General features: G+C 70.6%; 51 protein-coding genes, 2 tRNA genes, 1 pseudogene and 1 riboswitch (2 of these 55 only partly in view). Of the genes and pseudogenes, 14 read left to right on the top strand and 40 right to left on the bottom strand.

Features of this window, described 5'->3' with window-relative positions:
* The 16 genes and pseudogenes from obgE to ACZOOI_RS20035 all read right to left on the bottom strand — a co-directional run.
* On the bottom strand, positions 1–17 hold the 5' end (the start) of the coding sequence (gene obgE, locus ACZOOI_RS20110; RefSeq protein ID WP_465277148.1) for a GTPase ObgE. 1426 nt of this gene lie to the left of the window's left edge; only the first 17 of its 1443 coding nucleotides appear in the window; the start codon lies at positions 15–17; its stop codon lies off the left edge, out of view.
* Between the two features lie 111 nt (positions 18–128).
* Entirely contained in the window at positions 129–383 is a 255-nt protein-coding gene (gene rpmA / locus ACZOOI_RS20105; RefSeq protein WP_020550744.1) for a 50S ribosomal protein L27, read from the bottom strand.
* An 11-nt stretch (positions 384–394) separates the two neighbouring features.
* Positions 395–709 carry a 50S ribosomal protein L21 gene (gene rplU / locus ACZOOI_RS20100; RefSeq protein ID WP_026218258.1) on the bottom strand — a complete coding sequence of 105 codons (315 nt, stop codon included), beginning with the start codon at positions 707–709 and terminating at the stop codon, positions 395–397.
* 210 nt (positions 710–919) lie between these two features.
* Entirely contained in the window at positions 920–4471 is a 3552-nt protein-coding gene (locus ACZOOI_RS20095) for an Rne/Rng family ribonuclease (protein ID WP_465277147.1), read from the bottom strand.
* Positions 4472–4675: 204 nt separating this feature from the next.
* On the bottom strand, positions 4676–5545 hold the full coding sequence (locus tag ACZOOI_RS20090) for a TIGR03936 family radical SAM-associated protein (RefSeq protein WP_465281244.1): 870 nt from the start codon (positions 5543–5545) through the stop codon (positions 4676–4678).
* A gap of 71 nt (positions 5546–5616) precedes the next feature.
* Positions 5617–6438: a hypothetical protein gene (locus ACZOOI_RS20085; protein WP_465277146.1), complete on the bottom strand. Its 822-nt coding sequence runs from the start codon at positions 6436–6438 to the stop codon at positions 5617–5619.
* A gap of 71 nt (positions 6439–6509) precedes the next feature.
* A complete protein-coding gene (locus ACZOOI_RS20080) occupies positions 6510–8435 on the bottom strand; it encodes a TIGR03960 family B12-binding radical SAM protein (protein WP_396005362.1) in 1926 nt (641 codons plus the stop codon).
* Positions 8436–8618: 183 nt separating this feature from the next.
* Positions 8619–9869, bottom strand: coding sequence for a rod shape-determining protein RodA (gene rodA, locus ACZOOI_RS20075; protein WP_465277145.1), 1251 nt, complete (start codon positions 9867–9869; stop codon positions 8619–8621).
* Complete coding sequence (gene mrdA / locus ACZOOI_RS20070) at positions 9866–12100, bottom strand: penicillin-binding protein 2 (RefSeq protein WP_465281243.1); 2235 nt, start codon at positions 12098–12100, stop codon at positions 9866–9868. The genes rodA and mrdA overlap by 4 nt, the downstream gene beginning before the upstream one ends.
* Before the next feature lie 49 nt (positions 12101–12149).
* Positions 12150–12656, bottom strand: a pseudogene (mreD, locus tag ACZOOI_RS20065) (rod shape-determining protein MreD); the annotation flags it as partial.
* Between the two features lie 4 nt (positions 12657–12660).
* Positions 12661–13719 carry a rod shape-determining protein MreC gene (gene mreC, locus ACZOOI_RS20060; protein ID WP_465277144.1) on the bottom strand — a complete coding sequence of 353 codons (1059 nt, stop codon included), beginning with the start codon at positions 13717–13719 and terminating at the stop codon, positions 12661–12663.
* Between the two features lie 114 nt (positions 13720–13833).
* A complete protein-coding gene (locus ACZOOI_RS20055; RefSeq protein WP_078979486.1) occupies positions 13834–14853 on the bottom strand; it encodes a rod shape-determining protein in 1020 nt (339 codons plus the stop codon).
* Between the two features lie 430 nt (positions 14854–15283).
* Positions 15284–15694, bottom strand: a complete 411-nt coding sequence (ndk, locus tag ACZOOI_RS20050) for a nucleoside-diphosphate kinase (protein WP_020550731.1) — start codon at positions 15692–15694, stop codon at positions 15284–15286.
* A 119-nt stretch (positions 15695–15813) separates the two neighbouring features.
* On the bottom strand, positions 15814–16149 hold the full coding sequence (locus tag ACZOOI_RS20045; RefSeq protein ID WP_465277143.1) for a DUF4233 domain-containing protein: 336 nt from the start codon (positions 16147–16149) through the stop codon (positions 15814–15816).
* A gap of 2 nt (positions 16150–16151) precedes the next feature.
* Positions 16152–17594, bottom strand: coding sequence for a bifunctional tetrahydrofolate synthase/dihydrofolate synthase (folC, locus tag ACZOOI_RS20040; RefSeq protein WP_465277142.1), 1443 nt, complete (start codon positions 17592–17594; stop codon positions 16152–16154).
* Between the two features lie 106 nt (positions 17595–17700).
* On the bottom strand, positions 17701–20334 hold the full coding sequence (locus ACZOOI_RS20035; protein ID WP_391582903.1) for a valine--tRNA ligase: 2634 nt from the start codon (positions 20332–20334) through the stop codon (positions 17701–17703).
* Between the two features lie 418 nt (positions 20335–20752).
* Here ACZOOI_RS20035 and ACZOOI_RS20030 point away from each other — a divergent pair, with 418 nt between their 5' ends.
* Both ACZOOI_RS20030 and ACZOOI_RS20025 read left to right on the top strand, forming a co-directional pair.
* Complete coding sequence (locus ACZOOI_RS20030; protein WP_465277141.1) at positions 20753–21427, top strand: hypothetical protein; 675 nt, start codon at positions 20753–20755, stop codon at positions 21425–21427.
* 400 nt (positions 21428–21827) lie between these two features.
* A complete protein-coding gene (locus ACZOOI_RS20025; protein WP_465277140.1) occupies positions 21828–22484 on the top strand; it encodes a hypothetical protein in 657 nt (218 codons plus the stop codon).
* Positions 22485–22649: 165 nt separating this feature from the next.
* On the opposite strand, the gene clpX is transcribed toward ACZOOI_RS20025, so the two are convergent.
* The 8 genes from clpX to ACZOOI_RS19985 all read right to left on the bottom strand — a co-directional run bounded on the left by clpX (position 22650) and on the right by ACZOOI_RS19985 (position 29915).
* Positions 22650–23930 (bottom strand): ATP-dependent Clp protease ATP-binding subunit ClpX, encoded by a 1281-nt coding sequence (clpX, locus tag ACZOOI_RS20020; RefSeq protein WP_360304477.1) that lies wholly within the window; start codon positions 23928–23930, stop codon positions 22650–22652.
* Between the two features lie 152 nt (positions 23931–24082).
* Complete coding sequence (locus ACZOOI_RS20015; RefSeq protein WP_391582906.1) at positions 24083–24745, bottom strand: ATP-dependent Clp protease proteolytic subunit; 663 nt, start codon at positions 24743–24745, stop codon at positions 24083–24085.
* A 115-nt stretch (positions 24746–24860) separates the two neighbouring features.
* Positions 24861–25502 carry an ATP-dependent Clp protease proteolytic subunit gene (locus ACZOOI_RS20010; RefSeq protein WP_371863129.1) on the bottom strand — a complete coding sequence of 214 codons (642 nt, stop codon included), beginning with the start codon at positions 25500–25502 and terminating at the stop codon, positions 24861–24863.
* A gap of 267 nt (positions 25503–25769) precedes the next feature.
* The gene (locus tag ACZOOI_RS20005) at positions 25770–26231 is read right to left on the bottom strand and encodes a hypothetical protein (RefSeq protein WP_465277139.1); all 462 of its coding nucleotides are present in this window, start codon (positions 26229–26231) and stop codon (positions 25770–25772) included.
* Between the two features lie 128 nt (positions 26232–26359).
* Positions 26360–27637: a hypothetical protein gene (locus tag ACZOOI_RS20000; protein WP_465277138.1), complete on the bottom strand. Its 1278-nt coding sequence runs from the start codon at positions 27635–27637 to the stop codon at positions 26360–26362.
* Positions 27634–28023 (bottom strand): hypothetical protein, encoded by a 390-nt coding sequence (locus ACZOOI_RS19995; protein ID WP_465277137.1) that lies wholly within the window; start codon positions 28021–28023, stop codon positions 27634–27636. The genes ACZOOI_RS20000 and ACZOOI_RS19995 overlap by 4 nt, the downstream gene beginning before the upstream one ends.
* A gap of 275 nt (positions 28024–28298) precedes the next feature.
* Complete coding sequence (gene tig / locus ACZOOI_RS19990) at positions 28299–29723, bottom strand: trigger factor (RefSeq protein ID WP_465277136.1); 1425 nt, start codon at positions 29721–29723, stop codon at positions 28299–28301.
* Positions 29724–29839: 116 nt separating this feature from the next.
* Positions 29840–29915: transfer RNA gene (locus ACZOOI_RS19985), tRNA-Pro, on the bottom strand.
* Positions 29916–30011: 96 nt separating this feature from the next.
* Between ACZOOI_RS19985 and ACZOOI_RS19980 the strand changes: the two genes are divergently transcribed.
* Positions 30012–30085 (top strand) — tRNA-Gly (locus tag ACZOOI_RS19980).
* Here ACZOOI_RS19980 and ACZOOI_RS19975 read toward each other — a convergent pair.
* Positions 30037–30699 carry a tyrosine-type recombinase/integrase gene (locus tag ACZOOI_RS19975; protein WP_465281242.1) on the bottom strand — a complete coding sequence of 221 codons (663 nt, stop codon included), beginning with the start codon at positions 30697–30699 and terminating at the stop codon, positions 30037–30039. The genes ACZOOI_RS19980 and ACZOOI_RS19975 overlap by 49 nt on opposite strands.
* A gap of 642 nt (positions 30700–31341) precedes the next feature.
* Here ACZOOI_RS19975 and ACZOOI_RS19970 point away from each other — a divergent pair.
* Positions 31342–31668, top strand: a complete 327-nt coding sequence (locus ACZOOI_RS19970; RefSeq protein ID WP_465277135.1) for a hypothetical protein — start codon at positions 31342–31344, stop codon at positions 31666–31668.
* 568 nt (positions 31669–32236) lie between these two features.
* Here ACZOOI_RS19970 and ACZOOI_RS19965 read toward each other — a convergent pair.
* Entirely contained in the window at positions 32237–33142 is a 906-nt protein-coding gene (locus ACZOOI_RS19965; RefSeq protein WP_465277134.1) for a TIGR03619 family F420-dependent LLM class oxidoreductase, read from the bottom strand.
* 251 nt (positions 33143–33393) lie between these two features.
* Positions 33394–34230, bottom strand: coding sequence for an EamA family transporter (locus ACZOOI_RS19960; RefSeq protein WP_465277133.1), 837 nt, complete (start codon positions 34228–34230; stop codon positions 33394–33396).
* 302 nt (positions 34231–34532) lie between these two features.
* On the opposite strand from ACZOOI_RS19960, the gene ACZOOI_RS19955 reads away from it, so the two are divergent.
* Positions 34533–35423, top strand: a complete 891-nt coding sequence (locus ACZOOI_RS19955; protein WP_465277132.1) for an ADP-ribosylglycohydrolase family protein — start codon at positions 34533–34535, stop codon at positions 35421–35423.
* Between the two features lie 623 nt (positions 35424–36046).
* Entirely contained in the window at positions 36047–36952 is a 906-nt protein-coding gene (locus ACZOOI_RS19950) for a hypothetical protein (RefSeq protein WP_465277131.1), read from the top strand.
* Positions 36953–37291: 339 nt separating this feature from the next.
* On the opposite strand, the gene ACZOOI_RS19945 is transcribed toward ACZOOI_RS19950, so the two are convergent.
* Both ACZOOI_RS19945 and ACZOOI_RS19940 read right to left on the bottom strand, forming a co-directional pair.
* Positions 37292–38290: a LacI family DNA-binding transcriptional regulator gene (locus ACZOOI_RS19945; RefSeq protein WP_465277130.1), complete on the bottom strand. Its 999-nt coding sequence runs from the start codon at positions 38288–38290 to the stop codon at positions 37292–37294.
* Positions 38291–38569: 279 nt separating this feature from the next.
* Entirely contained in the window at positions 38570–40354 is a 1785-nt protein-coding gene (locus tag ACZOOI_RS19940; RefSeq protein ID WP_465277129.1) for a bifunctional metallophosphatase/5'-nucleotidase, read from the bottom strand.
* A gap of 241 nt (positions 40355–40595) precedes the next feature.
* On the opposite strand from ACZOOI_RS19940, the gene ACZOOI_RS19935 reads away from it, so the two are divergent.
* Entirely contained in the window at positions 40596–41408 is an 813-nt protein-coding gene (locus tag ACZOOI_RS19935; RefSeq protein WP_465277128.1) for a protein phosphatase 2C domain-containing protein, read from the top strand.
* Between the two features lie 189 nt (positions 41409–41597).
* Here ACZOOI_RS19935 and ACZOOI_RS19930 read toward each other — a convergent pair whose 3' ends face one another.
* From ACZOOI_RS19930 to ACZOOI_RS19920, 3 genes are all read right to left on the bottom strand, one after another.
* Positions 41598–42089 (bottom strand): glutathione peroxidase, encoded by a 492-nt coding sequence (locus ACZOOI_RS19930; RefSeq protein WP_391582916.1) that lies wholly within the window; start codon positions 42087–42089, stop codon positions 41598–41600.
* Positions 42090–42218: 129 nt separating this feature from the next.
* Positions 42219–43133, bottom strand: a complete 915-nt coding sequence (locus tag ACZOOI_RS19925; RefSeq protein WP_465277127.1) for an NAD-dependent epimerase/dehydratase family protein — start codon at positions 43131–43133, stop codon at positions 42219–42221.
* A gap of 257 nt (positions 43134–43390) precedes the next feature.
* Complete coding sequence (locus ACZOOI_RS19920) at positions 43391–43762, bottom strand: roadblock/LC7 domain-containing protein (protein WP_391583082.1); 372 nt, start codon at positions 43760–43762, stop codon at positions 43391–43393.
* A gap of 863 nt (positions 43763–44625) precedes the next feature.
* Here ACZOOI_RS19920 and ACZOOI_RS19915 point away from each other — a divergent pair.
* From ACZOOI_RS19915 to ACZOOI_RS19890, 6 genes are all read left to right on the top strand, one after another.
* The gene (locus ACZOOI_RS19915; protein ID WP_465277126.1) at positions 44626–45495 is read left to right on the top strand and encodes a class II aldolase/adducin family protein; all 870 of its coding nucleotides are present in this window, start codon (positions 44626–44628) and stop codon (positions 45493–45495) included.
* 241 nt (positions 45496–45736) lie between these two features.
* Positions 45737–46282, top strand: coding sequence for an RDD family protein (locus ACZOOI_RS19910; protein WP_465277125.1), 546 nt, complete (start codon positions 45737–45739; stop codon positions 46280–46282).
* 209 nt (positions 46283–46491) lie between these two features.
* A riboswitch (cobalamin riboswitch) is annotated at positions 46492–46701 on the top strand.
* 28 nt (positions 46702–46729) lie between these two features.
* Positions 46730–47443 (top strand): energy-coupling factor ABC transporter permease, encoded by a 714-nt coding sequence (locus ACZOOI_RS19905; protein ID WP_391582920.1) that lies wholly within the window; start codon positions 46730–46732, stop codon positions 47441–47443.
* A complete protein-coding gene (locus ACZOOI_RS19900; protein ID WP_391582921.1) occupies positions 47440–47808 on the top strand; it encodes an energy-coupling factor ABC transporter substrate-binding protein in 369 nt (122 codons plus the stop codon). The genes ACZOOI_RS19905 and ACZOOI_RS19900 overlap by 4 nt, the downstream gene beginning before the upstream one ends.
* A 4-nt stretch (positions 47809–47812) precedes the next feature.
* Entirely contained in the window at positions 47813–48556 is a 744-nt protein-coding gene (gene cbiQ, locus ACZOOI_RS19895; protein WP_465277124.1) for a cobalt ECF transporter T component CbiQ, read from the top strand.
* Positions 48553–49401, top strand: coding sequence for an energy-coupling factor ABC transporter ATP-binding protein (locus ACZOOI_RS19890; RefSeq protein WP_465277123.1), 849 nt, complete (start codon positions 48553–48555; stop codon positions 49399–49401). The genes cbiQ and ACZOOI_RS19890 overlap by 4 nt, the downstream gene beginning before the upstream one ends.
* 50 nt (positions 49402–49451) lie before the next feature.
* Here the strand turns inward: ACZOOI_RS19890 and ACZOOI_RS19885 are convergent, their stop codons facing one another.
* The 8 genes from ACZOOI_RS19885 to ACZOOI_RS19850 all read right to left on the bottom strand — a co-directional run bounded on the left by ACZOOI_RS19885 (position 49452) and on the right by ACZOOI_RS19850 (position 56700).
* On the bottom strand, positions 49452–50552 hold the full coding sequence (locus tag ACZOOI_RS19885) for a PP2C family protein-serine/threonine phosphatase (RefSeq protein ID WP_465277122.1): 1101 nt from the start codon (positions 50550–50552) through the stop codon (positions 49452–49454).
* A 64-nt stretch (positions 50553–50616) separates the two neighbouring features.
* Positions 50617–51444, bottom strand: coding sequence for an Fpg/Nei family DNA glycosylase (locus ACZOOI_RS19880; protein ID WP_465277121.1), 828 nt, complete (start codon positions 51442–51444; stop codon positions 50617–50619).
* A gap of 134 nt (positions 51445–51578) precedes the next feature.
* Positions 51579–52046, bottom strand: coding sequence for a ribose-5-phosphate isomerase (locus ACZOOI_RS19875; RefSeq protein WP_465277120.1), 468 nt, complete (start codon positions 52044–52046; stop codon positions 51579–51581).
* Between the two features lie 37 nt (positions 52047–52083).
* A complete protein-coding gene (locus ACZOOI_RS19870; protein WP_465277119.1) occupies positions 52084–52854 on the bottom strand; it encodes a hypothetical protein in 771 nt (256 codons plus the stop codon).
* 98 nt (positions 52855–52952) lie between these two features.
* Positions 52953–53549: a biotin transporter BioY gene (locus ACZOOI_RS19865; RefSeq protein WP_465277118.1), complete on the bottom strand. Its 597-nt coding sequence runs from the start codon at positions 53547–53549 to the stop codon at positions 52953–52955.
* A gap of 159 nt (positions 53550–53708) precedes the next feature.
* Positions 53709–55106 (bottom strand): aldehyde dehydrogenase family protein, encoded by a 1398-nt coding sequence (locus ACZOOI_RS19860; RefSeq protein WP_465277117.1) that lies wholly within the window; start codon positions 55104–55106, stop codon positions 53709–53711.
* A gap of 184 nt (positions 55107–55290) precedes the next feature.
* Positions 55291–55986: a hypothetical protein gene (locus ACZOOI_RS19855; protein ID WP_465277116.1), complete on the bottom strand. Its 696-nt coding sequence runs from the start codon at positions 55984–55986 to the stop codon at positions 55291–55293.
* An 84-nt stretch (positions 55987–56070) separates the two neighbouring features.
* A complete protein-coding gene (locus ACZOOI_RS19850) occupies positions 56071–56700 on the bottom strand; it encodes a mycothiol-dependent nitroreductase Rv2466c family protein (protein ID WP_465277115.1) in 630 nt (209 codons plus the stop codon).
* A gap of 313 nt (positions 56701–57013) precedes the next feature.
* Here ACZOOI_RS19850 and pepN point away from each other — a divergent pair, with 313 nt between their 5' ends.
* Positions 57014–57671, top strand: the beginning of a protein-coding gene (gene pepN, locus ACZOOI_RS19845) for an aminopeptidase N (RefSeq protein WP_465277114.1). It continues 1886 nt past the right edge of the window; only the first 658 of its 2544 coding nucleotides appear in the window; it begins with the start codon at positions 57014–57016; its stop codon lies off the right edge, out of view.

Genomic DNA, 57671 nt, shown 5'->3' with positions numbered 1-57671 from the left:
TCGACGAAGGTCGTCACGTGGATTCCTCCTCGGCTCCCCGAGCGGGGAGCGAAACACTGTGGACAAACACCCGAGGGCGGACCGCATGGGGTCCGCCCTCGGGTGTCAAAGCGAATGCCGCGGCGTGATTATTCCGCCGGGACGATGTTCACGACGCGGCGACCGCGCGCGGTGCCGAACTGCACGGCACCGGCCGACAGCGCGAACAGCGTGTCGTCGCCACCGCGGCCGACGTTGGTGCCGGGGTGGAAGTGCGTGCCACGCTGGCGGACGATGATCTCGCCGGCGTTGACGACCTGGCCGCCGAAGCGCTTGACGCCGAGGCGCTGAGCGTTCGAGTCACGGCCGTTCCGGGTGGAAGATGCACCCTTCTTGTGTGCCATGTCGCTTCTCCCTACTTCCCGGAGTTGATGCCGGTGATCTTCAGCTGGGTGTGCTGCTGGCGGTGACCCATGCGCTTGCGGTAACCGGTCTTGTTCTTGTACTTCAGAATGTCGATCTTCTTGCCCTTGGTGTGATCGACGACCTCGGCCGTCACCTTCACACCCGCGAGGACCCACGGGTCACTCGTCACGGCTTCACCGTCTACGACGAGGATGGCCTGGAGCTCAACTGCCGAACCGGCCGCACCGCGAATGCGGTCGACCTGGACGACGTCACCGACGGCAACCTTGTGCTGCCTGCCACCGGCGCGAACGATCGCGTACACCGTGGATCTCTCTCTCTGCAGGGTCCGAGCCCCTGAAGCCAGCCACACCGAACAGAAATCGGGGGCCTCCTCCGAAGCTTGCGTTCCGGAGGGTGGTTGCTCAGGAGCCTGTGCCTAAGCACACCAAGGGGAAAGGTTACAGGATGCCCGGGGGCGAAGGCCAAACGGGTCCGTCCCGGGGGTTTGAACCCGGGACGGACCCGTGCCGACTCAGCTTCCGCTCGCCGCCGAAACCGGCTCGGCGCCGTCCACGGCACCCTCCGGCGGACCGGCGGGCCGGGTCGCCCGCCGCGACGTCTTGCGCGGCTTGGCGGCCGCCTTGGCGGGCTTGGCCGGCTCGGCCTCCGCCTCGGCCGGGGCCTCGGCTGCAACCTCGGCGGCGGCCTTGGCCTTGGCCGCGGTCCTGCCCGCCCGGGTCGACCTGGCCGCCTTCGGGGCCGGTTCCGGCGTCGGCTCGGCGGCCGGCTGCTCGGCCGGCGCCTCGCTCGCGGCCGCTTCCTCCACCGCTGCCACATCGGCCGCCTCGGCGACCTTCTTGGCCGACTTCCGCGGCGTCTTGGCGGCGGTCTTCTTCGCCGGCGCGGTCTTGGCCGCGGCCTTCTTGGCGACCGTCTTCTTGGCGGCGGCCTTGCGTACCCGCTTGGCCGGCGCCGGGGCCTCCTCGACGGCCTCGTCCGGCTCGGCCTCGACCACCGGCTCGGCCGGGGTCTCCTCGGCCGGTGCCTCGATGGTCACCTCGGCCTCGACCGGCTCGACCGGCTCCGGCTCGACGACGGCCTCCACGGCCTCGATCGCCTCGGCGACCTCGACCGGCTCGACCGAGCCGAGGGCGGCGACCTCGGGCAGCTCGGTGTCCACCGCGACGTCCTCGAGCTCCGGCCCGTCCAGCTCCACCGTTTCGTCGGTGTCGACGATCTCGGTGATCGGACCGCTGCCGTTCTTGTCGGCGTTGCCCTTGTTGCGCTTGCGTCGCCCGGAACCCGCGGGGGCTCCGTTGCCGTTGCCGGCGTGGATGTGGCCGCCGTTGCCGTGGCCCTTGGTCTCCGGCGCGTCCATGTGCACGATCACGCCGCGCCCGTTGCACCGCTCGCAGTTCTCCGAGAAGGCTTCGAGCAGACCCTGGCCGACCCGCTTGCGGGTCATCTGGACCAGGCCGAGCGAGGTGACCTCGGCGACCTGGTGCTTGGTCCGGTCCCGGCCCAGGCACTCCATCAGGCGCCGCAGCACGAGGTCGCGGTTGCCCTCCAGAACCATGTCGATGAAGTCGACGACGATGATCCCGCCGAGGTCGCGCAGCCGGAGCTGGCGCACGATCTCCTCGGCCGCCTCCAGGTTGTTGCGGGTGACGGTCTCCTCGAGGTTGCCGCCCTGACCGGTGAACTTCCCGGTGTTGACGTCGACCACGACCATCGCCTCGGTGCGGTCGATCACCAGCGAGCCGCCGCTGGGCAGCCAGACCTTGCGGTCCAACGCCTTCATCAGCTGCTCGTCGATGCGGTACGTCGCGAAGACGTCCACCTCGCCGGTCCACCGGGACAGGCGCGGGGCCAGGTCGGGGGCCACGTGGCCGACGTAGTCGTGGATGACGTCCCACGCCTCGTCGCCCGAGACGATCAGCTTCGAGAAGTCCTCGTTGAAGATGTCGCGGATGACCCGAACCGTCATGTCCGGCTCGCCGTACAGCAGCGAGGGCGAACTGGTCGTGATCATCTTGGACTTCTTCTTGATCTCTTCCCACTGGGCCTGCAGCCGCGTCACGTCGCGGGTCAGGTCCTCCTCGGTCGCGCCCTCGGCGGCGGTGCGCACGATGACGCCCGCGTTCTCCGGCACGATCTTCTTGAGGATGGTCTTCAGCCGCGCCCGCTCGGTGTCCGGGAGCTTGCGGCTGATCCCGGTCATGGTGCCCTCGGGCACGTAGACCAGGTAACGACCGGGCAGCGACACCTGGCTGGTCAGCCGGGCGCCCTTGTGGCCGATCGGGTCCTTGGTGACCTGCACCAGGACCGACTGGCCGGGCTTGAGCACGGCCTCGATCCGGCGCGGGCCGCTGAAGCCCGCCGCCTCGAAGTTGACCTCGCCCGCGTACAGCACCGCGTTGCGGCCCTTGCCGATGTCGACGAAGGCGGCCTCCATCGACGGCAGCACGTTCTGGACCTTGCCCAGGTAGACGTTGCCGACGTACGCGGCCTGGTTGTCCTGGCTGCGGCTGACGTAGTGCTCGACGAGCACGTCGTCCTCGAGCACGCCGATCTGGGTGCGCTCGCCGTTCTGGCGCACCACCATCACCCGCTCGACCGCCTCGCGGCGGGCCAGGAACTCCGACTCGGTGATGATCGGCACCCGCCGCCGGCCCTGCTCGCGCCCCTCGCGGCGGCGCTGCTTCTTGGCCTCCAGGCGGGTCGAGCCCTTGACGCTCTGGACCTCGTCGGTCGGGCTTTCCGCGAGCACCTCGCGCTTGCGCGGCTCGCGAACCTTGACCACGGTGCGCTCGGGGTCGTCCTGCGGCTCGGCGGCCGGCTCGTCGCCCGCACCGTCACGGCGCCGCCGCCGACGCCGACGCCGACTGCTGGTGGTCGCCCCGGCGTCGCCCGGCTCGTCGGTGTCCTCGTCGTCGTCGGGACCGTCGCCGACGCCTTCGGCCTGCTGCTCGCCGTCCTCGTCGGAGCCGTTGTCCTCGGCACCGTCGTCACCGCGACCGCGACGCCGACGGCCACCGCGCCGACGACGCCGGGTCGGGCGCTCGCCCTCGGTGTCGTCCTCGTGCGCCTCGGAGCCCTCCGGCTCCTCCGTCGGCTCGGGCTGCTCGGTCGCGGCGACCGAACGGTCCACGTGCCGCTCCTGCTCGTCCTGGTAGCGCGAGTCCTGCGGCTCGGCCTCGGCGGCCGTGTGCACCTCGTCCACCGGCAGCGCGCGCCGGCGGCGACGCCGACCACGCGGCTCGTCGGGCTCGGTCCGGGTCTCCGGCTCGGGCTCGGCGACGGCCGGCGCCGGGGCGGGGGTCGGCTCGGCCGCGCGCTGGGGCGCGGCGAAGACGGCCGCCTGCGGGGCCTGGAACAGCGGCTGGAACACCGGCGGCGGCGTCTTGCGGCCACCCCTGCCCCGCGGCTCGGGGGCAGCCTCCGGCTCCGGCTCGGGCTCGGTCGCAACGACCGGCTCGGCCTCGGCGACGGGGGTCTCCTCGGTCACCTCGACCGCGGGCGCCGCACGCTTGCGGGTACGCCGGGTCCGTCGCGGGGCCTCCTCGGCCGGCTCGGCCTCGGTCTCCGGCTGCGCCGGCTCGGGCTGCGCCGACGTGGCGGCAGGCTCGGGCACGACCTCGTCCGGGGTCTCCTCGGGAGCGACCGCCGCCCGCTTGCGGGTACGCCGGACGCGCCGGGGCGCCTCCTCCGGCTCCGGCTCGGGCTCGGCCGCCACCGGTGCGGGCTCGGCAGCCTCCACCGGTGCGGACGCGACCTCGGCCGTGTCGGTGACCGGCGCGGTCACCCGCTTGCGGGTGCGCCGCGCACGTCGCGGGGCCTCCGGCTCGGGTTGGGGCTCGGGGGCGATCTCGGCCACTGCGGCCTCCTCGGCCTCCGGCTCCTCCTCGTCGGAGGGCGCGGGAACCTCGGGTGTCACGGCAGCCTGAACCGGCGCGGCCTCGGCAGAGGGCACGCTCGGCGGTCCTGCGGGGCGACTGGCGGCGCGGCGACGGCGGCGCGGGGCCGGCGTCGTGGCCGTGTCGTCCTTCGTGCTGTTGTCGTTGTCGGAAGTACCGGAGTTCACAACCCCGGGTGTACCTGATGTCTCAGGCGTGTCGTTGGGCTCGGTGTCGAGCATGCGGGTCTGTCTCCCGTCACGCTTCCGGGCGCTCCAACGCAGGGCGCCGCGCGGAAGCTTCTCTCTCACTCGCCGGTCCCGACCTTGCGGCCGTGATCCGGGCGATAAGTCTGTCGGAAATTCAAGCCTTGGGCCTCGTGTACCCGGTCGTCACCGATTCGAGGCTTCGACGACGGGTTCTGCACCGCCCTGCGGGCCGGTCCGGAGTTCCTCGCCCCCCTGCGAGGTGTGCTCCACCGCCGATGCTGCGCGGTCGGGCGCGAGCGGGTCGGTCACCGAATCGGTCGCGGTGTCGAGCGGCCCCTGCGCCAGGCGGGTGACCGCGGCGGCGGTGGGCGTAACAAGTTCGGCGACCGAGCGAAGACCGGACAGAACGTCGTCGGGTCGAACGGCGGGTGTGGTGTGCCGGACAACCAGTCGCAGTATCGCACAGGGTGCGGCACTACCCGCATCGACACCCTGGTGACCTGCGTCGTTCCCGTCGGGGGTGGTGACGGTCAGCGCGATCACCGCCTCGCGGGCGTCGAATGTGCGCATTCCGTTCTTGCTCATCCGCTGGACCTCGACGGCCTCGGCGGCCATGAACGCGCCGACCGCGCGCTCGGCCTCCTCGCGGGTGACACCCGCAAGGACCAGCTCCCAGACCGACGCCTCCAGGCGTTCGGGCAGGTTGCCGCCGTGTGCCTCGACGATCTCGAGCACGTCGAGACCGGTCGGCAAGGACGCGTCGAGCAGGTCTCGCAGACGCGCCGGGTCACAGTGCGTGGCCACGCCGATCTCGAGATACTCGGCCTCGCTGGCGACGCCGGTGGGCGCCGCTCCCGCGTAGGACACCTTGGGGTGGGGGGTGAAACCGGCGGAGTAGGCCATCGGCACTTCCGCCCGACGCAGGGCCCGCTCGAACGCGCGCTGGAAATCCCGGTGGCTGGTGAACCGGAGGCGGCCGCGCTTGGTGTACCGGAGGCGCAGTCGCTGGACCGTCGGCGCGGGCGGCGGTCCCTCGGGCGTACGTCGTGCCAGTTTCGCTCAGTCCTTGGCTCAAGTGGGTGGGCAGAAGTCGATCCAAGCCTACGGCCATCGCGCGGGTCGGGTCAGCGCCCCCCGATTCCGAGGGCCCGCAGCACCTCCGCGGTGGCCCGACCGATCGGCCGGAGCACGTGGCGACCGACCCAGCGCAGCGGGGCCACGACCACGAATCGCCAGACGGCGCGGATCGCCCTGCCGATCGGCGCGAGCACGTTGCGCCAGGCCCAGGACACCGGCAGCACGACCAGGTGGTGCCAGACCACCGCGATGCCGCGACCGATCGGCACCAGCACGGCCCGCCACAGCCAGGACAGCGGCCGCACGATCAGGAAGTTGAAGACGGCGGTGGACACTTCCCACGCGAACCGCAGCGCCTGGAGCGTCGCGCGCCCGACCGGGCGCAGCACGTACCGCCACAGCAGCACCGCGGGTTTGTACAGGAGGTGCCGGAACACGAAGGCGAGCGGTCGGACGATCACGTGGACGACCACCCACGCGAGGGCGTTGCCGATCGGAACCAGGATGTAGCGGGCGACGAAGCGCAGCACCGGGTAGAGGAACCAGTCCCACAGCAGGATCTTCAGGCCCTTGAGGATCGGGTGCAGGAACCAGTCCCAGAACAGGAATTTGATCCCCCTGCCGATCAGTCGCAGCAGCTCCCACAGCAGGCGTAGCGGCACCACGACGATCAGCGCGATGATCCGGGCGGGCCAGCGGACCACCGCGTACAGGCAGCCCTCGCCCGGTTCGGGGCCGGCGCCGGTGCGCGGTGGGTACGCGTGTGCGGCGTGCTGCTGCCATCCGGGCGGCTCGGGCGCGCCGGGTGGGTTGTTGTGGGTCGATGGTGTCCACGGCACCCGATCCGGTTGGTCCCCGTTTGCATTCACCCGGGCAGATTAGTGGTCCCGCCCCCGGAGAGGGAGCGGGACCACGGATGCTGCTTTGCGTGATTATCCGACTACTTGACGACGCTCAGCGGCAGCAACTTCTGCCCGGTCGGGCCGATCTGGATCTCGGTTCCCATTTGCGGGCAAACGCCGCAGTCGAAGCACGGGCTCCAGCGGCAGTCGTCGACCTCCGTCTCGTCGAGCGCGTCCTGCCAGTCCTCCCACAGCCAGTCCTTGTCCAGGCCGGAGTCGAGGTGGTCCCACGGGAGCACCTCGTTCCACTCGCGCTCGCGCGTGGTGTACCAGTTCAGGTCCACCGGCTCGTCGGCCAGCGCCTTGTCCGCGCAGCGCACCCAGCGGTCGTAGCTGAAGTGCTCGCTCCAGCCGTCGAATCGGCCGCCGTCCTCCCAGACCGCGCGGATGATCCGACCGACCCGCCGGTCGCCGCGGGAGAGCAGGCCCTCGATCGCGCCCGGCTTGCCGTCGTGGTAGCGGAAGCCGATCGACTTGCCGTACTGCCGGTCCGCGCGGATCGCGTCGCGCAGCTTGTGCAGCCGCGCGTCGGTGGCCGCGGGGTCCAGCTGCGGGGCCCACTGGAAGGGGGTGTGCGGCTTGGGCACGAAACCGCCGATGGACACCGTGCAGCGGATGTCGCGGCTCCCGGAGACCTCGCGGCCCTTTTGGATGACCTTCTTGGCCATGTCCGCGATCTGGAGCACGTCCTCGTCGGTCTCGGTGGGCAGGCCGACCATGAAGTAGAGCTTCACCTGCCGCCAACCGTTGCCGTACGCGGTGGCGACCGTGCGGATGAGGTCCTCCTCGGACACCATCTTGTTGATCACCTTGCGCAGCCGCTCGCTGCCGCCCTCGGGCGCGAAGGTCAGCCCCGAGCGACGACCGTTGCGGGTCAGCTCGTTGGCCAGGTCGATGTTGAACGCGTCCACCCGGGTGGAGGGCAGCGACAGGCCGATCTTGTCGTCCGTGTACCGGTCGGCGAGGCCCTTGGCCACCTCGGCGATCTCGGTGTGGTCGGCGGAGGACAACGACAGCAGGCCGACCTCCTCGAAGCCGGTCGCCTTCAGGCCCTTGTCGACCATCTCGCCGATGCCCTTGATGCTGCGCTCGCGCACCGGCCGGGTGATCATGCCGGCCTGGCAGAACCGGCAACCCCGGGTGCAGCCGCGGAAGATCTCCACCGACATGCGCTCGTGCACCGTCTCGGCGAGCGGGACCAGCGGCTGCTTGGGGTAGGGCCACTCGTCCAGGTCCATCACGGTGTGCTTGGACACCCGCCACGGCACGCCCGAACGGTTCGGCGCGACCCGCTGGATGCGACCGTCGTCGAGGTAGTCCACGTCGTAGAAGCGCGGCACGTAGACGTTGCCGGTGACGGCGAGGCGGAAGAGCAGTTCGTCCCGACCGCCCGGCCGGCCCTCGGCCTTCCAGGCCCGGATGATGTCGGTGATCTGGAGCACGGCCTGCTCGCCGTCACCGACCACGGCGCAGTCGATGAAGTCCGCGATCGGCTCGGGGTTGAACGCGGCGTGTCCGCCGGCGAGCACGATCGGGTGGTCCTCGGTGCGATCCGCGGCCTCGATCGGGATGCCGGCCAGATCGAGCGCGTTGAGCATGTTCGTGTAGCCCAGCTCGGTGGAGAAGCTCAGCCCGAACACGTCGAACGCGCCGACGGGCCGGTGTCCGTCCACGGTGAACTGCGGCACGTCGTGCTCGCGCATCAGCTTTTCCAGGTCGCCCCACACCGCGTAGGTGCGCTCCGCGAGCACGTCGGCGACCTCGTTGAGGACCTCGTACAGGATCATCACGCCCTGGTTGGGCAGACCGACCTCGTAGGCGTCCGGGTACATCAGCGCCCAGCGGACCGCACACGCGTCCCAGTCCTTGACGGTCGAGTTGAGTTCGCCACCGACGTACTGGATGGGCTTCTGCACCTGGGGCAGAAGCGGCTCCAGACGCGGGAACAGGGACTCGACGGGCATGGCGGTCCTTCCGATGGGCTGGGAGGGGGATCGACCTCCCAGCCTAACGCGAAGCGGGCGGACCCCCTACCGAGATCCTCGGTGGGAGCCCGCCCGCAGGGGTGGTCCGGTGTCGGTGCGACGGGTATCCGCCGGATGCGCTCCGGCGAACCCACGGGCCGGCCGGGCGGGCCGCGAATGCGATCAGGCGGACTTGAAGGCGCCGGCATGGCGCATGTGCACCGACTGCAACAGCCCTATCCCCATCCAGATCGCGAACATCGAGGAGCCGCCGTAGGAGACGAACGGCAGCGGCAGTCCGGCCACCGGCATGATGCCCAGGTTCATCCCGATGTTCTCGAACGCCTGGAAGGCGAACCAGGCGACCACGCCCGCCGCGACGATCGTGCCGTACAGGTCGTCGGCGTGCAGCGCGATCCGGATCCCGCGCCACAGCAGTATCCCGAACAGCGCGATGACCACGCTGCAGCCGATGAAGCCCAACTCCTCGCCGGCCACCGAGAAGACGAAGTCGGTCTGCTGTTCGGGCACGTACTGGCCGCTGGTCTGCTCGCCATGGAACAAGCCCTGGCCGGTGAGCCCGCCCGAGCCGATCGCCAGTCGGGCCATCGCGGTGTTGTAGCCGACGCCGCCCGGGTCGAAGTTCGGGTCGGCGAAGGCCCGGAATCGGTCGATCTGGTACTCGCTGAGCAGCCCGAGGTGTACGACGGCGACCGCACCGGCGGCGGCCATCGCGATCAACGCGACCATCCACCGCGCCCGGGCGCCGGACGCCAGCAGCACGCCGAGCACGATCATCGCCAGCACCATGACCGAGCCGAGGTCGGGCATCAGCATGATCACCGCCATCGGCACGGCGGCCACCACGAGCGCCCAGAACACCGCCTTGTCGCCCGGCTTGGCCAGATCCCCGGTGTCCACCCGTTCGGACAGGATCATGCCCATGCACAGGATGATCGCGATCTTGGCCAACTCGGCGGGCTGCACCGAAAAGCCCGCACCCAGTTGGATCCAGGCCCGCTGACCGTTGATCGTGCTGCCCAACGGGCTGAGCGCGGCCATCAGGCCGAGCACCGCGGCGATCGCGACGAACGGCGCGAAGGCCCTTATCCGACGGTGGCCGATTATCGCCACCACGGTGGCCAGGACCAGCCCGATCGCCAGGTTGAGCAGGTGCCGCTTGAAGAAGAACTGCGGATCCCCGCCGGTGATGCCGCGCCGATTGCGGGTCGCCGACCACACCAGCAGCGAACCCACCACCGACAGCGCGAGCGCGGGTCCCAGGAGTATCCAGTCCAGCCGACGCACCGGGGCGTCGCGCTGGATGATCTGTCGGGTGATCGACCGGCGCGGGGTGAACACCGGCGCGAGTCGGCCCAGATCCGGCGTACCGAATCCGGCCACCCGCGAGGCGGGTCGCAGTTTCAGGCTCATGTCCCTCTCCCCGTCCGGTACGCCGGCCGCTCGGGGGGCAGGGCCCCGGGCACGGACAACGCGGTGGTGGTGGGGCCTTGGCCACCGCCGGGGTGCGGCGGCAGCACGTAGGAGGCGGGCACGACCGTGCCGTCCTCCTTGATCTGTGGCAGCCCCGCGGGCGGGGCGGGCAGCAGCGCCTTGCTCGGGTCGATCGCGCCCTTGTCGTCGACGCCGAGCAACGCCTCGTAGATCTTGCGCACGGACGGGCCCGAGGTGCCGGAGCCGGTGCCGCCCTGGCTGACCATCATCACCACGGCGTACTGCGGGCCGTCCTTGGGACCGCCGTAGGTGGCGAACCAGGACGTGCTCTGCTTGCCGTACACCGAGCCGGTGCCGGTCTTGGCCGCTATCGGCATCTGGGCATTGGGCCAGTTGGCGAACACGCCGGCCGCGGTGCCGTTCATCTCGACGCCGATCAGCGCGTTCTGCAGGTACTTGAGCGTGGCGTCGCTTATCGGCAGCTTGGCCGCCGCCTGGGGCTGGATCTCGCGTACGAGCTTCCCGCTCGGGCTGACCACGGCCTTGCCCAGGGTCGGCTTCCACAACGTGCCGCCGTTGGCGATCGCCGCGTACACCCGGGCCATCTGCAACGGGGTGACCGTGGTGTCGCCCTGGCCGATCGCGAAGTTGATCGCGTCACCGGCGCGGAACTGCCAGCCGTCGACGCAGTTCTCCTTGGCGATCTTGTCCACGTACTCGTTGCCGGTGTTGCCCTGCTTGCACCACGCGTCCTTGTTCTGCTCCCAGTTGCGCTTCTTCCAGGCCCGGTCGGCGATCCGACCGCCGGACTCGCCGGGCAGGTCGATGCCGGTGGGGGCGCCCAGGCCGTAGTTCTTGGCCATGGTGACCATCGGGTCCTTGGGGTTCTTCCCGAAGATCCCGCCGTCCTTGAGCCACATGTCGTAGCCGATGCCGTAGAAGACGGTGTTGCAGGAGACCTCCAGGGCGCGCTGGAGCGAGATCGGGCCGTAGCCCCTGGACTCCAGGTTGTTGAAGGTCTGCCCGCCGACCGAGATGCTCGGCGAGCAGTCGTAGTTGGCCTTGGTGGAGTAGCCCGACTCGGCCGCGGCCGAGGTGGAGATCACCTTGAAGATCGAGCCCGGTGCGAACTGACCCTGTATGGCCCGGGACACCAGCGGCACGCCGGCCTTCTCGTCGGTGAGCGCCTTGTAGTCCTGCGGCGAGATGCCGCCCACCCACACCGACGGGTCGTAGTTGGGTGCGCTGGCCATCGCGATCACCCGGCCGGTCTTGATGTCCATCACCACGGCCGCGCCCGCGTCGGCGATGAAGTTCTTGTGCGTGTTGCCCGCGTCGAAGGTCGCCCGGGCCCGCTTCATCGCCTCGTCGAGCTGTTGCTCGGTGATCGCCTGGATCTTCGCGTCGATGCTGGTCACCAGGTGGTTCCCGGGCACCGGCGGGGTCTCCGAGACGGTTCCGGTGACCCGTCCGAGGTGGTCCACGGACAGTCCGGTGACCCCGGACTTCCCGCGCAGGTCCGCGTCGTAGCTGCGTTCGAGACCGCTGCGGCCGACCTCGTCGGCCCGCTGGAGGTCCTTCTTGCCCTCGGCCTTCTGCTTGCTCAACTCGTCGTCGGTGACCGGCGAGAGATAGCCCACGACGTGTGCGCCGTTGGCTCCCTCGGGTGCCGGATACTGCCGCACCGCGGTGGGCTCGGCGGTCACCCCGGGGAAGTCCTCGCGGTGCTCCATGATGGTCAGCGCCTGCTCGGTGGTGGCGTTGTCGGTGACCGGGATCGGCTGGTACGGCGAGCCGTTCCAGCACGGCTTGGGCACGTTGCGCTCACACAGCCGGGTGCGTGCCTTGACCTCGTCGGCGGGCAGTTGCAGCACGTCGGCCAGCCTGCTCAGCACGCCGGCGCCGGAGTCGGGCATCCGCAGCAGCTCGGTACGGCTGACCGAGACCACCAGCGCGGTGCGGTTGTTGACCAGCGGGCGGCCCTTGTCGTCGAGGATCTGACCGCGCACCGCCGGGGTCACCACGTCCCGGACCTGGTTCTGCGAGGCGGCTGCGGCGTAGTGGTCGCCCTCACGGATCTGCAGGTACCACAGCCGGCCGAAGAGGGTGATCATCAGCGACAGGACCAGAACCTGCAGGATCACCATCCGCACGCGCACGCTGTGCGCGCCGTCTCCCCTGGAGCGGCCGGCGTTGAGCAGGCTCGGCATGCGTTTACGCATCTTGGGCGTTCACCCCCTACCGGGACAGGCCCGAGAGCATCGGTTTCGGATCCACCTTGCGGGCCAGCGCCATCACCCACGGCACCACGAACGGCGCCAGGATCGCGTCGTAGACCACCGCCGTCAGCAACAGCTTGGTCAGCCCCACCTGGCGCACCGCACCGTCGCCGACCAGCGCACCGACCGCCGCGTACAACACGGTGGTGCCCGCCGCGGCGATCGCCACCACGGCGATCGGCGCGAGCACCGAGCGTCTGGGGCTGCGCGAGACGAACAGGCCGGCGATGTATCCGGTCAGGCACAACACGAACGCGTACCGGCCCGCCGCGTGGTCCGCGGGCGGCGCGAGGTCGGCGCACAGGCCGGCCGCGAAGCCGATCACGCAGCCGGAGGTCGGCCCGTAGGTCAGCGCGAGCCCGACCACCACCAGGAGCAGCAGGTCCGGCACCGCGCCGGGCAGACCGAGCCGGGCGAGCACGCTCACCTGGACGACGAGCGCGACGACGATCAGCAGCGCGGCATAGAACACGCGGGAGATCCGCACCGTCTCAGTCCCTTCCGGTCGGTGGGGCCGTGCCGCCGGACGGCGGCTTGCGGCGGCCGTCGCCGGCGGCGGTGTCGGCCGCGTTCGCGTTGGTGCTCCGGGTGCCGCCGGCGGGCGGCTTGGCCGCCGAGGCCCCCTTGGGCGGCTCGGTGGACGCGGGCGGGGGCGGCGGTGCGGCGCTCGGCGGCGCGGCGACCTCCTGGGCGATCGGCGGCAGCACCGCGTCGCGCGGATCGGTGCGCGGCGGCTCGATCACCACGCCCACCGTGTCCAGCCTGGAGAAGTGCACGTACGACTTCACCTCGACGCTGCGGGTGAGTTCACCCGGGGTGTTGCGCACCTCGGCGACCTCGCCCACCGGTACGCCCGCCACGAACGGCTTGCCGCCCTGCGAGCCGAACGTCACCAGCCGATCGCCCTTCTTGACGTTGGCCTGGCCGTTGAGCAGCTTGAGGTTCATCGGCTTGTCGCCGCGGCCGGAAGTGATCCCTATTTCCATCGATCCGGCCAGCCGCGAGCCGACCGCGAATCCGGGGTCGGTGGCGAGCAGCACGGTCGCGGTCATCGGACCCACCTGGGTCACCCGGCCGACCAGCCCGTCGCCGTTGATCACGGTCATGTCCGGCTTGATGCCGTCGCCCGCGCCCGCGTCGATGGTGACCGTCCAGGAAAAGCCCTGGGCCGGGCCGATGGCGACCACGCGCGCGGGCTTGATCTTGTACTGCCCGGCCGTGGAGACCTTGAGCAGTTTGTCCAACTCGGCCGCCCGATTGCGGTCGAACTCGATGTTGTCCACCTGTTGACGAAGCTTGGCGTTCTCGTCCTGCAGGCGCTTCTTCTCGCCCTCGTGGGATCCCGCGTCCTTGACCGCGTTCACGGCCCGACCGACGGGGTCCACGGCGGCGGACACGCCGCGTTCGGCGGGACCGAACACGGCCGAGGCCCAGTCGCGGACGTTCGCGATGGGCGAGTTCCGGCCACCGCGAATGTCCACGGTGATGAGGGCGAAAGAGATCGCTAGCAGCAGCACGAGGACCAGCCGACCGTGCCGGGAGTCCCTCACGATGCGCGCCCGCCCCTTTCGTACGTTGCGGCGCTTGTGGGCAGTTGTGGTGTGTGGCCGTGCCGGGCCGAACGCGGTGGGCGGCGGTGCGATCGACCGCCCCCGCGTCCTCGGTCAGCGGCGCGGTTGGGCATCCAATACCTGCTGGAGCTTCTCGTACTCCTCGACGCACTTGCCCGCGCCCAGAGCCACCGAGTCCAGCGGGTTGTCGGCGATGTGGATCGGCATGCCGGTCTCGGTGCGCAGCCGCTCGTCGAGGCCGCGCAGCAGGGCGCCGCCGCCGGTGAGCACGATGCCGCGATCCATCACGTCGCCGGCGAGTTCGGGCGGACACTGGTCCAGCGTGCTCTTGACCGCGTCCACAACGGTGTTGACCGGTTCCTCGATCGCCTTGCGGACCTCCGAGGTGGAGATCACGATCGTCTTGGGCAGGCCGCTGACCAGGTCGCGACCCCGAATCTCGCTGTGCTCGTCCTCGCCGAGGTCGAAGGCCGAGCCGATCGACATCTTGATTTCCTCGGCGCTGCGCTCGCCCAGGAGCAGCGAGTACTCCTTCTTGACGTAGGCGATGATCGCGTTGTCCAACTCGTCGCCGGCCACCCGGATCGACTGGGCCGTGACGATGCCGCCGAGCGAGATCACCGCGACCTCGGTGGTGCCGCCGCCGATGTCGACGACCATGTTGCCGGTCGCCTCGTGCACCGGCAGACCGGCGCCGATCGCGGCGGCCATCGGTTCCTCGATGATGTGCACGCTGCGCGCACCGGCCTGGCTGGACGCCTCGACCACGGCGCGGCGCTCGACGCCGGTGATGCCCGAGGGCACGCAGATCACCACGCGCGGACGGGCCAGGTACCGGCGGCGGTGCACCTTGAGGATGAAGTAGCGCAACATGCGCTCGGTGATCTCGAAGTCGGCGATCACGCCGTCCTTGAGCGGCCGGATCGCCACGATGTTGCCGGGCGTGCGGCCGATCATCTTCTTCGCCTCGGCGCCGACCGCCAGGATGCCCCCGGTGGTGGTGTTCTTGGCGACCACCGACGGCTCGTTCAGGACGATGCCGCGGCCTCTGACGTACACCAGCGTGTTGGCCGTACCGAGGTCGACCGCCATGTCACGACCGATGAACGACAAGTTGTTCGCCATATAAAGAACCTAGGGCCTTCCCGAGCTCGTAGCCATGAGGACATGAGCCGGCCGAGGGACGTCGTACCGAGAACGCCGAATCGACCGACCACAATCGTAGGCACGGTGTACCGGCGGCAGAACCCGCGACGTACCGGGGCACGGCTGCACCCTCCATCCACCATGACGTGATCACGGTGCGAGGGGTTGCGTGCCACGCGCGGCAAGTGGAGGGATTTCCCTCTAACAGCGCACGATCGGGGCCCGATGGAGCACCCCGGCGGGTCGCGCGGAGGTCCGCACGGCGTGGTCGCGAAAAAAATCGATCCCCCGCGCAGTCCGCGCGCGTCGCGCGGCCTTGGGCATCGTCGCGGCGTGATCGTCGCGGCGGGGATCGCGAACCGATTCGGCGCGGCGCACCGGGCGCCGCGACGAATCGTCAGGCGTGTTCGGGGAAGAAGTTCTTGATCTCGCGCTCGGCGGATTCCGGCGAGTCGGAGCCGTGCACGATGTTCTCCCGGGTGATCGTGGCGAAGTCGCCGCGAATGGTGCCCGGCAGAGCCTTGATCGGGTCGGTGACGCCGGCGAGCACGCGGAAGGACTCGATCACCCGCTCGCCCTCGACGATCAGCGCCACGGAGGGGGCCGAGGTCATGAACTCCACGAGCGGGGCGTAGAACGGCTTGCCCTCGTGCTCGGCGTAGTGCCGCTCGATCGTCTCGCGATCCATCACGCGCAGATCGAGCGCCGCCAGGGTGAAGCCCTTGCGCTCGATGCGGCCGATGACCTCGCCGACGAGACCACGCCGGACTCCGTCCGGCTTGACCAGGACGAGCGTGCGCTCGGACACGTTTGGCTCCTTGCTTCCTCGAAGAGGGGGTACGGGGACGAACCTTGCGACCCGACGAACGGTCAACGCCCAGAGCCTATCCGGGGTAACGCATCAACCTTTCGGCCGTATGTCGCGACTCAGTCCGCGAGAGCCGCGCGGGCCGCCTTGGCGGCGTCGATGACCCGCCCGACCCGGACGCAGCCATACCAGATCACGGCGAACACCACGCCGATCAGGAACATCATCGGGACCACGAAACCGGTCAGGAACAGGCCGAGTTGCAGCACCCAGCCCGCGGTGACCGCCCACGGCCGGCCGAGCTTGGCGCACAGCCAGATGCAGACGAGGGCGGACGGTCCGGCGACCGCCCACAACACGCCGGTGGAGATGTCGGTGAGCTGCATCGCCACCAACGCGGCGAGACAGATCACCAGGGCCTGGCCGATCAGATGGGTCGAACACAGCGCGCGCATGCTCAGGCGTCCCTTCCGTTGCGGTTGCCTCCGCCGCTTCCGCCGGCCGGGCCGGCCCCCGGGCCCGCGCCCGGTTCACCGCCCTTGAGGAGCACCCGGGCCTCGCCCACGGTGACCACGGAGCCGGTGATCAGCACACCCGCACCGCCGAGGTCGCCCTCCTCCTCGGCGAGCGTGACGGCGGCCTCGATGGCGTCCGGCAGGCTCGGCTGCACCTCGACCCGGTCCGCGCCGAACACCTCGACCGCGAGCGCGGCGAGTTCGTCGACCGGCATCGCCCGCGGCTGCGAATTCTGCGTCACCACGACCTCGGCGAGCACCGGTTCGAGCGCCTCCAGGACACCTCGGACGTCCTTGTCGCCCATCACACCGACCACACCGACCAGATGCCGGAAGTCGAACGAGTCGGTCATCGCCTGCGCGACGGCCAGGGCACCGGCCGGATTGTGTGCGGCGTCGATCAGCACGGTGGGGCTGCGTCGCACGATCTCGAGCCGACCGGGCGAGGTGACCGACGCGAACGCCTCCCGGACCAGGTCGGCGTTCAGCGCGCCGCCGCTGGTGAGCCCGGGCCGGTCGGCCACGCCGACGCCCAGGAACGCCTCCACCGCGGCCAGCGCGACCGCGGCATTGTGCGCCTGGTGGCTGCCGTGCAGCGGCAGGAAGACGTCCTCGTACTCCCCCGCCAGGCCGCGCAGGGTGAGCAACTGCCCGCCGACCGCCAGGTCGCGCCGGACCACGCCGAACTCCATGCCCTCGCGGGCCACCGTCGCGTCCACCTCGACCGCGCGCCGGATCAGCGCCTCGGCCGCGTCCACCGGCTGGTGTGCCAGCACGACCAGGCTGTCCCGCTTGATGATCCCGGCCTTCTCCACCGCGATCTCGCCGGGCGTGTTCCCCAGCCGGGCGGCGTGGTCCACCGCGATCGGGGTGACCACGGCGACGGTGCCGTCGACCACGTTGGTCGCGTCCCACGTGCCGCCCATGCCGACCTCGACCACCGCGACGTCCACCGGCGCGTCGGCGAAGGCCGCGTACGCCATCGCGGTGATCACCTCGAAGAAGGACAGCCGGTACTGCTGCGCGGCGTCCACGATGCCGATGTAGGGCTCGATGTCGCGGTAGGTCTCGACGAACCGCTCGGCGCTGATCGGCTCGCCGTCCAGGCTGATCCGCTCCGTCATCGACTCCACGTGCGGGCTGGTGAAGCGGCCGGTGCGCAGTTGGAAGGCGCGCAGCAGCGCCTCGATCATCCGGGCCGTGCTGGTCTTGCCGTTGGTGCCGGTGATGTGGATGACCGGGTACGCCCGCTGGGGTTCGCCGAGCACGTCCATCAGCGCGACCACGCGGTCGGTGGACGGGTCGAGCTTCGTCTCGGGCCAGCGCCCGATCAGCTCGGCCTCGACGGCGCGCTGCGCGGCCAGTGCCTCGGCGGGGTCTGTCACAGGTGTCACCGGTTCTGATCGAGTTCTGCGGGAGCTGGTGGGGTGCTGGTGGGGTGGCCGGCCGCGCGGCCCGGGTGGGTGTGCCCGGGCCGTGCGGCCGGTCGGGTCAGCCGGTGGGCAGCCGGTCCAGCTGACCCTTGATGCGTTCGATGTCGGCCTCGGCGCCGGCCAGCTTGTCCCGGACCTTGTCCACCACGTCGGGGGCGGCCTTGGCCAGGAAGCCCGCGTTGCCGAGCTTCTTCGTGTTCACGTCGCGGACCTTCTCCGCTTCGGCCAGGTCCTTGGACAGGCGCTTGCGCTCGGCGGCGAAGTCGATCGCGCCGGAGAGGTCCAGCTCGATCACGGCGCCCGCGACCGGGAAGGACGTGGTCGCCGAGAAGCCCTCGCCGGCCGGCGTGCAGCGGGCCAGCTGACGCAGCGCCGCCTCGTGCGCGGCGATCGCGGTGCCCGCGAGCGAGATGTTGGCCGGCACCCGCTGACCAGGCTTGAGGCCCTGGTCCGAGCGGAACCGGCGGACCTCGGTGACCACCTGCTGGAGCGTGGTGATCTCGGCCTCGGCGGCCGGGTCGGCGAACCCGCTCGGGGTCGGCCACTGGGCCACGACGAGCGACTCGCCGCCGGTGAGCGTGGTCCACAACTCCTCGGTCACGAACGGCACGATCGGGTGCAGCAGCCGTAGCGTCACGTCCAGGACGTGGCCGAGCACCCGCCGGGTGGCCTGCGCGGCGGCCTCGTCGTCGCCGTTCAGCGGCAGCTTGGCCAGCTCGACGTACCAGTCGAAGACCTCGTCCCAGGCGAAGTGGAACAGCGTGTCGGAGAGCTTCGCGAACTGGTAGTCCTCGTAGTACGCGTCCACCTCGGCTACGACCGCGTCCAGCCGGGACAGGATCCAGCGGTCGGTCGCCGAGAGCTGCTCGGCGGCCGGCATCGGGCCCTCGACGGTGGCGCCGTTCATCAGCGCGAACCGGGTGGCGTTCCAGATCTTGTTGCAGAAGTTGCGCGAGCCCTGGACCCAGTCCTCGCCGATCGGCACGTCGGTGCCCGGGTTGGCGCCGCGGGCCAGGGTGAAGCGCAGCGCGTCGGTGCCGTACGCGTCCATCCAGTCGATCGGGTCGACCACGTTGCCGAACGACTTGGACATCTTCTTGCCGAACTGGTCGCGAACCAGGCCGGTGAGCGTGATGGTGTGGAACGGCGCCTGCCCGTCCATCGCGTACAACCCGAACATCATCATCCGGGCGACCCAGAAGAAGATGATGTCGTGCCCGGTCAGCAGCACGTCGGTCGGATAGAACTTGGCCAGGTCGGCGGTCTGCTCGGGCCAGCCCAGCGTGGAGAACGGCCACAGCGCGGAGGAGAACCACGTGTCGAGCACGTCGGTGTCCTGCGTCCAGCCCTCGCCGGTGGGCGCCTCGTCGTTCGGGCCCACGCAGACCGTCTCGCCGTTCGGGCCGTACCAGACCGGGATTCGGTGGCCCCACCACAACTGCCGCGAGATGCACCAGTCGTGCATGTTGTCGACCCAGCCGAAGTAGCGCCCGGCCAGCTCCTGCGGGTGGATGGCCACCCGACCGTCGCGCACCGCGTCGCCGGCGGCCTTGGCCAGCGGCTCGACCCTGACCCACCACTGCATGGACAGCCGCGGCTCGACCGTGGTCTTGCAGCGCGAGCAGTGCCCGACCGCGTGCGTGTACGGGCGCTTCTCGGCGACGATCCGACCCTGCTCGCGCAGGGCGGCCACGATCGCGAAACGCGCCTCGTAGCGGTCCAGGCCCTCGAACGGGCCGTGCACCGTGATGATCGCCCGCTCATTCATGACCGTGGGCATCGGCAGGTTGTGCCGGCGGCCGATCTCGAAGTCGTTCGGGTCGTGCGCCGGGGTCACCTTGACCGCGCCGGTGCCGAACTCGGGGTCCACGTGCTCGTCCGCCACGATCGGGATCCGCCGCCCGGTGAGCGGCAGTTCGATCTCGGTGCCGACCAGGTGCGCGTACCGCTCGTCGCTCGGGTGCACCGCGACGGCGGTGTCGCCGAGCATGGTCTCGGCGCGCGTGGTGGCCACCACGATCGCGTCGTCGCCGTCGCCGTAGCGGATCGAGACGAGTTCGCCGTCGTCGTCCTGGTGCTCGACCTCGATGTCGGAGATCGCGGTCAGACAGCGCGGACACCAGTTGATGATCCGCTCGGCGCGGTAGATCAACTCGTCGTCGTAGAGCCGCTTGAAGATGGTCTGCACGGCCTGGGACAGGCCCTCGTCCATGGTGAAGCGCTCACGCGACCAGTCCACGCCGTCGCCGAGGCGACGCATCTGGCCGAGGATCTTCCCGCCGTACTCTTCCTTCCACTGCCAGACCCGGTCCACGAACGCCTCGCGGCCCAGGTCGTGCCGCGACTTGCCCTCCTTGGCCAGTTCGCGCTCGACCACGTTCTGGGTGGCGATGCCGGCGTGGTCCATGCCGGGCAGCCACAGCGCCTCGAAGCCCTGCATGCGCTTGCGGCGGGTCAGCGCGTCCATCAGCGTGTGCTGGAACGCGTGGCCCAGGTGCAGTTGTCCGGTGACGTTCGGCGGCGGGATGACGATCGTGTACGGCGGCTTGTCGCTCTTGGCGTCGGCCTCGAACCAACCCGCGGCTACCCAGCGCTCGTACAGCTTCCCCTCTACCTCGGCGGGGGTGTACTGGGAGGGAAGGGCCTGCGGCTGCTCGGCGGCAGCGGCTGCGGGAGTGGTGTTCTCGGTCACCGCCCCAGTCTACGGAAGGCGCACGGGCACCTTCGACGCGCCGGGGGCGAGGCGGGAACAGGGCGGTGGGCGGCGCGGGCGGCGGCACTCGGGCGACGCCGCCGGACCGGCCGGTTGTCGCCGGTCGGGGTCCCGCCGGTGGTGTTCCGCCTTTGTCACCGGTGGCGTCCCGCCCTTGTCACCGTGGTGTCACCGCGACGCCGGCGGGGGCCGGGGACCGCTAGTTTGCGCCGTGGGCCGGTATCCGGGTTTCGACGATGGGGGCATCGGTCGGAACGCCGGAGCGGGGCCCGTTTCCGTGAATTCGTGAATCCGGGGGGATCTCGTGCGCACTCGCACTCACACTCGCACTCGTGTCGGCTCTCGCACTCGTGCCGGCTCTCGTACTCGCACACTGTTTGTCGCCGTCACCGTCTCGGTGCTCGGGACGGCTGTGCTGACGGGTTGTCAGGCCAAGGACGGCAAGGACGACAAGGCCGACAGAAGCGGCCCGGCGGTCGCCGCGACGACCCCACCGGTCGACCCCGCGACGACCGCGTCCGTGACGCGGCCGGCGGACGTGCCGACCGGCAAGGCCAAGCCGACCTCGTCGACGGACGTGCCGTCGGGGCGGCCCTCGGCCTCGGCCGGCCCGCGCAAGCTCCGGCCGTCCGCCCGGGCCGGCGACCTGGCCCGGCTGTCCGACGGCGGGCCCACCGACGTCCCGGTCGACCCGGGCGAGGTGCGCTACCCGGCCAACAACGTGCTGGTCGCGGCATACGGCGCGACCAGCGCCGGCCCGCGCTCGGTGCTGTTCGTCGGGGTGGACGGGATGACCGGGATCGACGGCAAGCGGATGGAGCACATGGTCCGCGGCATGGTCGAGTACGTGAACGGCAGCGGCGGCAGTGTCCCGGACGGGGTGACGATGAAGGGCTACGATCCCGGCCCGCTGGGCGGCACGCTGGAGTGCATGCCGGCCTCGGTCGCACAGCCGGCGGCGATCTGCGGGTGGGCGGACCGGGACACGACGGCCGTGGCGTATTTCGATCAGTTGTCGGCGGAGCGGGCCGCGGCGAAGTTCAAGGCGATGCGCGCGGATCTGGAGCGGTAGCGACCTCGGGGCGGGGGTGTGGCGGGGGCGTCCCGACTCGGGCCGGGGCAGGGCGGCCGGGTCGGGGCCGGCCGGGCTGGCCGGCGCTCGCGTGGGCGCGAGGGTGCGGGTGCAGGACGGCGATGGGGGCAGCCGTGGGGGCGCGCGCCGGTATCGGCCGGGGGTCGGCACCCGCGACGGCCGTGGGGCGGCGGTTTGCGACGGCCGGGGAGCGGCCGGGGAGCGGCTGTTGCGAGGGCCGGGGTTCGGCAGCGGTATCGGCCGTAGGGGCAGTGGTGGTGACGGCCGTGGGGCGGCGGTGGTTCGGCGTCGAACGCCGGTTCGCGCGTCGCCTCGCGGCCGTACCGTCGTTGTACCGGGTACCGAATGACGTTCGGCCGAACCGCGGGTGGTGGGGGCGATGGGCGACGGATACGGCGGGTGGCAGGGGCCCGGGACCGGCGGGGCGGGGTATCCGACCGGGCCGCCGGGGGCCGCGCCGCCTGCGGAGAGCCGCTCACGGGACCGGATCGCGATCCTGGTCGGCGTACTGGGCAGCGTGGCCGTGGTGGTCGCCGCCGTGGTGGTCGTGGTGCTGCTGCTCGACTCCGGCGACGACGACGCCCCGGAGCCGCGTGCACTGCCCACCGCGCCGGCGAGCACCCGCAGTGCCGGACCGCTCGTCATGCCGGCCACGATCGGGGCCCGCGGCCCGGTCGCCCGGACCGCACTGCCGTCGACGGTCGCCGATCTGAACGCGACGATGGGGCGTACCTTCGCGGACGTCCGCACCGAGGTCTTCGGCGGCGGGCAGACCAGCGAGACGGTGCTGCTGACCCTGGCCGTCCGGCGCGACCGGGCGCCCGCCGAGTACGTCCGGGACTTCGTGCCGGCCGTCCCGGTGACCGAGGACCCGGCCGTCCCCGGCCCGCCGGGGGTGCTCCGCTGCTGGAGCAACCCCACCACGGCGATGTGTCTGTGGGGCGACGACCACGACCTCGTCTACGTCAGCGACGGAGCCGGCGTCGCACACGCCCGACTGGTGATCGCGAACGTGTACGCGGGCAGCGCCCGCTAGGGCCGCCTGTGCGGCGGCGGCGAGTGATCACGGAGTGATCGCGAACGGATGAGCGGGCCGTGCCCGCCGGTCGGGCGCGGGATGCGAACGTGCAGGCGAGGGATGCGAAGGTGCACGCGAGCCGTGTCGCCGGCCGGAATCCGGCCGGCGCCTCGCCCGCTCGACTCAGGCGCTCTTGTCGCGCCGCTCGCGCTTGACCACGTCGCGCGGCACGAGCGTGGGGTTGACGTGCTTGAGGACCACCTGGTCGGTGACCACGACGCGGGCCACGTCCTTGCGGGACGGGACCTCGTACATCACCGACTGGAGCACCTCTTCGAGGATCGCCCGCAGGCCGCGCGCACCGGTGCCGCGCATGATCGCCTGGTCGGCGATCGCCTCCAGCGCCTCCATCTCGAAGTCAAGTTCGACGCCGTCGAGTTCGAACAGCCGGCGGTACTGCTTCACCAGCGCGTTCTTGGGCTCGGTCAAGATCTGGATGAGCGCCTCGCGGTCCAGGTTGTGCACCGAGGTGAGCACCGGGAGCCGGCCGATGAACTCGGGGATCATGCCGAACTTGAGCAGATCCTCGGGCATCACGTCGGCGAACGAGTCGGCGCTCTCCACATCGCGCTTGGAGCGGATCTGCGCGCCGAAGCCGATGCCCTTGCGGCCGACCCGGCCCTCGATGATCTTCTCCAGACCGGCGAACGCCCCGCCCACGATGAACAGCACGTTCGTCGTGTCGATCTGGATGAACTCCTGGTGCGGGTGCTTGCGCCCGCCCTGCGGCGGCACACTCGCGGTGGTGCCCTCGATGATCTTCAGCAGCGCCTGCTGGACGCCCTCACCGGACACATCGCGGGTGATCGACGGGTTCTCGCTCTTGCGGGCGATCTTGTCGACCTCGTCGATGTAGATGATCCCGGTCTCGGCCTTCTTGACGTCGTAGTCGGCCGCCTGGATCAGCTTCAGCAGGATGTTCTCGACGTCCTCGCCGACGTAGCCCGCCTCGGTGAGCGCGGTCGCGTCGGCGATGGCGAACGGCACGTTCAGCATCCGGGCCAGGGTCTGCGCCAGCAGCGTCTTGCCGCAGCCGGTCGGCCCGAGCAGCAGGATGTTCGACTTGGCCAGTTCGACGCCGTCGTCGCGGGACGCCTTGGCCGACTCACCGGCCTGGACCCGCTTGTAGTGGTTGTACACCGCCACCGAGAGCGCCTTCTTGGCGACTTCCTGCCCGACCACGTAGCCGTCGAGGAACTCGTAGATCTCCCGTGGCTTGGGGAGCTCCTCGAACTTCAACTCGGAGGACTCGGAGAGCTCCTCCTCGATGATCTCGTTGCACAGGTCGATGCACTCGTCACAGATGTAGACACCCGGACCGGCAATGAGCTTCTTCACCTGCTTCTGGCTCTTTCCGCAGAACGAGCACTTGAGCAGGTCGCCACCGTCACCGATGCGTGCCACGAGGTGCATCTCCTTCGCCTGGGCCCCGGATGTCCCGGACCTGGTGCCTGGTCTTTCGACGGTACCCCGCCGGAATCTCCGATCCCCCGGTTTTGACCATCAACCGGTCACCGTTGTCCGGTCGGCGGCAAGCCGCCGACCGGGCGGGGACACTAGCCGATGACCTTCCGAGGTGCGGTGATCTCGTCGATGAGGCCGTACGCAAGCGCCTCTTCGGCCGTCAGAATCTTGTCGCGCTCGATGTCGTCGCGAACCTGCTCGATCGGCCTCGTGCTGTGCTGCGCGAGCATGGTTTCCAGCATGGTGCGCATGCGCTGGATCTCACGAGCCTGGATCTCCAGGTCGCTGACTTGCGCGCGCCCGGTTTCACTGTACGGCTGGTGGATGAGGATGCGGGAGTTCGGCAGCGCCATTCGCTTGCCCGGAGTTCCCGCGGCGAGCAGAACGGCGGCGGCGGAGGCCGCCTGGCCCATGCACACCGTCTGGATGTCGGGGCGCACGAACTGCATCGTGTCGTAGATGGCGGTGAGCGCCGTGAAGGAACCGCCGGGCGAGTTGATGTAGATCGAGATGTCCCGATCGGGGTCCATCGACTCCAGCGTCAGGAGCTGCGCCATCACGTCGTTCGCGGACGCGTCGTCGACCTGGACGCCCAGGAAGATGATGCGCTCTTCGAACAGCTTGGTGTACGGGTCCTGCTCGCGGAACCCCTGCGAGGTGCGCTCGATGAAGCGCGGCAGGACGTAACGGCTCTCGGCGCTGCGCGAGGCAAGCGGTGCCAGGCCCTCGGGCCGGTGGAACAGATTGTCATTCATGGAAATCTCAGCCCTCCGGGACTGCGGACTCGACTCAGTGGCTGGGCGACTGAAAGCTGGATCGGCCTTCCCCGGCTGTTCTTCGGCCGGGATCAGCTGTGTGCAGCCGCCGGTGTCAGCTGGTGCTGCCGGTGTTGGGAACCTCGGCCGCACTGCGAACCACGTGGTCCACCAAGCCGTATTCCTTGGCCTCCTCGGCGGAGAACCAGCGGTCGCGGTCCGAGTCGTGCTCGATCTTCTCGGGGGTCTGCCCGGAATGGTGCGCGATCAGGCGAGTCATCTTGCGCTTGGTGCGCAGGAGCTGCTCGGCCTGGATCTTGATGTCCGAAGCCGAACCGCCGAGACCGGCGGACGGCTGGTGCATCAGGATCTCGGAGTTGGCGAGCGCGATGCGCTTGCCGGGGGCTCCGGCGGTCAACAGGAACTGGCCCATGGAGGCGGCCAGGCCCATCGCGACGGTCGCGACATCGTTGCTGATCCACTGCATCGTGTCGTAGATCGCCATGCCGGCGGTGATGGAGCCGCCCGGCGAGTTGACGTAGAGCCAGATGTCCTTTTCCGGGTCCTCTGCGTTCAGCAACAGGAGCTGGGCGGAGATCGCGTTGGCGATCTGGTCCTCGACCACCGAGCCGAGGAAGATGATCCGCTCGCGCAGCAACCGGTTGTAGACCTGGTCGTCGAGCCCCATCCCACCCGGCTGAGATGCACGCGAAGTGGGCACCGCGAGCCCCGGAGTCACGATCTGCGGATTCGTCACGTATCCACCTGCTCGTTTCCGACGGCAATCCCGAGCCGTCACGAAGTCGACCTTGGGAGGCACCTGCGTTCTTGGCGGGTGACCCCCTTCGTACAGCGACCCTAACGCGCGGATCGTCGCAGGCCATCCCAGACTCAGGACTGTTCGCCCAGAGCGCAGCAAGGCGGTATCCGGGCGGTATCGGGGTAGTCGCGCGGATCGTACGGCGGGTGGGCGGTCGGGGTGGGGTCGGTGGAGGTCCGGCTCGGATCGGTGGAGCGGCTCGGGTCAGCGCCCGACGCGGCGAAAGGGGTAGACGACTCCCGCGTCGGGATCGCCCATGAGGAAGTACAGCTCCGGAGCCGCCCGGGTGCCGCGGATGTACATGGTCCAGGTACCCGGGTCGGGAGCGGGGGTGGGCGGGCCCGCGGAGTCGCCGGCCGAGGTCGGCCCGGCCGACTCGTGCACCGGCCGCAACACGACGGAGGCCGCCACGCCGCCGGACCCGGGGGCCGACGACCACGTGCCGCTGCCGGCGAGGAACAATTCCGCCCTATACCCGGCCTCGGTGGGCCGGTATGCGCGCGAATGCAGAAGGGCTACGAACCGCCCGTCCCCGGACAATGTGACGGACCCGCCCGCCGGGCTCTCCCAGGTGCCGGAAAGGTCCTCAGCCGAGACGGACGGCGAGGCCGGCATGTCGGCACCGTCCCCCGCGTTCGACAGCACCCAGAACACGGCCGCAATCACGACCCCGACCAGCAACCCCACCGACAACACGCACCCGAGGGATCCGATGGCCGACAGCGATCGCAAACCTTGCCGAGCCCGCCCGGCCGCATCCCCCCGATCCGCGTCGGCTTCCCCGTCCGACGGCGTCATCGAGGCGGCCCCGAGGCACCGGGAGTGCCCATGGGGAGACGTTCGGTCCAGGTCATGTCGATGTTCACATCCTGCTGTCCATTCGGGAACACCTTTTGGGCCGCGCCGAAGACCTTCGACATCACACCGCTCGACTTCTGGTTCTCATAGCCGTCGGCGGACGGGTCGCGGGTGGCGGATTCCTGCGTCATGGGGTTCTTCAGATGGAACTGCACGATCGCCTGGCCCGTCTGTGGGTCGAACCCGGTGACAGTCGCGTTCAGCTGGTAGGACCCGAGGGCGACCTTGGACATGTCGCCGCTGTCGTCATGGAAGATCAGCTTGTTGAGCAGGGTCGCGCCGTCCGACAGCGCGAGTTCCTGAAGGGAGGTGTTGTTGTGCAGGTCGTCGGCGAATGCCTTGGTGCTGTACCCCAGATCGGTGATCTCCTGTCCGACCACCGGTGTGGTCCCGGCAAGCCGGCCGCGCACCTGGTCCATCCACGCCTGCCGCTTGACCTCTTCGGTGAACTTGTCCCCTTCACCGAATCTGAACTCCGTCGGGGCGGCGCCGGTCAACCACAACAACATCACGTCCATCGCGTCCGGATCCGCGACACGATTCTGGTCGAGCATGTTGTACATCCCGCTCCGGTAAAGCGCGCTCGCCCGCTCCCCGAGGCGCTCGTCCCGGGCCGGATCGGCGCTGAGAACCCCGGGGGAAAGCTTGAAGTCCTTGGCTGCCCGAATGCTCGACGCGGCGTCCTTGGCGCTGCCGTCGTGCATGCGCTTCAGTTCCTTGGCCCGCCGGATCACGTCGTCGAGTTGGCTCTGCGCACCGTCCACCAGGAACTTCGCGGCGGTATAGCGCTGCCAGGCCGCCTCGCTCGCCGAGTCCCCGAACGGAAAGGCGGCAGGCTTGTGCCGCAGATCGGGGTGCGCCTTCGCGGCTGCGACCCGCTGCCTCGCCGCGACCGCCTCGGCTTCGAGCGATTGCCGAGTCTGTTGGTATCCGGCCAGTGCCGCCGACCATCCGGACAGCGCCATCTGGGTCCTGAGCAGGGCTTCCTTGAGGTAAACCACATCCGGCACGATCTTGCGCACCCGGTCCTGGAACTCGGCCCCGGCCCGGCCCATCCACTTCACCGGGACCGGCACCGTGCGTTCGAGTTCGCCCTGTGCGCGAGCTAGCTGCGTCGACGAGTCGCGCACCTGGTTCAGAAGGCCGTCGACCTGGGACACGATGCCGGGCGCCGGGTCGAAGCCGAGGCCGGGAAAGTCGCCACCCGAAGTCACCAGCCCATCCCCTCGGCTATCCGGGTCTGGCGGGGAGTCGTCCCCTCCGACGTGGCCGGGGGCGCCGAGGAGGCCGGACCGGCCGGCCCCGGGGCGGACAGCGCCGTCATGTTCTCGACGATCGTGTGCTCGGTACTCCCGTAATTGGCCTGAGCCGCGTCGACGCCCTTGCCGAGTTCCTGAACGTGCCGGCGGAAGTCCCCGGCCTTCTTCTTCCAGTGGTCCTGAAAGCCGTCACACGCCGTATCGAGGTCCTTGTGCCCCATCCGGACGGGGCCGGTCTCCTCGAGGGCGTGCAACGCCCGCTCCGTACTCTCCGCGCAGCCGTTGAAGACGGCCACCATCCCGCGCAGCCAGGCGAGGTCGACTCCGAAATCAGCGCCCATGCGAACCCCCATACGCCACGGACAGATCCGGCCTCGGCCGGGATTCTCGGGCGCCACAGTACCGAAGGGCTTGGGCCGATCGAGTGACGGGGTCATCACGATCCGTACGATCCGTACCCGCTGCGGAACGCACTCGCCCGTCGGAACGCGTGCCGGGCCCCTCGGAACGCACGCGGGCCCGACCACCGGCTGACGGTGATCGGGCCCGGGTGACGGGTCCTGCGCGGATCCCGCGCGCCGCGACGTACGCGGCGGTCGCGGGTCGCCCGGGTGGATCAGGCCTCGGCCTTCTCCTCCTTGGCCTCGTCCGACGCCGCGGCGACCTCTTCGGTCTCGGCGTGGTCGTGGCCCTCGTGGTTGTCCGCGTCGTCCGCGTGCAGGTCGACACCGAGGCTGACCTCGTTGCCGGACGCGTCCTTGGCCTTGGCGCTCTTGGCGATGACCTCGAGGGCCTTGCCGCGAGCAACCTCGCCGACCAGGACCGGCACGTAGCCGGACTGCATGACCTGCTGCGCGAACTGGTCCGGGCTCATGCCGGACTGCTGCGCGCGCTGGATGAGGTGCTGGGTCAGCTCTTCCTGGTTGACGGAGAGCTGCTCCTTCTTCACGACCTCGTCGAGCACGAACTGGGCACGCATGCCCTTGCGGACGCTCTCCTGGAGCTCGCTCTCGTACTCCTCGGCGGTCTGGCCCTGGATCTCCAGCCACTTGGCCAGGTCCATGCCCATCATGCCGAGCTGCTGCTCCAGCTGACCGCGACGCTGCTCGATCTCCTCGGTGACGATGCTCTCCGGGAGCGGCACCTCGATCTGCTCGAGCAGGGCTTCCAGAACCTTGTCCCGACCCTCGTTCTGCTGGTCGTGCAGCTTCTGGTGGTCGAGCTTCTCGCGCAGGTCCGCCTTCAGCTCGTCCAGCGTGTCGAACTCGCTCGCCAGCTGCGCGAAGTCGTCGTCGAGCTCGGGGAGCTCCTTGGCCTTGACGGTGGTCACCTCGACCGTGACCTCGGCCGTCTGCCCGGCGGCGCTGCCACCCTGGAGCTCGGTCTCGAAGGTCTTGGTCTCGCCGGCCGACGCACCGATGACGGCGGCGTCGAGGCCGTCCAGCATCGTGTCGCCGCCGATCTGGTACGACATCGCCTTGGCGACGCCGTCCTCCAGCACCTCGCCGTCGACCTTGGCCTCGATGTCGATGACGACGGTGTCGCCCTCGGCCGCGGCCCGCTCGACGGTGTTCAGCGCACCGAAGCGGTCACGCAGCTCTTCGATCTTCTCGGCGACGTCCTCGTCGGTGACGGTGATGTCATCGACCTCGACCTCGATGCCGGAGTAGTCCGGCAGCTCGATCTCGGGACGGGTGTCGACCTCTGCGGTGAACTTCAGATCGGCGCCGCCGGCCAGCTCGGTCACGTCGGTGACCTCGGTGACCTCGGGCTGGCCCAGGACGCGCAGCTCGTTCTCCTCGACGGCCTTGCCGTACGAGGAGGAGAGGATGTCATCGAACGCCTCGACGAAGACGGCCTCGCGGCCGAAGCGCTGGTCGATGATGCGCGCAGGGATCTTGCCCTTACGGAAGCCCGGGACCGTCACCTGCTTGCCGATCTTCTTGTACGCCGCGTCGAGGCTGGGCTTCAGCTCCTCGGAGGGAACCTCGACGGTGAGCCGAACCCGGGTCGGGTTCAGCGTCTCGACGGCGCTCTTCACGGTAAGGGTCTCCTTGCTGCGGGCTGTTCTTCCGGGCCTGTGCATCTTGCCTGACGGCACACTGAAGGTTCAGAACCGGTGGTACCGATCCATCCTGCAGCGAATTCATGATGTGGTGGTCGGGGCGGGGAGACTCGAACTCCCGATCTCCTGCTCCCAAAGCAGGCGCGCTAGCCACTACGCTACGCCCCGTGGCGCCCGATGAAGTCTAGAGGACGACACGCTAGAGTCTGCACTGGCCGCGCACCAATCCGCTAACCTAGGCGCCACGTGCACGCCACACCAGCTGCGGGTGTAGCTCAATGGTAGAGCCCTAGCCTTCCAAGCTAGTGGTGCGAGTTCGATCCTCGTCACCCGCTCCAAAGGTAAAGGCCCAGGTCAGAGGTTGTTTCTCTGAACTGGGCCTTTGTCGTGCCCGGGGTCTTCCGAAGGGTCCGCACCAGATGCGCACCGGAAGGTCCCGGTGGCCTAGCCCCGGTCGATGCGCTCCGAGGCCGGTTTCTTGGCTCGATTCTTTGCCGGCTTCCGAACCGGCTGGCACCACGATCGGCTTCCTGGCCGCCTGGATCCTGGCACTCACGGCCGCGGCGATCTCTTTGTCACGTTCTGCGGTCGCGTGCTGGTAGATGAGCGCCGCACGGGACGAGGAGTGCTCCATCCGCGCCATCAGCTCACGCAGGCTCGCGCCGGTAGAGGCGGTCAGATTGTTCCCTGTGTGCCGAAGGTCATGAAAATGGACATCTTTGGTCCCGGACTTGCGGAGGGCACGCTTCCGGATCCGGTTGAAGTTGTTCCGGCGGATCGGGCCGCCACGCGGACCGAGGAACAAGAGCGCGTTCGGCTCACTGCCGGTGAACTCGTCCAGGTGAAATTTGATCTCCGGGAGGATCGGTTCCGGGATGGCGATGCTGCGCCTGCTCGACTTGCTCTTGGGATCCTTCTCGTACAAGGCCCCTTTGTTGGTCCGGCCACTCATCCGCCGGACGTGCATCGCACTGCCGAACCGAGCCGTATCCGATTAAGCGGCACGCGTTCCGCGTTCCGACGCCGGCTGGGCTGGGGGCCGCGCCGGGCGTGCGGCCCCCGACCCAGCCGGGCGGTCTACGTCGGTGAGGCGGAGTTCGGCCCACATCGCGTGCCGGATGCGTGCCAGAACAGGGCGAGACGCAGCGGGCCTGACGGGTACTCAGGAGATGAGACAACGCGCAGGATCACATGGGCACTTGGCCAGGCCGAGAGCAAGATCGCAGGCAGCCAACCAGCTGGTGCGAGTTCGATCCTCCTCACCCGCTCCAAAGGTAAAGGCCCGGGTCAGAGGCCGGTTCTCTGATCTGGGCCTTTGTCGTGCCCGGACTGTGGGTGGGGTCCGGGGGGCTTTGGTTCTGTTGGCGGGCGGGGTGGGGGTTTCGTTTGGGCTGGCGGGGGTGGGTCGGGGGCGGGGTGTGGGGCGGCTGTGCGGGGCGGTGTCTGTGATGTCGGGAATCTCATGTTGTGGTTTGGGGGTGGCTCGTCGGGGCTGGGGGTGCGGTGGAATTCGGGGCGAGGTGGCTGGGGGTCTGGGAGAATCCAAGATCTCCAGTGGCGAGCTGGGGGTCTCGCACGGATTCGGGATTTCGACGTGAACGATGGTCATCCGCTCCTCTCGGAGGTCCTACCGGAGTTCCATGCGGAGTTGGCCGCGGTTCTCCGCGTGGCGGGGGAGTACGCACTGGCGGATGGTCTCGGGTTGGTGCGGTTTCACGACTGGTGCGATTGCGGTGACGATCGATGCCAGAGCTTTCGGACGGCGCTCGAGCCCGAGGGGGCGTACGGGGCTGGTCATCGGTTGGTGAGTCTGGCTGCGGAGGATGGGACGGCGATCCACGTGGATGTGGTGGATGGGTTCGTCGTCTTTGTTGAGATCCATGATCGTCCGAAGCTGCGGATTCGGTTTCGGGCCGGTTGAACCGATCGAGCAGTCGGGCGAGTGTTCGGAGGGCGTCGGGTAGACCGGGCAGACCAGGCAGGCCGGGCGCATCGCGGCCGGCGGGCGGGCGGGCTTCGGTCGCGGTTGGCTGCGTCCCTCGTCGGGCTGCGCTGCATTTCGGGGGTGGTGCGGTTTGGGTCCCCGCCGGCGTCCAGGTTCCCGGGTCCGAGTCCGGGGCCGGGGCCCGCGATGGGCCTCTTCCCGGTTGGTTCCGGCCGGACCGTGAACGTTGGTTGCGGCCGGGCTGTGAACAGCGCCTCGGCCGCGTGCATCTGCGGCACCTCCACCATCGGTCCCCGGCCCGGCGCTGGGGCGGTGGTCCCCCACCGGTCCTGGTCTGTCGGGTCCGGATCAGGTCAGGTCACGTCGGGCCGGGCCTGGCCTGGCCATACCAAGTCGGTCGCGTCGGCGCGGGTCGGGTCGGGCCTGGCCTGGCCTGGCCATACCAAGTCGGTCGCGCCGGCGCGGGTCGGGTCGGGTCGGGTCGGGTCGGGTCGGGTCGGGTCGGGTCGGCCTGGTCGAGTCGGGCGCGTCGGGGCAGGTCCGGTCAGGTTTGGTGGGGGGTGAGGAGGGGGGCGGCGGCTTCCAGGGTTGTGCGGTCTGACTCGGGGGGCTGTAGGCGGGTGGAATCGCGGTAGCGGGGGTCGAGGAGGACGTGGTCGATGCCCAGGGCGGCGAGGGTGGACAGGTCGGTCTCGATTTGGGCGAGGGTGCCTTCGCAGGGGAGGCGGTCGGCGTCCGGGAGGGGCGTGGTGGTCACTTGGAGCGGGGTGCGTAGGGCGACCGTGGGGGTGGGGCGGGCGGCTTGTTCCGCGGCGGCGCGGAGGGCGGGGAGGCCCTGCTTTTCGAGCCACTCGGTGGTGACGCCGAGGGGGTGCCAGGTGTCGCCGTGGCGGACCGTGCGGCGGATCGCGGCGGGGCTGTTGCCGCCGATCCAGACGGGTGGGCGCGGGGACTGGAGCGGGCGCGGGGCCGTGTGCACGTCGTGGAAGGAGGTGTGTGCGCCCTCGAACGAGGCGACGTCCTCGGTCCACAGGGTGTGGAGGGCCGCGAGGTATTCGTCGGTGATCCGGCCGCGCTCGGCGAACGGGATCTTCAAGGCGGCGAACTCGTCTTCGGCCCAGCCGACGCCGACGCCCAGGACCAACCGGCCGGCGCTGTAGCGGTCCAGGTTGGCGGTCACGCGAGCGGTGAGCAGCGGGTCGCGGTAGGGCAGGATCAGTACGGTCGTGCCCAGTCGGATGCGCTCGGTACGACCGGCCAGCCAGGCGAGCGCGGTCAGCGGCTCGTAGAACGGTGCCGGGTACTGGGCTGCGACGTCCGGGGTGACCGCGATGTGGTCGGACAACATGGCCAGGTCCAGGCCGAGATCCTCGGCGTGTCGGACCGAGGCGAGCATCGCGTCGGGGCTCGCGGTCGGCCCGTAGTTGGGGATGTTCACGCCGAATCGCACGTGCGCCTCCGGGTGGTTGATTGCGTTGGTTGGGTCCGCTGGTCGGGTTGGTCGGTCGGCCGGTTAGTCGGTTGGTCGGCCGGCGGGTCGACGCCAACGATTCGACCGTATGGCCTGATACCCGGGTGGGGGCCGGAACGCGGAAGGTGTCCGGCAGGCATGTGCGCCACGAAAGCGATACGCACCGACCGGTCAACCATCCGGCGACCCACCCCCGCCGACCGGCCGACGACCGCGACCCCCGCCACCACCTACGGAATGTTGATCGCCGCAATGCCCCCCAGAACCAGCACCGTCGCGGCTATTCGGTATCGGCCGTATGTCTCGTGAAAGATCAGCGTCCCGATGATCGCGCCGATGACGACCGACGTTTCGCGCAGTGCGGCGATCGTGGCCAGGGTGCCTCGGGTCTGGGCCCAGATGACGAGGGTGTAGGCGGCGAGGGACATGGCGCCGCCGAGCAGGCCCCAGACGCGTTGTCGGTTGGGCTCGGCGGCGGGGTCGCGGCGGCGGTGCAGGAGCAGGATGGTCGGCGCCGATTGGAGGACGAACAGCCAGGCCGCGTAGGACATCGCCGAGCCCGAGGAGCGTGCGCCGACGCCGTCCAGGACGGTGTACACCGCGATCGCGCAGCCCGTGGCCAGTGCCGCGAGCACCGCGGCGGCCTCGGCGCGGCGCGGGATGCCGCCGGCCAGGGCGAGGACGAGCATGCCGGCCGAGATCACCACCACGCCGACGGTCTGCGTCACCGTCAGGTATTCGTGCAGCAGGGTCACCCCGATCAGGGCGGTGACCCACGGGGAGGTGCCGCGGGCGATCGGGTACACCTGGCCGAATTCGCCCAGCCGGTAGGTCTCCAGCAGGAGCAGGTTGTACGCCACGTGCAGGGCCGCCGAGCCGAGTAGCCACGGCCAGGCACCGGCGGCCGGAACGCCGACGAAGGGCAGCCAGGACAGGCCGATGGCCAGGCTCGCCGCCTGGATCATCACCATCGTCCCGAGCCGGTCCTCGAGCCCGTGCGCAAGCGCGTTCCAGGCCGCGTGCAACCCGGCCGCACCGAGTACGACGGCGGTGACCGCCGGCGTCACGCGCGCCGGTGGGGCAGGCGGATCGACCCGAAGGGCATCATCCCGGGAGCCGGCCCGCGCGCCGGGCCCGGGAGGCCGAGCGCGCGAACGGCCGCCCCGAGCACACGGGCGGCTGCCGCGAGCACACCGACGGCCGTCCCGAGCGCGCGGGCAGCCGCCCCGGGCCGCCGATCGGCCGCGAACGGCACGTGGTTGGCTACCGTCCGAGCCCCGTGTATGCGCAACTCGGCGGTGGCTTCCATGATCTGAGGGGACGTCATCCGCGATATCCAAGCATGGGTGGCGGAATAATGACCGCCCATATGACGCACACCTCTTCCGCCCTTGCCTCGCTGCGCGGCCTCGCCCTCGGCGACGCGCTCGGCGCCCAGTTCTTCGTCCCCGACAACCTCCCGCACCTGGCCGAACGGAGCCTGCCCAAGGGCAGTTGGCCATGGACCGACGACACCGAGATGGCGTGCGTCCTGCACGCCGAGTTGACGCTGCGCGGCACGGTCGACCAGGACGAGTTGATCAAGGCTTTCGCCCGCCGGCACGACTTCGATCGGGGCTACGGTCCGACCACCAATCGCATGTTGCGGCTGGTGCGGCAGGGTGGTGACTGGCGCGCCCTGGCCGCCGCACCGTTCGACGGGCAGGGGTCGTGGGGCAACGGAGCCGCGATGCGGGTCGCCCCGTTGGGTGCGTGGTTCGCCGACGACCTGGACACCGTGGTGGCGCAGGCCGCCTGGTCCGCCGAGGTGACGCACATGCATCCCGAGGGCATCGCCGGCGCCGTGGCGGTGGCCGTCGCGGCCGCGGGTGCGGTGACGCTGGACCGGCCGGGTGCAGGCGACTTCGTGAGCTTCGTCCGTGATCGCACACCCGCCGGTCTGGTGCGCGAACGGCTGGGCGCCGCACTGGATCTGGTGGGCCGTCAGGACTCGCGCGAGGTCGGCCGGCTGCTCGGCAGCGGCCGCGAGGTGAGCGCCCCCGACACCGTCCCGTTCGCGGTGTGGTCCGCGGCCCGGCACCTCGACGACTACGCGGCGGCGTTCTGGTCCACCGCGAGCGCGGGCGGCGACGTGGACACCACATGCGCGATCGTGGGTGGAATCGTGGGCATCCGCGCCGAGTTGCCCGCGGGGTGGGTGAAGTACCGCGAGCCGCTGCCGGCTTGGTGGCGCGAGACGGCTGTCCCGGATCCTGCTTGAAAGATTGGCGGAGTCGGCGGCGCTGCATCATCCTGGGCGCGCTCTCGCCGGCGGATGGCGGCGCGGGTGGGCAGGTCGTGGTCCGCGTCGGCTCCACGTCGATCGTCGTCAGGTCCGTGGAGTCCACCGGCACCACCCCCAAGTTGCCGGACCCGCGCTGGTGCCCGAGCAGGTCGAGAAGATCGTGACGGCGGCCAAGGGCGGACCCGATCCGGTGGGTCGGTCGGCGCCGGCGACCGACCCACCGCCACCCGCTCACCCGCGATCGAACCGGGCGACCTTCAAGGCTTTTTGACGGTGGGTCAGGCGCCACGCGGCCGACCACCGCGCCGGCATCGGACGGTTGGCAAAGCCGAGCGGCGTCCGCAATGATGAGGCCCCTCGCGTCGCCGACTCGACGACGCACCACCCGCGCCGGACCGGGCGCCATCGTCCCGGGGCATGACAGGATCCGCACTCCGCCGCCTCGAGGGGCTCACGGTCGGCTCGTGGGTGGAACGAGCGCGCGGCCGGCGGCCGCGGGTTCGTGTCCTGATGGCTCATCGGATCCCCGTCGCTCCGTCGCCCGCCCCGGCGGACGAACCCACGGCGGGCCGGGCCCGTTGCTTCGGAGGAAGCCGCCTATGCGCAAGATCGTGATCCGGGTGGGCACGGCGGTGATCGCCGGGAGCCTGCTCCTGGCGGCCACCGCGTGCGGTCGTGACGAGGAGGCGTTGGCGCGCGAGTACGCGAACGCGCAGACGGCCGCGCCGGAGGCGGGCACCGCGGGGGCCCCGGCACCGTCCGCGAGCGCGCCCGCAGGCTCCGCCCCACCGGCCGCCGCGCCGCCCGCCGCGGCCTCCTCCCCCGGCGAACCCCCGCCCGCGCAACCACCCACGGACGAGTCACCCGCCCCGTCCGGAAACGGGAACGGGAACGGGAACCCAGATGGCAACGGGAACGGGAACGAAAACGGCTCCGACCCGGCCACCAAATCCCGCCTCACCGCCGCCCTGTTGACCGCCGCGGAAATGCCGGCGGGCGCCTACGAGGTCGACTCGGACGGCACCGAGACCCGGGAGACCGCTCGGGAGGCCGGCTGCCAGCCGCTCATCGACCTGATGCGCCCCGGGCAGGCGGCCTCGGCGCCGGCCGCGTCCGCCCAGGCGTCGGTGACCCGGGGCGATCCGACGCCGACCGGCTTCACCATCATCGAGTTGTTCTCCTTCGCCGGCACCGGTGCGCAGGACCTGTTCGCCCGGGGCCGTGCGGCGCTGCCGAACTGTGCGTCGGTCACCTCCACCGACTCCGACGGTGCCACGAGCACCGACGCCTACGCCGCGATCCCGCACGCGTCCCTCGGCGACGAGTCGCTCGCGATCGGGATGACTCCGCAGGCGGGCGGCGCGCTGGGCCTGATCGTGGTCCGGGTCGGCCCGACGCTCGTGGTGGTCAGCAACGCTGATCTGTCCGCGACCAAGCCCGCCCTGCCCCCCGACGACGTCGTCGTCCGCCAGATCACCAAGCTCCTGGCGACCTCGCGCGCCTAGGCCCCGTCCGGCGGATCTTGGCGGATCAGGTCGCGTCGTCCGGTGCCGTGGCTCGGCATGCCGGAGAAACAGCCGCATAGTGGTTCCATTCGGCTGTTTCTCCGGTGCGGCGAGGTGAGCGCAGCGAGGACCCCGAAGGGCGGAGGCCAGGCGGCGCGGCCCCACCAGGATCCGCCGGCCACGGCCCAGGCCCCGTCCGGAGGAGCGCGGTGCGGCCGCCATGATCCGCCGGACGCAACCCAGCCTCCCGCTCTCGGCCGGCGTGGACATCGACACACACCCGCGCCCCACCGCCGAATCAACTCGACCATCGACACGCACCCGCGCCCCACCGCGGAATCAGCTTGAGTCCCGGGCCCGCAACGTCATCTGCCACAGCGTCAGGTCGTCCTGGGCGGCCCCTTCGCCGGCCGCGACGATGGCCGCCGCCACCGCGCTCATCGGCAGCAGTTGTTCGAACGCGACCGAGGTCAACCGGGGGCGGACCATCTCGCACAGCGTCAGGTCGTCCGTACCGACGACGGCGACCTGCTCCGGGACCCGGATGCCGACGTCTGCCAACGCGCCGAGCAGCAGCGCCGCGTATTCGTCGTTGTAGCCGTACACCGCGTCGGGGCATCCCTCGGCCCGCCACTCCCGCGCGAGCCGCGCGGCCTCGGCGGGATCCTCGGCCATCTCGACCATCCGGACGGTGCCGCCGGCGGCCTCCGCCACGGCGCGAAAGCCCGCGAGCCGCGCCAGGCCCAACTCGGCCAGGGCCGGCTCACGCGGCACCACCACGGCGAAATCCCGTCGGCCCCGGGCGATCAGGTGCTCGGCGGCCCGGCCGCCCGCCGCCACGTGATCGACCTTGAGGCCGAGCGCGATCGGCGCGGAACTCTCGCCCAAGGCCACCACGGCGATGCCGCGGGCGACCAGGTACTCGACGCCGTCGGCCGACATCCGCTCCGGCAGCACCAGCACCACCGCCGGATTCAGCGCGCCCCACGCCTTCGCCGCCTCGATGCCGTGCGTGGCGGGATTGCCGTGGATCACCAATGTGTGTCCCAGGCCGTGCAGTTCGCGGGCCAAGCCGTCCAGGAAGCGCTGGATCAGTTGGCCGAACGGCACCTCGTAGGTCGGTACGAGCACCAGATCGGTACGCCCGCGGCGAAGCGATCGGGCGTCCGAGCGCGGCTCGTAGCCCAGGCCGGCCGCGATCTCACGGACCCGGCGCCTGGTCTCCTCCGGGATCCGGCTGTCCTGGACGTCGTTCATCGCGTACGACACCGTCGCCCGCGAAACGCCTGCGGCACGGGCCACGTCGGCCCCGGTCGGGGGGCGTCTCGTTGTGCTCATGGGGCGATTGTCGCCCAGGTCGGGACCGCACCCGGCACACGGGCGGCGCCGTCACCTTCGTGTCGAGGTACTCGTCCCCGAATGGCTGACTATGTATCAGAAAGGCCCGGCCGCATCGCGGCGACCGGGCCTTTCATGAGCATCCGACGAACCTCGCCCGCCCTCGGCGAACCTCACCGGAAGCAGACGAGCTTCCCTCGGACGAGGCCGACCTCAGCCGAATCGCATCGACCTCGGCCGGTCGAGGCCGACCTCACCCGAGGCCGGTCGAGGCCGACCTCACCCGATGAAGGTGATCCGGTCCGCCGCCGGCGGCGCAAGCGGCGCGCTCGCCGAGGAGTGGGCCGCGAAGTACGCCAGCAGCGCCTCCAGGTCGGACCCGCCGACGCGCTTGTTCACGCCGGTCTTGAAGGCCGCGAAGCCGTCGCCGCCGCCGGCCAGGAACTCGTTCGCACTGACCTTGTAGGTCGCCGCCGGGTCGATCGGCACGCCGTTCAGCTTGACGCTGCCCGGCACGATCTTGGCCGCGCCGGTCTGCGACCGGTCCACCGTGTAGGTCAGGCCCTTGGAGATCTGGAGCACCTTCGGGTTGGCGGCGTTGCCGCCGGTGTACTGCTGCGCGAGCAGGTCGAGCACGGCCTGACCCTTGAGGTCCAGGGTCTGCATCATGTTGGTGAACGGCTGCACGGTGAATGCCTCGCCGTAGGTGACGACGCCGTCCCCTTCGCTGCCGGCCGCCGCGTATTGCAGGTCGGACCGGATCCCGCCCGGGTTCATGAACGCGATCTGCGCGCCGCCCTTGTCGGCCGGTGCGGTCGCCTCCAGTTGCGCGTCGGCGATCACGTCGCCGAGCGGCGACTCGGGCGTGGTGGCGCCGCGGCCGCGGATGTCGCCGGTGATATACCCGATCGAGCGGTTGGCGACCGGAGCCGCGAGCTTCTGCCAGTCGGCGAGCAGCTGCGTCAGGTCCGGGGCCTTCGGGGTGTCCCGGCGAACAACCGTGTTCTGCGCCTTGACCGAGGTCCGCACGATGTCCCGGGTGCGCTTGTCGTAGGTGGCGTCGATCTTCGTGTACATCTTGCCGAACGACGAGGCGCTGGTGACCATCCGCGGCTGCCCGGCGGGGTCCGGGATGTTGCACGAGTACGCCTGGTGCGTGTGGCCCGTGACGACCATGTCGATCGCCGGGTCCAGGCCCTTGGCGATGTCCACGACCGGCCCGGACAGGCCCAGGTTGCCGCCCGCGTTGCAGTCGTAGTTGTACGCGTTGCTCGTGGGCAGGCCGCCTTCGTGCAGCAGCACCACGATCGACTCGACGCCGATCAGGCGCAGCCACGGCACGATGTTGTTCGCGGTCTTGATCTCGTCCTTGAACCTCAGACCCTTGACGCCCTCGGCCGTGACGATGTCCGGCGTGCCTTCCAGGGTCATGCCGATGAAGCCGACCCGGGCACCGCCCACGTTCTTGACGCTCACCGGGGCCAGGATCGGCAGGCCGGTGCGCTCGTCGAGCACGTTGGCGGCCAGGTACTGGAAGTCGGCGCCCTTGAACGTGCGTCCGGGCGTGTAGCACCCCTCGGTCGGGTGACAGCCGCCCCACTGCATGCGCTGCAGTTCCTTCTTGCCCTCGTCGAACTCGTGGTTGCCCACCGAGGTGACGTCCAGGCCGACCTGGTTCAGCGCCTCGATCGTCGGCTCGTCGTGGAACAGCCCCGACAGGAGCGGGCTCGCGCCGATCATGTCGCCGGCCGCGATGGTCAGCGAGTTGGGGTTCTTCGCCCGCTCCGCGCGCAGTTGGGTCGCGAGGTGCTCGATGCCGCCGGCCGGGATCACGACGGGCTTGCCGTCGGGACCGAGCTCGGTGACGGTTCCGGCGGAACCCTGTGGCTCCTCCAGGTTGCCGTGCAGGTCGTTGAGTGCGAGGAATTCGAGGTCCGTCGTGCCGGAGGGCCGGCCGTCACCGGCGCGGGCGTCGGCCATGGCCGGGCCGCTCATCGCCAGCAGGCTCGCGGCGACCAGGCCGGTAAGGGCGAGGCGACCGCGGCGTCGTCTGTTCCCGAGCATGGGATCCCTTCGGAGGACGCGCGGTGGTGACGCGCGTAGAAGTGGGGACTGAAGGTGTCGCGCAGCCAGAGATTAGGGGCAGTTCGCCGATCGGCACGAGACCTCACGCGAAACCGATGCGTGAAACCACCGTGAACTTATGTGGCCGCTACCGCGCACAGGGCATGATCAACCACCGTTTCCCACCCCCGAGGGCTGGGCAGCCGTACGGCGTGGCACCTAAAAGGGAGGGATGTCCGCGATGCGCGTGGAATTCGCGACAGAACCGGGTCATCCGGGCAAACCGAACGAGGACTTCGTCGTTGCCGGGCCGACGACGGTGGTGCTGCTCGACGGGGTGACGTCAAGTTCGGACAACGGCTGCAAACACGGTGTGCCGTGGTTCGTCCAGCGGTTGGGCACCGCCTTGTTCACGCACAGCGGCGGCCGGCCGGACCGCTCCCTGGCCGAGTGCCTGCACGACGCGATCGAGGACACCTCGGCGCTGCACGTGGACGGTTGCGACCTTGGCCGGCCGGATGCACCCGCGGCAACGGCCGTGGTGGTGCGGGTGGTCGAGGATCGTTTGGAATACCTCGTGCTGTCCGACTCGACGCTGTTGATCGAGCGCGACGAGGACCTGACGGTGGTCACCGACGATCGCCTGGACGTGATCGGCGCCGTGGCACGGCGGCGTCGGGACGAACACGCCGTCGGCTCGCCGGCCTACCTGACGGCGCATCAGGAGTACCAGGACACCCTGCGGGCGGCGCGGAACGTGGCGGGTGGCTACTGGGTCGCGGCGGCCGATCCCGCGGCGGCCGAGGAGGCGCTGACGGGTGGTCTGGCGCTGGGCGAGGTGCACGCGATGGCGGCGCTGAGCGACGGGGCCAGTCGGCTGGTCGACCGCTACGGGCTGAGCGACTGGGATCGGCTGATGACCACGCTGCGGCACTTCGGGCCGGCCGAGTTGTTGGCCCGGGTGCGGGCCGCGGAGAACTCCGACGCGGACGGGTCCAGATGGCCGCGCGGAAAGATCTGCGACGACGCGACGGCCGTGTGGGCGCTGGTGTAGGTCCGCCCCGCGAAGGGGTCCGCCCCGCAAAGGGATCCGTGGCGCGGAGCCCGCGGCAGGCAACCGCCCCGCGACGATCGGCAACGCACGACACGAAGCCGCCCCGCGCACGGCACCCGCACCCCGGTGGGCCCGCGAACACCGGCCGGGCCCCCGACGACCCGACCGGCGTTCGACCCACCCGCCGCCCTATTTCGGCAGCACGCTCTCGATCGCGGCGATCAGGTTCGGGTCGTGCGGGTCGGTCTGCGGGCGGAACCGGCCGACGATCGCGCCGTCGGCGGAGAGCAGGAACTTCTCGAAGTTCCACTGCACGTCACCCGAGCCGCCCTCGGCGTCGGAGGCCGCGGTGAGCACGTCGTAGAGCGGGTGCCGGTCCGGACCGTTGACGTCGATCTTCTCGGTCAGCGGAAACGTCACACCGTAGGTCGTCGAGCAGAATTCGAGGATCTCCTCGGCGCTGCCCGGTTCTTGGCCCATGAACTGGTTGCACGGCACGCCCACCACGGTGAAGCCGCGTGCGCCCAGTTCCTTCTGCAGTTCTTCGAGGCCGGTGTACTGCGGGGTCAGGCCGCACTTGGACGCGACGTTGACGACCAGTGCGACCTTGCCCTCGGTGATGCCGCCCAGGGTCGTGCCCTCCCCCGCCAGCGTGGCGATGGGGGTATCGAGGATGGCCATGATCGTTGTCCTTCCTGCGTGGTGCCGCTCGCAGCGACGCGATCCGATGAGGTGGAGCGCTTCGAGACGGCGCGAGTAAGACCTGAAGACTCGACGCTATCGAGCACAGCCGTAGGCTGCCCGACCCGGTCAGGCCGAATCACCGCGGCGGGCGGCGTAGACATCCGCCAACCCCGCGCGCCACCCCACCGCACACGGCCCGGTGATCGCCGCGCGCCTGGTGGTGTCCTGTACCTGTCCGCGCAGCGTGCCCGGCTGCTCGCGGACCACCACCTCGGCGGGCAGCCCGCTCAGGTCGGCCATGTGCGCCGCCCACTCCTGCACGCTCACCGGCTCGTCGCCGCCCCAGTTGACCACCGTCGCGGGAGTGGACGCCGCGTCCAGCAGGGCCGCCGTCTGGCTGTTGATGTCGTCCTGGTGGATCGGGCTGTACATGCACGGATCCCAGCGGGTGACGATCGGCCGGCCGGCCAGCACGGCGTCCAGGTGCATGGTCGGCAGGCCGCCGCCCTGGCCGTAGGAGGCGTTCATCCGGGCGATCACCACCGGCAGGTCGAACGCGCGGGCGCAGTAGCGCGAGACGGCTTCCTCGGCGGTCTTGGAGACCGAGTAGGTCGGTGCGTGCGAGACGTTGGCGTCGCCCAGCGGGTCGCTCTCGTGGAAGACGTGCATCGGGTCCGGGTGCGGCTTGAGCACCGACGCCGTGGACATCACCAGCGCCGCCTTGGCCCGGCGACAGTGCTGGAGCAGCAGCCCGGTGCCCTCCGCGTTGACCCGCAGCGCCTCGTCGTAGTCGAGTCCGGGGCCCTGGAAGGTGGCCAGGTGCAGGACGTAGGTGAAGTCCTGGGGCAGTTCGTCGAACGTGCCCGCGCCGAGGTCGACGGCGCGCGTGGTCACGCCCAGCGCGTCCACCCGCTTGCGGTCCTCGGGGTTCGAGAAGCGGGCGATGCCCCACACCTCGTTGTCCCGGGCCAGGTACTCGGTCAGCGGGTAGGCGATCTGGCCCGCGGGGCCGGTGATCAGGATCTTCTCGCCGGACAGCATGCGGCTCCTCGGGTGACTCGGGTACGCGATCCGTACGGGATCCGGCTGCGATCCGTACGCGACATACGACGTCGAGCTCGACGGTACATCTGACGTACCGTCATATCCGAGACCGTGCGGGGAGGCCAGGGTGTCCGTACGTGTCGCCGGACACCCCGAAGGCGCCCTCCGCACGGGGGTGGCGGAGGACGCCCGGGGTATCGAGGATGGGCCTGCGTGCCCCGACGACGGCCTCGGCGCGTCGGCGGAGCGCGAACTCAGACCTCGATCTCCTCCTCGATACGCTTGAGGCTGTGTCGGGCCAGCGCGAGATTGGCGCGGTCCTTCAGCAGCACGAGATACAGGAACAGGCCCTTCCCGGCCCGCCCGCTCAGCGGCCGGATCACGTGGTATTGCTTGCCGAGCGTGATCAGGACGTCCTCGATCTGATCGCCGAGGTGCAACATCTCCATCGTGCGCATCTTGGCGCGCATCACGTCGGTGTTTCCGGCGGCGGCCACATTCAGGTCGAGTTCCTTGCTGCCGCCGAGAATTCCCAGCGCCATTCCGCTGGTGTAATCGACCAGGGCCACACCCACGGCGCCCTCGATCGTCATAGCTTCCTTGAGGGCCGTTTCCATATTGGCCATGATTGCCTCCGAGGCGATCGGCGGTGCGGCTTTCCGGTGGACTCCGACGGGCTCGTCCTCGGGCGGTGCGATCCCCGGGGCCGGCATGGCGACCGGAGCGGGCTCGATCGGTTCGGCATCGTCCGCCACGTGCGGATCGGCCCCGATTGTCGCGATGACGTCCGCCTCGGTCACAGCACCCCGCTCGGTGTCGGACCCGGCCGGCGGGTCGCCTGATCTGCGTCGGGACGGCCGCGACCGCCTCGGGGGTTGTGCCATCTCCGGCCGGCTCCTCGCCATCGGGCTGCGCGGCGTCGGACCCGGCGCGAGCGGCCCCCGCCGGCCCGAGTCCGCCCGGGCCCGGTCCGTCCTGGCCCGGGGCGGCACCGGATCGGCGCGGCCGAGTCCGGGCACCGCGGGTGCCCGGGCGCCGATACCGACGACCTCCGTCGAATTCCCGCCCCCGTCGCTCAAGTCACGCGCCCCTTCCAGCTTTTGTGCGCCGACATTGCGCGCGTCGCCGGTGACTTCGTACGTCGCCGCAACGGCGCGTGGCCGGTGACATGTGCGCGTCGCCCGCAACTGTGCGCCGCCCGTAACTCGTCCGTCGCCTGCAAATGTGTGCATGTCGTGCGGGCCCGGTGAAATCGAGTTCGACTGCTTCGAACTCGACGTCCCGGACTCGCTGAACGGCAGCGTAGAAGCAGCCCGAAGCGGACTGCGGGCAATATTCGCTTAATTCCCGGAAACCCGACCCGGACGACCGCGGGCCGCTAAAATCCGCGGCCTCGTGCGAAGACGCGTCCGCCGAGGGCTGTCCCCGGATGTGACTCGCCGGTAGCGTCGGCCGAAGTCCCGCGCGACCCGAGTCCGAGGAGATGGACATGTCCGGCACCGATGCGCAGCAGGCCCAGGACGTGCAGGCAGGGCGAGTGACCCCGCCGCGGCCGACCCCGCCGCAGCCGGTGTCGCCGGCGGACCTGAGCTTCGCGCTGCCGCCCACGTTCGAGACCGTCGAGCAGGAGCGCCGGCACCGCAAGGAACGCTTGACCGCCGCGCTGCGACTGTTCGGCCGATTCGGCTTCGAGGAGGGCGTGGCCGGGCACATCACCGCCCGCGACCCGGAACTCACCGATCACTTCTGGGTCAACCCGTTCGGGATGTCGTTCAAGCACATCACCGTGGACGACCTGATCCTGGTCAACCACGAGGGGCAGGTCGTCGAGGGTCGATTCCACGTCAACCAGGCCGCGTTCGCGATCCACTCGCAGATCCACGCGGCCCGCCCGGACGTGGTCGCGGCGGCGCACAGCCACTCCGTGCACGGACGGGCGATCTCCGCGCTCGGCATCAGGCTCGAACCGATTACCCAGGACGTGTGCCCCTTCTACGAGGACCACGAGCTGTTCGACGACTACGCGGGCGTCGTGCTCGACGCCGAGGAGGGCCGCCGGATCGCCGAGACGCTCGGCCCGCGCAAGGCGCTGATCCTGCGCAATCACGGCCTGCTGACGGTCGGGCAGTCGGTCGACGCCGCGGCGTGGTGGTTCATCACCATGGAGCGCTCCTGCCAGGTGCAGCTGCTCGCCCAGGCGGCCGGCGAGCTCAGGCCGATCTCGCCGGAGAACGCCCGGCTGACCCGCGAGCAGCTGGGCAATGACACGGTGGCCTGGATCAACTACAAGCCGCTGTACGACGTGATCAGCCGCTCCGAGCCGGACCTGTTCGGGGCGGACGGTCCGATGACGCTCTGATCGGCCGGCGCCGCGCCGGACCACGTCCGCCGCGGCGCGGCGCGGGCCCGGCTCGACACGGCGTGGCGCGGCACCGCACGACCCGGCTTCAGGGCACCAACGATGCCCTCCGGTCGATTTCGGTGACCGCCCGCCTCCCCTCGGTGCCCGGTCGGCCCTCGTGTCCGCCGACCGGGCGCAATCTCTGCGATATCCGGCCGCGCCGGGAGTCAACTCGCCCGGTAGCGGAAAGTACAAGGACATGTACGAACGGAGCCTTCCGCAGCACTTCGCGCGCTCGGCACGTCCCGCCCGGTCGGGTGCCCGACTGTGGCTGCCCGCGGTCGAGAGCCCGGTCGTCCCCTCGGTGCTGTGGCGCCGAATCGGCCAGTTCCTGGTGGACGTGGTGGCCTCCGCGCTGTTGCCCGGAGCCGCGATGTTCCTGTTCGTCCTGCTGCCCACGCACCCCGACGGTTCGATCCGCAGCGGTCCGCTGACCGCGACGATCACCGCCGGCGTGATCGTCGTCGCGGTCGCGATCCTGTTCTGGTACTGGGTGCTGCGTCCCGCCGAGCACGACGGGCGCACGTGGGGCATGCAGGTGTTCGGCATCCGCGTGGTGGACGTGTCCGGCGGACGTGCCGGCCGGCGCCAACTCGGGATCCGCTGGCTGCTGTTGGCCGTCGATGCGTTCGCACTCGGCGCGATCGGGCTGACCGCGGTGCTCACCAGCGAGCGCCGGCAGCGGGTCGGCGATCGGGTGGCGGGCACCCTGGTCGTCCGCGGCCGCGGCCCCGGCCTGGACTGAGCCGGCCACACGGCACTCGTCCGCGCCCGCCCGCGGCCCGGTTCGCCCTCCCGCGGGCCCGCCCCGGCACGTGGACCGCGCGAGTGTGCGCAAGGCCCGGACAGCCGCGTGGAGTTTCCGGAATGCGGTTATTGCTCGGCCGCTCCGCCCATCTTGTGGTCTTGCGCACGGTTTGCAAAAGCCACCTTGTCGCCATGTCCATCCGACCACTAGTGTCGGCTCGCCGTGGTGTTCGGGAAGCCGGTTCGATGCCGGCGCGGCCCTCGCCACTGTGATCGGGAAGTTCTCCTCCACCCCCGCGAAAACGTTGATTCGTCGTCTCGGGGAAGCCACTGGGACCGCTTGCGCGGCCCCGGGAAGGCGGAGACGTGAACGTACGACCCGTCAGCCAGGAGACCGGCCACGGCGATCGTCCGTCCACGAGGTGTTGGAGAGGGACCCTTCCTCATGCATATCGCCGAGGGCTATCTGCCCTGGGAACACGCCGTCGCCTGGGGCGTCGCGTCGACCCCGTTCGTCGTCCACGGTGCCCGCGCGCTCACCCGCGAGGTACGCGACCGCCCCGAGAACACCCTGCTGCTGGGCGCGTCCGGCGCGTTCTCGTTCGTGCTGTCCGCGCTGAAGATCCCCTCCGTCACCGGGAGTTGCTCGCATCCCACCGGTACCGGACTGGGCGCCATCCTGTTCCGACCACCGATCATGGCCGTGCTGGGCACGATCACCCTGCTCTTCCAGGCGTTGTTGCTGGCGCACGGCGGGCTGACCACACTCGGCGCGAACGCGTTCTCGATGGCGATCGTCGGCCCGTGGGCGGGTTACGGCGCGTATCGACTTGCCCGCTCACTGCTCGATCGACGCGGCGGCACCATGCCGCTGGACGTCGCGGTGTTCCTGGGCGCGTTCGTCGCGGACCTGAGCACGTACTGCGTGACAAGCGTGCAACTGGCCCTCGCCTTCCCCGACCCCGACAGCGGATTCCCCGGCGCCCTGGCCAAGTTCGGCGGCATCTTCTCGCTCACCCAGATCCCGCTGGCGATCAGTGAGGGTCTGCTGACCGTCCTGGTCGTGCGCTTGCTGCGGCAGTCCAGCCGAGGCGACCTGATCCGCCTCGGTGTGGTCACCGACGCGCGGGTCGCGCGCGAGGAGGAGAAGACCAAGTGAAGCGCTCGACGAAGATCAACCTGCTGATCGTGCTGGCCGTGGTGCTGCTCGCGGCGCTGCCCGTGGTGTTCGGGATGGGCGACCACAAGGACGAGCCGTTCGCGGGCTCCGACACCCAGGCCGAGACCGCGATCACCGAGAACGACCCGGACTACGAACCGTGGTTCAGCCCGCTGTACGAACCGCCGTCCGGCGAGATCGAGTCCGGCCTGTTCGCGTTGCAGGCCGCGGTCGGCGCAGGCGTGGTCGGCTACGTGTTCGGCGTCAAGCGCACCCGTCGCCGACTCGCTCCGGAGGCCGCGGACACGCCCGACGAGCCGGCGGACGCCGCCGCCGAGGCACCGGTATCGGCCCCGGGTCGCTGATCCCGTGTTGCCGATCGATGCGGCGGCGCACGCGAGTACGTGGCGCCGCCGCCACCCGGCCGACAAAGCCGTGCTCTCCTTCGGGCTGCTCGGCTGCGCGGTCGCGCTGCCGCCGTGGCCGGGCGCGGTCCTGGTCGCCGGGACCGTCCTGGTCGTCGCGTTCGGGTTCGCCAAGGTGCCCGCCCGGCGGCTGTGGCGAGCCGCCCGCGCCCCGCTGGGCTTCGCCGCCACCGGCGCCCTGACGCTGCTCGTGAGCATCGGCGCGGACGGCGTCGGGTGGGCCGAGGACGGACCGCGCCACGCGGCCGAGTTGCTCGCCCGCTCCGGTGCCGCCGGCCTCGCGATGTTGCTGTTCGCGTTCACCACCCCGCTGTCGGACGTGTTGCCCCGGCTGACCCGAATGGGTGTCCCGGCCGCCGTGGTGGACGTCGCGGCGGTGATGTACCGGATGTTGTTCGTGCTCTACGACACGACCGCGCGGATCAACCAGGCGCAGGCCGGCCGGTTGGGCCATCGCACCCGTCGGGCCCGGTGGCGCTCGGTGGCCGGGCTCGGCTCGGCGGTGTTCGTGCACGCGTTCGCTCGCGCCCAACGCCTGGAGGCGGGCCTGGCCGGGCGCGGCTACGACGGGCGCCTGCGGGTGCTCGTGGACGAGGTACGGATCTCGCGCGCCTTCGTCGTGGGCTCCCTGTTCGTGGTGGCGGCGGTCGTCGCCGCCACCCTTCTCCTGGTATCGGTGGTGCCGTGATTCCGTTGCGGGTACGAGAGATCGGCTACGCCTACGAGGACGGGCCGCCGGTGTTGAGCGGGTTGTCCCTGGCCGTTCCGGCCGGCCGCGCGCTTGCCCTGCTCGGGCCGAACGGCTGTGGGAAGACCACGCTGCTGCGGCTGTTGACCGGCGGCCTGGTGCCGGATTCGGGACGGGTCGAATTGCACGGGGTGCCGATTCGGCACGACCGCAAGGGGCTCACCGCGCTGCGCCGGGTCGTGCAGTTGGTCGTCCAGGATCCCGACGACCAGCTGTTCTCCGCGTCGGTGGGCCAGGACGTCTCGTTCGGGCCGCTCAATCTGGGTCTGGACCCGGCCGAGGTGCGCTCGCGGGTGGCCGAGGCGCTGGCCGCGCTCGGGATCACCGCACTGGCCGAACGACCGGTGCACCTGCTGTCCTTCGGCCAGCGCAAGCGGGTCGCCATCGCCGGTGCGATCGCGATGCGGCCCGAGGTGCTGGTGCTGGACGAGCCGACCGCCGGCCTGGACCCGGCCGGACAGGAGGCCCTCCTGGACACCCTGGCCGAGTTGCGTGCGGCCGGGACCACGGTGGTGATGGCCACGCACGACGTGGACCTCGCGCTGCGCTGGGCCGACGACGCGGCCGTGCTGGCCGACGGGCGCCTGCACACCGGGCGGGCGGAGGTGCTGCTCGCGGACACCGCGTTGCTGGCCGCGGCGAGTCTGCGGCCGACCTGGGCCCACGCGGCCGCCGCCGTACTGGCCGCGCACGGCCTGACGCCGGCGGGCGGCCTGCCCCGGACACCGGCCGAGCTGGCGGCCCTGGCGGTCCGGCCGACCACCACCGAGACCCGCGCGAACTGATCGGGCGCGGGCGCTGGACGTAGGTCCGGTCCCGGCCGGGCCCGGACCGCTCAGCGCCGGCGCAGCAGCACCACCGCGCGGTCGTCCCCCACATTGCGGCCGGCCGCCGCCACGATCCGGCGCGCCGCGTCGTGGAAGTCGTCCCGGACCATGCGCTCGGCCTCGCCGAGGAAGCGGTCGATGCCGGTGGCGATGTCCTCGCCGGGCATCTCCACCATGCCGTCGGTGAACAGCAGGAGCGCGTCGCCGGGGCCCAACCGACCCTTGACGCCCTCGAAACCGGCGTCCTCGATCACCCCCAGGAGCGGGCCGACCGCCTCCAGCACCTGCCAGCGTCCGGAGCCGGCGATCCAGTGCACGCCCGGCGGGTGGCCCGCCGAGATCAACTCGTACTCGCCCGACTCCAGATCGAGCACCACGTGCACCGCCGTCGCGAAGCCCTCCGCCCACTCCTGGCGCAGCAGGTAGTCGTTCGCCGCGGGCAGGAAGTCGCGCGGCGGCAACGACCCGAGCAGCCCGCCGAACGCGCCGGAGAGCATCAGCGCGCGCGAGCCCGCGGCCAGCCCCTTGCCGGAGACGTCGACGAGCACCACCTCCAGCACCCGCCCGCCGCCGGCGCCCCGGGAGGCGACCAGGAAGTCGCCGGAGAACGACTGCCCACCGGCGGGTCGCAGCACCACCTCGGTGTGCCACTGCGGCGGCAGCACCGGCATCTCGCCCTGCGCCCGCAACCGGTCGCGCAGGTCGAACAACATCGACTCGCCGCGGGTCCACTGCACTCCCAGCCGGGTCCGCATCCGGGCCATCAGCAACACGATGCCGGCGATCGCCCCGACCACCAGGATGGTGCCGCCGGTGACCTCGTCCGTGTCGTGCACCTGATGCTGGGCGACCAGGACACCGGCGGTAGCCGCGTACAGGAGCAGCAGGCTGGGCATCCGCAGCACCAGCCCGCCGATCAGGATGGGCACCGCCGTCATCGTCGCCGGAAACCACGACGCGTCCACGTCCGACAGCAGGCCGCAGGCGGTGACCGAGGCCAGCAGTCCGGCCAGGGCGAACCCGTCCGAGGGCAACACCCGGTGCCGCAGCCAGGACACGACACGCCGACCGGAACGCGCCAGTGCCGCGCGCCTCCCGGTCCTGCCCACCCGGTTTCCCCTGCTCGTCGGCGCGGCCACTCGGTGACCCTACCGAACGGTCGTCAACCGGAGGTTACGCCGACGGCTGACACGTGGGACACCAGAACAGATTCCGGCCGACCAACTCGACGGTCTTGATGTGCGTTTCACATATCAAGCAGGGCATGTCGGTGCGCCGGTAGACGTAGACCTCGCCGCCGTGGTCGTCCTTGCGCGGCTCGCGGCCCATCGCCTCGGGGGTGTGCTCGGGCCGCACGGTGTCGATCCGACCCAGCCGCACGCCCTCGCGCATGAGCAGCACCAGGTCGGCCCACATCGCATCCCAGGTGGCCCGCGCGAGCCGGTTGCCGGGCAATGTCGGGTCGACCCCGAACCGGAACAGCACCTCGGCGCGGTACACGTTGCCCACGCCGGCGAGCACGTCCTGTTCCATCAGCAGGGCGCCGATCGGCTTCGCGCTGCGCTGGATCCGGCGCCATGCCGCCGCCGGGTCGGCGTCCGCCCGCAGCGGGTCGGGGCCCAGCCGGGCGTGCACCGCGTCCTTCTCGGCCAGGTCCAGGAGTCGGCACGCGGTCGGCCCGCGCAGATCCGCCCAGGCCGCCCCGCCGGGCACCTTCGCGGCCAGTCGCAGTCGGACCTGGCCGACCGGGTCGGGCAGTGCCTCGCCCTCGCCGAAGGAGAACTGCCCGTACAGACCCAGGTGCACGTGGATGAAGCGCTCGCCGGAGAACTCCAGGAACAGGTGTTTCCCGTGTGCGTCGGTGGCGACCAGCCGCTCGCCGTCGAGCAGTGCCGCGCTCTCCGCGAAGCGTCCCTGCGGGCTGGTCAACCGCAGCGGCAGGCCGGCGAACCGCTCCCGGTGGGCGGTGGCGAGACGGTGAATGGTGTGGCCCTCTGGCACGCGGCCTCCAACGCAGCGACGACGGTCGGGTGGGATGTGGGGGTGGTGTGACACCTCAACGCTACCGACCCGCACCGACATGCCGACGCCCCCGACCGGACGGACCGATCGGGGGCGGGCGGGTACGGCGTGGACTACGGCAGGGTCGGCAGTTCGCCGGTGTTCTCGTACTTGGTGAGCATGTTGATCCGGCGGGTGTGCCTCTCGGCCTCGCTGTACGGGGTGTTCACGAAGACCTCCAGGAACTTCGTGGCGTCCTCGAGCGAATGCATGCGCGCACCCATGGAGATCACGTTCGCGTTGTTGTGCTCGCGGGCCAGCGACGCGGTCTCCTGGCTCCACACCAGGGCGCAGCGCACACCCTTGACCTTGTTCGCCGCGATCGCCTCGCCGTTGCCGGAGCCGCCGAGCACGACGCCGAGGCTGCCCGGGTCGGCGGCCACCCGCTCGCCGGCCCGCAGGCAGTACACGGGGTAGTCGTAGGAGTCGGCCTGTACCGCCGGGCCGCAGTCGACGGCCTCGTGGCCGTTGGCGTCGAGCCACGTGATGAGGTGCTGCTTGAGGTCGTAGCCGGCATGGTCGGAGCCGAGGTAAACGCGCATGGGCCGCAGTCTCTCAGGCGCGGTCCCGAACGTCCCATCAGGGCCGGTATCCACCGGGTGGCGTGTCCGGCGCACCGGTCGGCCGCGGCGGCGCGGAGGGCGGCGGGCCGGCCGGTCGGATGGCGGTGGGGGCGTCGTGCGGCGACTGCGGCGGGAGGCCGTAGCCGAGGTTGCCCGGGGCGCCGGGCCGGCCGTAGCCGGTGGGTTGGCCGTAGCCGGCGGGTTGGCCGTAGATGTTCGACGGCGGGTAGCCGATCGGGCCGGCCGCTCCGCGCGACCCCGCGTATCCGGCCGCCGCGGCCAGGCCCACCAGCCATCCGGTGAGCAGACCGAAGTAGGCCCCCGCCTGCATCGCGGTCATCGCGCTGTGGAAGCCCGAGCCCTCGTGCCGGCGCCCGGCCTGGTCATAGGAGATCGCGAAAACGGTCAGCGCGTGCAGGGCGCCGCCGAGCACCAGCGCGAACCAGCCGACGACGAACGCCACGAACCCGCCGGCGCGCTCGTTCAGGCCGCGCGCGCTCGCCGCGAGCACGGCGGCGACCACCACGAACAGCACCGCGATGCCGACATAGCCCGAGGTGACGTCCCTCGTGGTGAAGCTGAAGCGGAACTCGTCGCCGAGGTCGCCCTTGTCCGCGATCCACAGCGGATGGGTGAGGATCCGCAGCAGCTCCATGTGCCACTCGTCGCGGTCGCTGCTCGCGCCCCACGCCTCCTTGAACACCCACTGGTTGCCCAGTCCGGCCACGATCAGGAACGCGACGACGGTTCCGCTGACGGCGATGCGCTTGGTTGCCCCCGGTCTCATGGGACGAGCCTAGGCGCCCTCGGGGGCCGCTCGCCAAAGAAATCGGACCCCGCTTCCCCCTTGTGCGGGGAAACGGGGTCCGAGCGGTGACGGGAGCGTCAGCCGCGCCGGCCGACCAGCTTCCAGGCGGCGGGCAGCAGGGCCATCGCCAGGGCGATCTTGACCGCGTCGCCGAAGAGGTAGTTCCGCATGCCGATCTCGTACGCCGTGGACATCGAGATGCCCAGGTCGTGCGCGAGGTAGGTGAGGCCGGCCGCGTAGATCACCGCGTTGCCCAGCACCATCGTGCCGGCGGTGCGCAGCGGGCTGCGGTCGGTGCCGCGCTGGGCCAGGAAGCCGGCCACCGTCGCCGCGAGCACCATGCCGAGCACGTAGCCCAGGGTCGGGAACCCGGTGCCGGAGGTGCCCTCCGCGAACCACGGCATGCCCGCCGCGCCCAGGCCCAGGTAGAGCACCATGGCGGCGAGTCCGCGCCACGCGCCGAGCGCGCTGCCGGCGAGCAGCACGGCGAAGGTCTGGCCGGTCACCGGGACCGGCGAGCCGGGCACCGGGACGGAGATCTGGGCGGCGAGGCCGACGAACGCGGATGCGCCGACGACCAGCGCGGCGTCGCGCACGGCGGCGCCCTTGAACACCTGGGCCGGGACCAGGTCGGCCAGGACGGGGCGGCGCGCGTCGAGAAGGGCAGTACTCACAGCGGACTCCACACTCTTGGGTTGCGGGACCCGATGAACTTAACCAATCGGACATCGAACGATCACGGGGGTGTCCGACAAGGTACCGATCCGTACTTTGTCGAACACCACCGAAAGCGTCGATCCCGGGTCACCGTCGGCGCGAGCAGGCGCAGTGCGTCACAGTTGCAGCGCCTTGACCTCCAGGTACTCCTCCAGGCCGAATCGGCCCAGCTCACGCCCATTGCCGGACTGCTTGTAACCGCCGAACGGGGCAAGCGGGTTGAACGCGCCGCCGTTGATCTCCACCTGGCCGGTACGCAGCTTGCGCGCGAACGCCACCGCCGCCTCCTGACTTGGTCCCCACACCGCGCCGGACAGGCCGTACGGGGTGTCGTTGGCGATCCGCTCGGCCTCCTCCTCGGTGTCGTAGGGCAGGATCGACAACACCGGGCCAAAGATCTCCTCGCGCGCGATCGTCATGTCGCCGGTCACGTCGGAGAAGACCGTGGGCCGCACGTGGTAGCCGGTCTGCACGCCCTCGGGCAGGTCCGCGCCGCCGGTCACCAGGGTGGCGCCCTCCTCGATGCCCTTGGCGATGTAGCCGCGCACCCGCTCGAACTGGGTCGCGTTCACCAGCGGACCGAGCTTGCCGGTCATCGCCGTCGCGGCCTCCTCGGCCAGCTCGACCGCACGCGGCAGGTCGTCGCGGTGCACCAGCATCCGGGTCAGCGCACTGCACGTCTGCCCGCTGTTGCGATACGCGCCGCCGATGCCCGCGCGCACCGCCTTCTCCAGGTCGGCGCCGGGCAGGATCACATTGGCGGACTTGCCGCCGAGTTCGAGCGCGACCCGCTTGACCGTCGCGGACGCGAGCTCGGCCACGCGGGTGCCGGCCCGGGTCGAGCCGGTGAACGAGACCATGTCCACGTCCGGATGCGCGGCGATCGCCTCGCCGACCACCGGGCCGGTGCCGGAGACCAGGTTGACCACGCCCGCCGGGAAGCCCGCGTCGTGCAGGATCTCGAAGAACAGGTGCGCGGCCTGCGGCGCGACCTCGCTGGCCTTGAGCACCACGGTGCAGCCGGCGACCAGGGCCGGGCCGAGCTTGTTGGTGATCTGGTGCAGCGGGAAGTTCCACGGGGTGATCGCCCCGACCACGCCGACCGGTTCGCGCACCACGAGCGAGGAGCCGATGGTCTCCTCCCACTCGAACTCGGCGGCGAGCTTGACGAAGCTGCCCAGCACCACCAGCGGCAGACCCAGGTGCACCCGCTCGACCAGGGCCGCCGGGGCGCCCATGTCCTCGATGATCACCGCGGTCATCTCGGCCGAACGCTCGGCGAGCAGGTCCCGCGCCTTCGCGAGCAGCGCGGCCCGCTCGGCCGGCGCGGTCGCGGCCCACCCGGGGAAGGCGCGCTTGGCGGCGGCAACGGCCCGGTCCACGTCGGCGGGCGTGCACTGCGGCACGGTCGCCACGACCTGCTCGGTGTTGGGGTCGACGACGTCGATGGTCTCGGTCGACGAGGGCGCCGTCCACGCACCGTCGATGTAGATCGTGTCGTAAGCCTTGGTCATGCCGCCGAACTCCTCGCCGCTTGCCACTGGGACATGGCGCCGCGGCCGGGAACGTTCACCGGTGCTCGGCCACGGCACCCGCCGAGGGTACGTCGACACGTGTGCGATCCCCAGGGCCGGCCCGCCCCGATTTTGCCCACCGACACCGCAACCGCGCAGGTCGCGGGGGCCGCCACCGGGTGCCTCAGGTATCGAAGCCGTGCGGCCCGTTCGAGGTCCACACCAGTTCGCCGCTCCGGCCGGTGACCGGGAATTCCCGGGCCAGGCCGACCTCGTGCAGGCGCGCGAGCGGCGTGAAGGACACCCCGTACTCGCCCTGGCCCTTGTCGAAGCCCCAGTCCTTGTACACCTCGACCCGATACACCAGCCGCACGTCGGGCAACACCGGCGAGCCGGGGAGCGGCGTGCCGCCGGGCAGCACCTCGATCCGACCGGTGATCCGGTACTGCAGGCCGCGCATGGCCAGCCACCAGTCGGTGTCGTCCGCGCGCCGGATCTGCACCCCGTGCCAGTGCGTGGTGGTCTCGAAGACGCTCTCGATGCCGCCGCTGTCGTGCCAGCGGATCGCCGCGAGCGCCCACCACTCCTCGAAGTGGGTGAGCGCCGCGCGGCGGAACGGCTTGGCCCGCAGCGGCTGGGCCGGGTCGATCACGAGCGGCGCGCCACGCCCGGTCAGGTAGTGCCGCAGCGACGCGGCTCCCGTGCGCAACCCCACGCACCGCCACAGCGGCACGACCGCGCGCAGCCCGAAGGCGAGCGCGCGGTCGCGCAACCGCGGCATGCGGGAGCCGTAGGGGGCGTTGCCGTTGGGCGTGCGTGGATCCGGCCGCCCGGTACGGGAGGTGTGGATCACGCTGCTCTGGCGTTCCGGAGCCGTCATTTATCCAGATTAATTAGCTTTGTTTTACTTTGTTGTCGATTCGGAGTCGGACCCGATGGGTTTCATCCGGTCAGTCGAAACCGATCAGTCGAAGATCGGCCCCTGGTCCCGGGTGCGCTTTATCTCGAAGAAGCCCGGCGTGCCCGCGACCAGCACCACGCCGTCCCAGAGCTTGCCCGCGTCCTCGCCCTTGGGCGCCGGCGTCACCACCGGACCGAAGAACGACACACCGTTGACGCTGATCACCGGGGTGCCGACGTCCATGCCCACCCGGTCCATGCCGTCGTGGTGCGACTTGATCAGCGCCTCGTCGTACTCGGTCGAGTCGGCGGCGTCCGCGAGGTCGGTGGGCAGTCCGGCCTCGGTCAGCGCTGCCTCGATCATCTCGCGGGAGAACTCCTCGCCGCCCGGGTGCCGACGGTTGCCCAGCGCGGTGTAGAGCGGCAGCAACACCTCGTTGCCGAACCGCTGCTCGGCGGCGATGCACACCCGCACCGGGCCCCAGCCGCGCTCCAGCATCTCCTTGTATGCCTCCGGGATGTCGTCCCGCCCGCTGTTGAGCACGGACAGGCTCATCACATGCCACTGCACGTCCACCGGGCGGATCTTCTCCACCTCCAGCATCCAGCGCGACGTCATCCACGCCCACGGACACAGCGGGTCGAACCAGAAGTGCGCTGTGTCGCGGGCGGGTCCGTTGTCCTTGGTGGTCACTGCGGAGTTCCTCTCGATCCTGATGCCTTGTTCACGATGCCCTGCACCCGGCCGCGCGATGCCCTGCGCCCGGCCGCACTGCATCCGGGTCGCGCCGTCGGACGGCGGTCCGGCCGTCGATGCTGTGCAACCGCCGACCGCACCTCGCCATTCCTGCGGATCGCGTCGATCCTGCCGTCCCGGGCCGGTGCCGGCACCGACGGCCTGCGCTCGACCGGGAATCCGGCCGGGGATCCCGCCGACAACCGGGCCGACACGGCCGCCCCCGCCGTGAAAGGATCGCCCGGACCGCAGCCAACCAGGGAGTGATCCAGTGCCCGGCAGGAATCTGACCCGCGAGGAGGCCCGCACGCGGGCCCGGATCCTGAGCGTCGAGGACTACGACGTCAGGCTCGATGTCACCACCGACAGCACGGAGACGTTCCGCTCCGAGACGGTGCTCCGTTTCGGCTGCCGCGAGGCGGGCGCGGCCACCTTCGTGGACCTGCTCGCCCCGGACGTACACGAGGTCGTGCTCAACGGCCGCACGCTCGATCCCGCGCAGGTCTTCGACGGCACCCGCGTACTGCTCGACGACCTGGTCGAGGGAGCCAACGAACTGCGCGTGCTCGCGTCGTGCGCCTACAGCCGCACCGGCGAGGGCCTGCACCGCTTCGTCGACCCGGTCGACGATCGGGTCTACCTCTACACCCAGTACGAGCCCGCCGACTCGCGCCGGGTCTTCGCGAACTTCGAACAGCCCGACCTCAAGGCCTCGTTCCGGTTCTCGGTGACCGCGCCGGCCGACTGGCACGTGGTGTCGAACTCGACCACGCCGGAGCCGGTGCCGGTCCGCGAAGGGGTCGCGCGCTGGGACTTCGCGCCCACGCCGCGCATCTCCACCTACCTGACGGCGGTCGTGGCCGGTCCCTACCACGCGGTCTTCGACACCTACACCGGCCCGGACGGCCTGGTCGTCCCGCTCGGCGGGT

It is taken from the genome of Embleya sp. L77, from assembly GCF_055557415.1.
The sequence above is the reverse complement of the archived record's forward strand: the minus strand, read 5'-3'. Positions and strand labels throughout refer to the sequence as shown.

Bases quoted from the DNA above. Each gene is read 5' to 3' on its own strand.
- ACZOOI_RS19955 (WP_465277132.1), top strand. From the start codon at position 34,533: ATGACGCACACCTCTTCCGCCCTTGCCTCGCTGCGCGGCCTCGCCCTC.
- ACZOOI_RS19925 (WP_465277127.1), bottom strand. From the start codon at position 43,133: ATGCTGTCCGGCGAGAAGATCCTGATCACCGGCCCCGCGGGCCAGATC.
- ACZOOI_RS19935 (WP_465277128.1), top strand. From the start codon at position 40,596: ATGCGCGTGGAATTCGCGACAGAACCGGGTCATCCGGGCAAACCGAAC.
- ACZOOI_RS20025 (WP_465277140.1), top strand. From the start codon at position 21,828: ATGGGCGACGGATACGGCGGGTGGCAGGGGCCCGGGACCGGCGGGGCG.
- ACZOOI_RS19905 (WP_391582920.1), top strand. From the start codon at position 46,730: ATGCATATCGCCGAGGGCTATCTGCCCTGGGAACACGCCGTCGCCTGG.
- ACZOOI_RS19860 (WP_465277117.1), bottom strand. From the start codon at position 55,106: ATGACCAAGGCTTACGACACGATCTACATCGACGGTGCGTGGACGGCG.
- mrdA (WP_465281243.1), bottom strand. From the start codon at position 12,100: ATGCCGAGCCTGCTCAACGCCGGCCGCTCCAGGGGAGACGGCGCGCAC.
- ACZOOI_RS19920 (WP_391583082.1), bottom strand. From the start codon at position 43,762: ATGGCCAATATGGAAACGGCCCTCAAGGAAGCTATGACGATCGAGGGC.
- ACZOOI_RS19995 (WP_465277137.1), bottom strand. From the start codon at position 28,023: ATGGGCGCTGATTTCGGAGTCGACCTCGCCTGGCTGCGCGGGATGGTG.
- ACZOOI_RS20015 (WP_391582906.1), bottom strand. From the start codon at position 24,745: ATGAATGACAATCTGTTCCACCGGCCCGAGGGCCTGGCACCGCTTGCC.
- ACZOOI_RS19910 (WP_465277125.1), top strand. From the start codon at position 45,737: ATGTACGAACGGAGCCTTCCGCAGCACTTCGCGCGCTCGGCACGTCCC.
- ACZOOI_RS19945 (WP_465277130.1), bottom strand. From the start codon at position 38,290: ATGAGCACAACGAGACGCCCCCCGACCGGGGCCGACGTGGCCCGTGCC.
- ACZOOI_RS19930 (WP_391582916.1), bottom strand. From the start codon at position 42,089: ATGGCCATCCTCGATACCCCCATCGCCACGCTGGCGGGGGAGGGCACG.
- ACZOOI_RS19875 (WP_465277120.1), bottom strand. From the start codon at position 52,046: ATGCGCGTTTACCTCGGCTCCGACCATGCCGGCTACGACCTCAAGCAG.
- ACZOOI_RS19975 (WP_465281242.1), bottom strand. From the start codon at position 30,699: ATGAGTGGCCGGACCAACAAAGGGGCCTTGTACGAGAAGGATCCCAAG.
- rodA (WP_465277145.1), bottom strand. From the start codon at position 9,869: ATGAGCCTGAAACTGCGACCCGCCTCGCGGGTGGCCGGATTCGGTACG.
- ACZOOI_RS20080 (WP_396005362.1), bottom strand. From the start codon at position 8,435: ATGCCCGTCGAGTCCCTGTTCCCGCGTCTGGAGCCGCTTCTGCCCCAG.
- ACZOOI_RS20045 (WP_465277143.1), bottom strand. From the start codon at position 16,149: ATGCGCGCGCTGTGTTCGACCCATCTGATCGGCCAGGCCCTGGTGATC.
- ACZOOI_RS19915 (WP_465277126.1), top strand. From the start codon at position 44,626: ATGTCCGGCACCGATGCGCAGCAGGCCCAGGACGTGCAGGCAGGGCGA.
- ACZOOI_RS19855 (WP_465277116.1), bottom strand. From the start codon at position 55,986: ATGACGGCTCCGGAACGCCAGAGCAGCGTGATCCACACCTCCCGTACC.
- rpmA (WP_020550744.1), bottom strand. From the start codon at position 383: ATGGCACACAAGAAGGGTGCATCTTCCACCCGGAACGGCCGTGACTCG.
- ACZOOI_RS19950 (WP_465277131.1), top strand. From the start codon at position 36,047: ATGCGCAAGATCGTGATCCGGGTGGGCACGGCGGTGATCGCCGGGAGC.
- ACZOOI_RS19940 (WP_465277129.1), bottom strand. From the start codon at position 40,354: ATGCTCGGGAACAGACGACGCCGCGGTCGCCTCGCCCTTACCGGCCTG.
- ACZOOI_RS19870 (WP_465277119.1), bottom strand. From the start codon at position 52,854: ATGAGACCGGGGGCAACCAAGCGCATCGCCGTCAGCGGAACCGTCGTC.